The organism is Methanogenium sp. S4BF (assembly GCF_029633965.1).
Classification (GTDB): Archaea; Halobacteriota; Methanomicrobia; order Methanomicrobiales; family Methanomicrobiaceae; genus Methanogenium.
This window is the reverse complement of record NZ_CP091277.1, coordinates 1,785,765-1,842,050: the sequence shown is the minus strand read 5'-3', so window position 1 is coordinate 1,842,050 and position 56,286 is coordinate 1,785,765. Positions and strand designations below refer to the sequence as shown.

Annotated in this window: 57 protein-coding genes and 1 tRNA gene (2 of these 58 running past the window's edge); 18 read left to right on the top strand and 40 right to left on the bottom strand. The window is 55.5% G+C overall.

Annotation, left to right across the window (positions count from 1 at the left end):
• The 6 genes from L1S32_RS08900 to L1S32_RS08875 all read left to right on the top strand — a co-directional run.
• A protein-coding gene (locus tag L1S32_RS08900) for a FeoB small GTPase domain-containing protein (RefSeq protein ID WP_278154672.1) crosses the window boundary here: on the top strand, positions 1–336 show its 3' portion. Its footprint begins 294 nt before the window's first position; 336 of the gene's 630 nt are visible here — the last part of the coding sequence; its start codon lies off the left edge, out of view; its stop codon occupies positions 334–336.
• Between the two features lie 2 nt (positions 337–338).
• Complete coding sequence (locus tag L1S32_RS08895) at positions 339–1,553, top strand: nucleoside recognition domain-containing protein (RefSeq protein WP_278154671.1); 1,215 nt, start codon at positions 339–341, stop codon at positions 1,551–1,553.
• Between the two features lies 1 nt (position 1,554).
• On the top strand, positions 1,555–2,028 hold the full coding sequence (locus tag L1S32_RS08890) for a hypothetical protein (protein WP_278154670.1): 474 nt from the start codon (positions 1,555–1,557) through the stop codon (positions 2,026–2,028).
• Positions 2,029–2,100: 72 nt separating this feature from the next.
• Positions 2,101–2,550: a metal-dependent transcriptional regulator gene (locus L1S32_RS08885; RefSeq protein WP_278154669.1), complete on the top strand. Its 450-nt coding sequence runs from the start codon at positions 2,101–2,103 to the stop codon at positions 2,548–2,550.
• Positions 2,551–2,710: 160 nt separating this feature from the next.
• Complete coding sequence (locus L1S32_RS08880; protein WP_278154668.1) at positions 2,711–3,646, top strand: radical SAM protein; 936 nt, start codon at positions 2,711–2,713, stop codon at positions 3,644–3,646.
• A 202-nt stretch (positions 3,647–3,848) separates the two neighbouring features.
• Positions 3,849–4,748: a UbiA family prenyltransferase gene (locus tag L1S32_RS08875; RefSeq protein WP_278154667.1), complete on the top strand. Its 900-nt coding sequence runs from the start codon at positions 3,849–3,851 to the stop codon at positions 4,746–4,748.
• Between the two features lie 172 nt (positions 4,749–4,920).
• Here L1S32_RS08875 and nudC read toward each other — a convergent pair whose 3' ends face one another.
• Together nudC and L1S32_RS08865 are read right to left on the bottom strand one after the other, a co-directional pair.
• A complete protein-coding gene (gene nudC / locus L1S32_RS08870; RefSeq protein ID WP_278154666.1) occupies positions 4,921–5,793 on the bottom strand; it encodes an NAD(+) diphosphatase in 873 nt (290 codons plus the stop codon).
• A 4-nt stretch (positions 5,794–5,797) separates the two neighbouring features.
• A complete protein-coding gene (locus tag L1S32_RS08865) occupies positions 5,798–6,379 on the bottom strand; it encodes a flavodoxin family protein (RefSeq protein ID WP_278157076.1) in 582 nt (193 codons plus the stop codon).
• A 118-nt stretch (positions 6,380–6,497) separates the two neighbouring features.
• On the opposite strand from L1S32_RS08865, the gene L1S32_RS08860 reads away from it, so the two are divergent.
• Together L1S32_RS08860 and L1S32_RS08855 are read left to right on the top strand one after the other, a co-directional pair.
• Positions 6,498–6,857: a helix-turn-helix domain-containing protein gene (locus tag L1S32_RS08860; protein ID WP_278154665.1), complete on the top strand. Its 360-nt coding sequence runs from the start codon at positions 6,498–6,500 to the stop codon at positions 6,855–6,857.
• Positions 6,858–6,996: 139 nt separating this feature from the next.
• On the top strand, positions 6,997–7,350 hold the full coding sequence (locus L1S32_RS08855) for a hypothetical protein (protein ID WP_278154664.1): 354 nt from the start codon (positions 6,997–6,999) through the stop codon (positions 7,348–7,350).
• A gap of 8 nt (positions 7,351–7,358) precedes the next feature.
• Here the strand turns inward: L1S32_RS08855 and L1S32_RS08850 are convergent, their stop codons facing one another.
• On the bottom strand, positions 7,359–7,925 hold the full coding sequence (locus L1S32_RS08850) for an ArsR family transcriptional regulator (RefSeq protein ID WP_278154663.1): 567 nt from the start codon (positions 7,923–7,925) through the stop codon (positions 7,359–7,361).
• Between the two features lie 166 nt (positions 7,926–8,091).
• On the opposite strand from L1S32_RS08850, the gene L1S32_RS08845 reads away from it, so the two are divergent.
• A complete protein-coding gene (locus L1S32_RS08845) occupies positions 8,092–8,496 on the top strand; it encodes a pyridoxamine 5'-phosphate oxidase family protein (RefSeq protein WP_278154662.1) in 405 nt (134 codons plus the stop codon).
• 202 nt (positions 8,497–8,698) lie between these two features.
• Here the strand turns inward: L1S32_RS08845 and L1S32_RS08840 are convergent, their stop codons facing one another.
• Entirely contained in the window at positions 8,699–10,867 is a 2,169-nt protein-coding gene (locus L1S32_RS08840) for an adenosylcobalamin-dependent ribonucleoside-diphosphate reductase (RefSeq protein ID WP_278154661.1), read from the bottom strand.
• Positions 10,868–11,022: 155 nt separating this feature from the next.
• Here L1S32_RS08840 and L1S32_RS08835 point away from each other — a divergent pair, with 155 nt between their 5' ends.
• Entirely contained in the window at positions 11,023–11,190 is a 168-nt protein-coding gene (locus L1S32_RS08835) for a hypothetical protein (protein ID WP_278154660.1), read from the top strand.
• A gap of 649 nt (positions 11,191–11,839) precedes the next feature.
• Here the strand turns inward: L1S32_RS08835 and corA are convergent.
• The 4 genes from corA to L1S32_RS08815 form a co-directional block, all read right to left on the bottom strand.
• Entirely contained in the window at positions 11,840–12,994 is a 1,155-nt protein-coding gene (gene corA / locus L1S32_RS08830) for a magnesium/cobalt transporter CorA (protein ID WP_278154659.1), read from the bottom strand.
• 113 nt (positions 12,995–13,107) lie between these two features.
• Positions 13,108–13,602 (bottom strand): GNAT family N-acetyltransferase, encoded by a 495-nt coding sequence (locus L1S32_RS08825; protein ID WP_278154658.1) that lies wholly within the window; start codon positions 13,600–13,602, stop codon positions 13,108–13,110.
• Positions 13,603–13,755: 153 nt separating this feature from the next.
• On the bottom strand, positions 13,756–14,280 hold the full coding sequence (locus L1S32_RS08820) for a winged helix DNA-binding protein (protein ID WP_278154657.1): 525 nt from the start codon (positions 14,278–14,280) through the stop codon (positions 13,756–13,758).
• Between the two features lie 160 nt (positions 14,281–14,440).
• Positions 14,441–15,634 carry an aldo/keto reductase gene (locus L1S32_RS08815; protein ID WP_278154656.1) on the bottom strand — a complete coding sequence of 398 codons (1,194 nt, stop codon included), beginning with the start codon at positions 15,632–15,634 and terminating at the stop codon, positions 14,441–14,443.
• A 407-nt stretch (positions 15,635–16,041) separates the two neighbouring features.
• On the opposite strand from L1S32_RS08815, the gene L1S32_RS08810 reads away from it, so the two are divergent.
• Positions 16,042–16,551, top strand: coding sequence for an HNH endonuclease signature motif containing protein (locus tag L1S32_RS08810; protein ID WP_278154655.1), 510 nt, complete (start codon positions 16,042–16,044; stop codon positions 16,549–16,551).
• Positions 16,552–16,846: 295 nt separating this feature from the next.
• Here the strand turns inward: L1S32_RS08810 and L1S32_RS08805 are convergent, their stop codons facing one another.
• The 20 genes from L1S32_RS08805 to L1S32_RS08710 all read right to left on the bottom strand — a co-directional run bounded on the left by L1S32_RS08805 (position 16,847) and on the right by L1S32_RS08710 (position 33,112).
• A complete protein-coding gene (locus L1S32_RS08805; RefSeq protein WP_278154654.1) occupies positions 16,847–17,809 on the bottom strand; it encodes an alpha/beta hydrolase in 963 nt (320 codons plus the stop codon).
• A gap of 147 nt (positions 17,810–17,956) precedes the next feature.
• On the bottom strand, positions 17,957–18,682 hold the full coding sequence (locus L1S32_RS08800) for an aromatic aminobenezylarsenical efflux permease ArsG family transporter (protein WP_278154653.1): 726 nt from the start codon (positions 18,680–18,682) through the stop codon (positions 17,957–17,959).
• 9 nt (positions 18,683–18,691) lie between these two features.
• Complete coding sequence (locus L1S32_RS08795; RefSeq protein ID WP_278154652.1) at positions 18,692–19,195, bottom strand: nitrophenyl compound nitroreductase subunit ArsF family protein; 504 nt, start codon at positions 19,193–19,195, stop codon at positions 18,692–18,694.
• Positions 19,196–19,481: 286 nt separating this feature from the next.
• Entirely contained in the window at positions 19,482–20,225 is a 744-nt protein-coding gene (locus tag L1S32_RS08790; RefSeq protein WP_278154651.1) for an ABC transporter ATP-binding protein, read from the bottom strand.
• Positions 20,218–21,039, bottom strand: coding sequence for an ABC transporter permease (locus L1S32_RS08785; RefSeq protein WP_278154650.1), 822 nt, complete (start codon positions 21,037–21,039; stop codon positions 20,218–20,220). The genes L1S32_RS08790 and L1S32_RS08785 overlap by 8 nt, the downstream gene beginning before the upstream one ends.
• A complete protein-coding gene (gene modA, locus L1S32_RS08780) occupies positions 21,020–21,850 on the bottom strand; it encodes a molybdate ABC transporter substrate-binding protein (protein ID WP_278154649.1) in 831 nt (276 codons plus the stop codon). Before modA ends, L1S32_RS08785 begins: the two co-directional genes overlap by 20 nt.
• Positions 21,851–21,950: 100 nt before the next feature.
• The gene (locus L1S32_RS08775; RefSeq protein ID WP_278154648.1) at positions 21,951–22,577 is read right to left on the bottom strand and encodes a Fe-only nitrogenase accessory AnfO family protein; all 627 of its coding nucleotides are present in this window, start codon (positions 22,575–22,577) and stop codon (positions 21,951–21,953) included.
• A gap of 29 nt (positions 22,578–22,606) precedes the next feature.
• On the bottom strand, positions 22,607–22,915 hold the full coding sequence (locus tag L1S32_RS08770) for a 2Fe-2S ferredoxin (protein ID WP_278154647.1): 309 nt from the start codon (positions 22,913–22,915) through the stop codon (positions 22,607–22,609).
• Positions 22,916–22,944: 29 nt separating this feature from the next.
• Entirely contained in the window at positions 22,945–24,366 is a 1,422-nt protein-coding gene (locus L1S32_RS08765) for a nitrogenase component 1 (protein ID WP_278154646.1), read from the bottom strand.
• Positions 24,363–25,751: a nitrogenase iron-molybdenum cofactor biosynthesis protein NifE gene (nifE, locus tag L1S32_RS08760; RefSeq protein WP_278154645.1), complete on the bottom strand. Its 1,389-nt coding sequence runs from the start codon at positions 25,749–25,751 to the stop codon at positions 24,363–24,365. Before nifE ends, L1S32_RS08765 begins: the two co-directional genes overlap by 4 nt.
• Positions 25,752–25,776: 25 nt before the next feature.
• Positions 25,777–27,147, bottom strand: coding sequence for a nitrogenase component 1 (locus L1S32_RS08755; RefSeq protein WP_278154644.1), 1,371 nt, complete (start codon positions 27,145–27,147; stop codon positions 25,777–25,779).
• Between the two features lie 2 nt (positions 27,148–27,149).
• On the bottom strand, positions 27,150–28,766 hold the full coding sequence (gene nifD, locus L1S32_RS08750) for a nitrogenase molybdenum-iron protein alpha chain (protein ID WP_278154643.1): 1,617 nt from the start codon (positions 28,764–28,766) through the stop codon (positions 27,150–27,152).
• A gap of 21 nt (positions 28,767–28,787) precedes the next feature.
• Positions 28,788–29,207, bottom strand: a complete 420-nt coding sequence (locus tag L1S32_RS08745; protein ID WP_278154642.1) for a P-II family nitrogen regulator — start codon at positions 29,205–29,207, stop codon at positions 28,788–28,790.
• Between the two features lie 15 nt (positions 29,208–29,222).
• On the bottom strand, positions 29,223–29,549 hold the full coding sequence (locus tag L1S32_RS08740; protein WP_278154641.1) for a P-II family nitrogen regulator: 327 nt from the start codon (positions 29,547–29,549) through the stop codon (positions 29,223–29,225).
• A 35-nt stretch (positions 29,550–29,584) separates the two neighbouring features.
• Entirely contained in the window at positions 29,585–30,409 is an 825-nt protein-coding gene (gene nifH, locus L1S32_RS08735) for a nitrogenase iron protein (RefSeq protein ID WP_278154640.1), read from the bottom strand.
• A 19-nt stretch (positions 30,410–30,428) separates the two neighbouring features.
• Positions 30,429–30,734 carry a hypothetical protein gene (locus L1S32_RS08730; protein ID WP_278154639.1) on the bottom strand — a complete coding sequence of 102 codons (306 nt, stop codon included), beginning with the start codon at positions 30,732–30,734 and terminating at the stop codon, positions 30,429–30,431.
• A 448-nt stretch (positions 30,735–31,182) separates the two neighbouring features.
• Entirely contained in the window at positions 31,183–31,521 is a 339-nt protein-coding gene (gene hgcB / locus L1S32_RS08725) for a mercury methylation ferredoxin HgcB (protein WP_278154638.1), read from the bottom strand.
• Entirely contained in the window at positions 31,522–32,598 is a 1,077-nt protein-coding gene (hgcA, locus tag L1S32_RS08720) for a mercury methylation corrinoid protein HgcA (RefSeq protein WP_278154637.1), read from the bottom strand.
• Positions 32,599–32,700: 102 nt separating this feature from the next.
• Complete coding sequence (locus L1S32_RS08715; RefSeq protein WP_278154636.1) at positions 32,701–32,862, bottom strand: hypothetical protein; 162 nt, start codon at positions 32,860–32,862, stop codon at positions 32,701–32,703.
• 76 nt (positions 32,863–32,938) lie between these two features.
• Positions 32,939–33,112, bottom strand: coding sequence for a hypothetical protein (locus L1S32_RS08710; protein WP_278154635.1), 174 nt, complete (start codon positions 33,110–33,112; stop codon positions 32,939–32,941).
• Positions 33,113–33,173: 61 nt separating this feature from the next.
• On the opposite strand from L1S32_RS08710, the gene L1S32_RS08705 reads away from it, so the two are divergent.
• Complete coding sequence (locus L1S32_RS08705; protein WP_278154634.1) at positions 33,174–33,566, top strand: metalloregulator ArsR/SmtB family transcription factor; 393 nt, start codon at positions 33,174–33,176, stop codon at positions 33,564–33,566.
• A gap of 193 nt (positions 33,567–33,759) precedes the next feature.
• Complete coding sequence (locus L1S32_RS08700; RefSeq protein WP_278154633.1) at positions 33,760–34,791, top strand: DUF3089 domain-containing protein; 1,032 nt, start codon at positions 33,760–33,762, stop codon at positions 34,789–34,791.
• Positions 34,792–34,833: 42 nt separating this feature from the next.
• Here the strand turns inward: L1S32_RS08700 and L1S32_RS08695 are convergent, their stop codons facing one another.
• Together L1S32_RS08695 and L1S32_RS08690 are read right to left on the bottom strand one after the other, a co-directional pair.
• The gene (locus L1S32_RS08695; RefSeq protein ID WP_278154632.1) at positions 34,834–35,715 is read right to left on the bottom strand and encodes a mechanosensitive ion channel; all 882 of its coding nucleotides are present in this window, start codon (positions 35,713–35,715) and stop codon (positions 34,834–34,836) included.
• Positions 35,716–35,965: 250 nt separating this feature from the next.
• Positions 35,966–36,050: transfer RNA gene (locus L1S32_RS08690), tRNA-Ser, on the bottom strand.
• A 225-nt stretch (positions 36,051–36,275) separates the two neighbouring features.
• Here L1S32_RS08690 and L1S32_RS08685 point away from each other — a divergent pair.
• Complete coding sequence (locus tag L1S32_RS08685; protein WP_278154631.1) at positions 36,276–37,103, top strand: restriction endonuclease; 828 nt, start codon at positions 36,276–36,278, stop codon at positions 37,101–37,103.
• 270 nt (positions 37,104–37,373) lie between these two features.
• Here L1S32_RS08685 and L1S32_RS08680 read toward each other — a convergent pair whose 3' ends face one another.
• Positions 37,374–38,273 carry a prenyltransferase gene (locus L1S32_RS08680; RefSeq protein ID WP_278154630.1) on the bottom strand — a complete coding sequence of 300 codons (900 nt, stop codon included), beginning with the start codon at positions 38,271–38,273 and terminating at the stop codon, positions 37,374–37,376.
• A gap of 138 nt (positions 38,274–38,411) precedes the next feature.
• Between L1S32_RS08680 and L1S32_RS08675 the strand changes: the two genes are divergently transcribed.
• Complete coding sequence (locus L1S32_RS08675; protein WP_278154629.1) at positions 38,412–39,395, top strand: DUF523 and DUF1722 domain-containing protein; 984 nt, start codon at positions 38,412–38,414, stop codon at positions 39,393–39,395.
• A gap of 24 nt (positions 39,396–39,419) precedes the next feature.
• A complete protein-coding gene (locus L1S32_RS08670) occupies positions 39,420–40,013 on the top strand; it encodes a DUF2179 domain-containing protein (RefSeq protein ID WP_278154628.1) in 594 nt (197 codons plus the stop codon).
• A gap of 187 nt (positions 40,014–40,200) precedes the next feature.
• Here L1S32_RS08670 and L1S32_RS08665 read toward each other — a convergent pair whose 3' ends face one another.
• The 4 genes from L1S32_RS08665 to L1S32_RS08650 all read right to left on the bottom strand — a co-directional run bounded on the left by L1S32_RS08665 (position 40,201) and on the right by L1S32_RS08650 (position 53,012).
• Entirely contained in the window at positions 40,201–44,109 is a 3,909-nt protein-coding gene (locus L1S32_RS08665) for a lectin like domain-containing protein (RefSeq protein WP_278154627.1), read from the bottom strand.
• A 204-nt stretch (positions 44,110–44,313) separates the two neighbouring features.
• A complete protein-coding gene (locus L1S32_RS08660) occupies positions 44,314–48,204 on the bottom strand; it encodes a lectin like domain-containing protein (RefSeq protein ID WP_278154626.1) in 3,891 nt (1,296 codons plus the stop codon).
• A gap of 176 nt (positions 48,205–48,380) precedes the next feature.
• Positions 48,381–52,268: a lectin like domain-containing protein gene (locus L1S32_RS08655; RefSeq protein WP_278154625.1), complete on the bottom strand. Its 3,888-nt coding sequence runs from the start codon at positions 52,266–52,268 to the stop codon at positions 48,381–48,383.
• Positions 52,269–52,397: 129 nt separating this feature from the next.
• The gene (locus L1S32_RS08650; protein ID WP_278154624.1) at positions 52,398–53,012 is read right to left on the bottom strand and encodes an FmdE family protein; all 615 of its coding nucleotides are present in this window, start codon (positions 53,010–53,012) and stop codon (positions 52,398–52,400) included.
• Between the two features lie 101 nt (positions 53,013–53,113).
• Here L1S32_RS08650 and L1S32_RS08645 point away from each other — a divergent pair, with 101 nt between their 5' ends.
• Positions 53,114–53,557, top strand: coding sequence for a hypothetical protein (locus tag L1S32_RS08645; protein ID WP_278154623.1), 444 nt, complete (start codon positions 53,114–53,116; stop codon positions 53,555–53,557).
• 54 nt (positions 53,558–53,611) lie between these two features.
• Positions 53,612–53,818: a thiamine S protein gene (locus tag L1S32_RS08640; RefSeq protein WP_278154622.1), complete on the top strand. Its 207-nt coding sequence runs from the start codon at positions 53,612–53,614 to the stop codon at positions 53,816–53,818.
• Between the two features lie 140 nt (positions 53,819–53,958).
• Here L1S32_RS08640 and L1S32_RS08635 read toward each other — a convergent pair whose 3' ends face one another.
• The 5 genes in view from L1S32_RS08635 to L1S32_RS08615 are tightly spaced (at most 16 nt apart) and all read right to left on the bottom strand, a layout consistent with a single transcriptional unit that may run on beyond the window.
• Positions 53,959–54,339: a 4Fe-4S dicluster domain-containing protein gene (locus L1S32_RS08635; protein ID WP_278154621.1), complete on the bottom strand. Its 381-nt coding sequence runs from the start codon at positions 54,337–54,339 to the stop codon at positions 53,959–53,961.
• A gap of 7 nt (positions 54,340–54,346) precedes the next feature.
• Positions 54,347–55,426 carry a nickel-dependent hydrogenase large subunit gene (locus L1S32_RS08630; RefSeq protein WP_278154620.1) on the bottom strand — a complete coding sequence of 360 codons (1,080 nt, stop codon included), beginning with the start codon at positions 55,424–55,426 and terminating at the stop codon, positions 54,347–54,349.
• A complete protein-coding gene (locus L1S32_RS08625) occupies positions 55,423–55,812 on the bottom strand; it encodes an NADH-quinone oxidoreductase subunit C (protein ID WP_278154619.1) in 390 nt (129 codons plus the stop codon). The genes L1S32_RS08630 and L1S32_RS08625 overlap by 4 nt, the downstream gene beginning before the upstream one ends.
• Positions 55,809–56,255 (bottom strand): NADH-quinone oxidoreductase subunit B family protein, encoded by a 447-nt coding sequence (locus tag L1S32_RS08620; protein ID WP_278154618.1) that lies wholly within the window; start codon positions 56,253–56,255, stop codon positions 55,809–55,811. The genes L1S32_RS08625 and L1S32_RS08620 overlap by 4 nt, the downstream gene beginning before the upstream one ends.
• Before the next feature lie 16 nt (positions 56,256–56,271).
• Positions 56,272–56,286, bottom strand: partial view of a complex I subunit 1 family protein gene (locus L1S32_RS08615; RefSeq protein WP_278154617.1) — the final stretch only. It continues 837 nt past the right edge of the window; the window shows 15 of its 852 coding nt (coding positions 838–852); its start codon lies beyond the right edge, outside the window; its stop codon occupies positions 56,272–56,274.

Here is a 56,286-nt window from a genome sequence, read left to right as displayed (position 1 = left end):
ATGATTGTACTTGATGCAACGAAGACCGATCGGGGTCTCTACATCGCCCTTGAAGTGATGGAGCGGGGTGTGCCGTGTATCGTTGCGGTCAATATGATGGATGCCGCCCATGAAAAGAAGATAACGGTTGATATCGCTGCACTCCAGCGTCTTTTGGGTGTGCCGGTGGTATCGACAACCGCGACAAGCGGAGAAGGTGTCCGCACCCTCGCAGGGCATATCCGAAAGGCGCAGATCGCAGACCTGGACGGGATTGCACGCCGTCTGCGGGGTGAAGAGTTGCAACGAGTTCCCCTTCGTGCCTGCGGCGGCTGCGGTGGATGCGGGGGGCGCTAAAAATGGTTCTCTCTTCTGATGCCCGCTGGGAGATGGTGGACGCCATCACCCAACAGACGGTCACCTATGGCACCTATAAACAGACGCTGGGGGATGTACTGGGAGATTTGACCGTCAAACCGCTTACCGGCATTCCGGTGGCAGTGGCGGCACTCTATGCATTCTGGAGTATCTTCACCTCGTTTGCCGGCACGCTTATGACCGACGGGTTCATGGTGAAGTTCTTTGACGGATTCTGGCTGCCGTGGATACAGGCAGTCTGGCCCGACCCCACGAGCTGGCTCTACTTCCTATTTGTCGGGAACCCCGCAGCAGAGACGTGTTTTGAGGCATTCGGGATGCTCACCTCAGGGCTCTTCGTCTCTCTCGGTGTGGTGCTTCCCGCGGTATTCATCTTCTACCTGATGATGACCATACTGGAAGATTCCGGCTATCTGCCCCGGCTGGCCGTCCTCATGGACTCGGTGCTCCACCGCATCGGGCTGCATGGGTATGCAATTGTACCCACTATCCTTGGCCTTGGGTGTAATGTGCCTGCGGTGACTGCCACCCGTATACTGGAGACGAAAAAACAGCGGTTCATCATGATGACGCTGATTGCCCTCTTTATTCCCTGTGGTGCACAGCTGGGTATCATGATGAGCGTGCTCCCTGATCTGGTGGGCATCGTGATGCTCTGCCTCATTGTCGGGTTCGGTATCTTTGGTTTTGTCTTAAACAAGGTGATTCCGGGGCAAAACCCTGAAATTCTTGTGGATGTGCCGCGGTATCACTGGCCGGTGAAGGAATATGTGGCAAAAAAACTCTGGAACCGCACCAAAGGGTTCCTCAGGGAGGCAGTGCCCTTCGTGCTCTTTGGGGTATTGGTGGTAAACCTTCTCTACCTCACAGGGGTTATCGACTGGCTGGCAGAGCTGCTCGAACCGGTCTTTGTTGTCTGGTTCGGGGTTCCCAAAGAGACCGTTGGTCCCCTTATTGCAGCATTCCTGAGAAAAGACCTTGCTATCGCACAGCTCTCGACCATCCCGATGACCACCTATCAGACAATTGCGTCTGTGGTGCTTGTGACGATTTACTTCCCGTGTGTGGCCACCTTTGTGGTCATGCTCCGGGAAGGGTGGAAGGAATTGTGTGCGGCAGCTGCCGTGCTCTTTGCGGTCGTCTTCATCTACGGTGGCATTATTCATGCCATCGGCATCCTTCTGGGGGTGGCATAACATGGAACAAAATGTTCAGAAAATCACGCCCATTGGCGTATATATCGGCCTGCTTGGCCTTGCAACCCTTGTCTTTGGCCTTGCAGACATCTTCGTATGGGCCGGTGTCAGTCCCGGCTTTCAGGTGGGAATTTGTGCAATCACCGGCGACGATTTCTTTCGCTGGGCATGGGGCGGTTTCATCATGGTCTGTGCCGGCATCTTCATGCTTGCGGGATGCTCACAGGTTGTGGCCCTGCAGCAGGCCGCAAAAGTGGTTTTGGGAGGTGCCCTCCTCTGGCTCATTGCGGGCACTGATCTCTTTGCCCGGCTCTGTGCAGCGATTCCCGCAGATGCCTCCTCTCCTGCATTTTTCAACTCCCTCTCAGGGTTTCTGGGTGCATTTGCCCCGCCGTATACCCCGGCGGTGCTCCTGCTCCCCTTCACACTGGGTATCCTGTATCTGATTCGGATGCAGGGTGCAGGTGATTCATGATCTGCCCGACACCGCACCCCCCCATCATTTGTATTATTATCTTCTGCAGATGAATATCTGTGGAGGAGTAATATGGAGGAAGGATATATTGCAAACCACCTCAGCAGGAAGGCTGAGGACTATCTGGAAGCGATCCTCAATGTTACTCTTGAAAAAGGGTATGCCCGGACGAAGGATGTGGCTGATCAGCTGGGACTCAGCCCTTCAAGTGTGGTAGAGATGTTCCGGAAACTGGACAATCTGGGCCTCGTTGAGTACCGGCGGTATGAAGGAGTGGTCTTTCGCCCTGAGGGGCAGAAGATTGCAGAGGTGATTAAATACCGCCACGATACCCTGAAGAGATTTTTACTGCTGATTGGAGTATCTGAACGGGTGGCAGAGAAGGATGCCTGTTTTATGGAGCATGAACTGAACCCCGAGACAGTGCGCCGTATCCGGCTCTTTCTGGAGACCATGGATGAAGCCCCGTCCTTTTGCCGGCAGATTCAGCAGGAAATAAGTCGGCGGCTGCCGGATGAATAACCGTTATCGGAAAATATGCCTTTTTTTGGTCTGACACTTCTGAAGTGCGAGGGGTGCTGCTGTTTTCTCTCCTCCCGTAACGGGCAACCGTACCGTCCATTCGTATGTAACAGTGCTCAGGTTAATCGTCTGCCACCCGCTATCTCTCTTTGAGACAGTTATGGTATACCAATACCTCTTCGGCCCGGTGCCGTCCCGGCGGCTCGGTGTCTCGCTGGGCATCGACCTTGTGCCCCTCAAGACCTGCAGTTACAACTGCATCTATTGTGAGTGCGGGAAAACAACCGACCTGACGACCGAACGGGCTGAATATTACCCGACAGATGCAGTCATCCGGGAGATTGATGATTACCTCTCGACCCGCCCGCACCTCGATTTTATCACCTTCTCCGGCTCCGGTGAACCGACCCTCCACTCGGGGATTGGCAGGATTGCCCGCCATATCAGGGAGACATTTCCGGAATACCGGATGGCCCTCCTGACAAACGGCAGTCTCTTCACCGACCCCGGCATGCGGGCAGAGGTGGCAGACATTCATGTCATCGTGCCGTCGCTGGATGCCGTCTCAGAATCGGTCTTTCAGAAGATTGACCGGCCCTGTCACTCCATAACGGCCGCCGGCGTCCGTGCCGGTCTGGTTGCCCTCAGGAAGGAGTTCAAAGGCGGGATGTGGCTGGAGATATTCATCATCCCCGGCCTGAACGACACGGACGAGGAGCTGCTCTTTTTGCGGGATGCGATTGCAGAAATCCGGCCCGACCGTGTGCAGCTGAACACGCTGGACCGGCCGGGCATCGTTGACTGGATCACTGTCCCTGCCGCAGAGGAGCTGGAGCGGATTGCAGGCGCTCTTGGTTTTCCCGGAATCGAGGTGGTGGGAGGGCTTGCCTCCCGCTCGGATATTGCCTCATTCTCGCAGGATGTCCGTGAGTCCATTCTCGGCACAATTCGCAGACGGCCCTGTACAATCGACGATCTCAGTCGGATCCTTGGGCTGCACCCGAATGAGGTGCGCAAATATATCGATACGCTTGTTGCAGATGGGCAGATCGGCGAGAAGAGGGAAGAACGCGGCATTTTTTATGTGAGTTTGTAGACCGGGAGGTGCAGCCCCCGTCTCAGTAAACCCTGCACAAGAGCTCCCTTTTTATGGATTTCCAAATCCGAACCTTTCCGGCGGGATTGTTCGGTACATCTGGAACAACCGCGAGCTGCTCTGTCACGAAAAAGGCAGAATCCTTTCTTTTCTTTCCCCCATCTCAGGAAGGTACATCTGCAATGACAGCAGAGAACTCGTGATGGAAACCGGCACCCTGCGGGCATACGGGGATCTCCTCCGTCTGCACTTTGCCTTTGCCTGGCCTCTGCTGTTCTGCTCCGGAACAGTCCTTGCATTTGCGGCCTATGGGGGATTTTCATGGGCGGGCCTGATTACTGCCGCACTGATCGGGCTCTTTGGTTTCGAGGCGGGCATGGTCCTCAACGACTATGTGGACCGGGTCTACGACAAAAGAGATGTCGAGGGCCGGATGACGGGTTATTGGCGGCCATTCGGGACACGGCCCATCGCAGAGGGGCTTATCCCGGCCCGCCATGCCCTCATTCTCTTCGCGGTTCTCGCACTTTTTGCCCTTGCCCTGATTCTCACACTCCCGTATCCGCACTCTTTCTTTGTTGCCCTCATCATGGGATACAGCTATACCGCCGAGGTTTTCTACCAGGTACAGAAGCGGTCGCAGGCGTTCCCCGTTGCCCAGCTGGTGGGCAGAACTGACTTCGCCCTCTTCCCCGTCGCCGGTTACCTCGCCGCCGGGCTGCCGGATACAACAGCACTGCTCTATTTTCTCTTCTTCTACCCGTATGCCCTTGCGCACCTTGCGGCAAACGACCTCGCCGACCTGAGAAATGACCTCGCACGGGACATGAAGACCGTGCCGGTACTCTATGGGGTGCGGGGAACGGTCATCTGGATTGTGGCATGCACCGCCCTGCACGGCATCATGGCGGTCTTCTTCGGCTGGGCACTTGATCCGGTGGCGCAGGCGGCGCTCGCTATGGGATTTCTGCTGCTGGTGGTGGCAAATGTGATCATTCTCCGGGGCAACGGGACGCCGGAGGCGGGGCTGCGGGTGCTGCCGCTCTTCCATGCCGCGATGGCCGTCTACGCCGGAGGCATTATTCTGGGATTTTTTGTATGAGGCACATCTGATATCCGGCGGAGTGGCGGTGCATCCTTTTCAGATCCTTATGCTCCATCCGGTTTTCCGGTATGTGTGACACGCCGTTTTGCATGAGTGTCGTGAATCGTCTGTCGGTACTGCTTAAAAAGGAGTTATCGGGGGTAGGCCGGTGGCACATTCCCGTATCTTCTCATATCGGGAGGGTGGCGCCACTATTTTTTTCATCTGCACCCGGTTCAGCAGCATATTCAGCTGATCCGTCATCCCGGAGATGCTGTTCAACAAGGATATCGGTAATGCTCATCCGTCCGGGAAGATACGGGAGATTCTCAGGAGAGAACCAGCGGACATCCACAGTCTCTACGCCGTCCGGTCTGATTCCGCCGCCCGCATACTCGGCAAAAAAACCGATCATCAGGGAGTGGGGGAAGGGCCACGGCTGGCTTCCGATGTACCTGAGGTTTCGAACAGAAACACCCGCCTCCTCTGCGACTTCACGCATGACGGCGTGCTCGAGTGTCTCACCCGGTTCGACGAACCCGGCGATGAGTGAGTAGCGCCCCGGCGGAGAACGGGGCGGGCGTACGAAGAGGATCTCCCGCCCCTGCCGGACAAGCACGATCACCGCCGGGCTGAGCCGGGGGTAGACGATTCCGCCACACCGGGGGCAGACCTTTGCGAGCTCATCTTCCTTCCAGTATGCGGGTTCACCGCATGCTCCGCAGAACCGGCTTGTTTCATCAAAATGGACGAGCTGAACGGCTCTCCCTCCGATGGCAAGGGTTTCCTCGTCTACCCGGAAATAGAGGTCACGCAGGGAAACAGGGCTGAGCCCGTCAGGGGTCATCTGCGTACTGAGGGCAGAGATGGTGTTCCCGTTGAGGGTGCCGAGCGGGATTGCACCCGCAGGCCCGATACCTGTCGGCAGGGCGGAGAGCAGTGGTGAACCACCTTCAGGGCAGAGTACCTCGCCCCCGGTGACAAGAACCCACTTGGGTGACCCGGACAGAGTCCGGCTATGGTCAATCTCCAGGAGATTCAGAGAAAAAGAGGGGGAAGGCACGTGTTCATTCTCCGGAATGGATCTTCTTTAACAGCCATGCCATATTCTGGCCGAGGTTCTTCATCGTCTCCATTCCCTCTGTGTCCTCCTCCACCTCGCCCGGCGCAAGGCCGATGCCGAGGTTCCAGTAGGATGAGCCGACGGTGACCATACTGCTGATTCCGAAGAGGTGGTTGATGGTGTCGTAGGCGTGAACGGCCCCGGCACGGCGGACAGCAACAACAGCGGCACCTGCCTTGCGGGTATAGAGTCCGCCGTTTGCAAGCCCCACAAATCCGGCCCGGTCGATGAAGGCCTTTGTTTCGGCGGTGACATCAGTGAAGTAGGTGGATGAGCCGATGATGATGGCGTCTGCTTCAGCCATCTTTGCGATGCATTCATTGACGATATCGGTGTCGATGATGCATTTTCGGTCCTGATTCTCCCAGCATTTCATGCAGGCGATGCATCCGTGGATGGGTTTGCCGCCGATATGGATGAGTTCTGTTTCGATGCCTTCTGTCTCCAGTTCTGAGAGCACAGCCCGGAGGAGGTGGGCGGTGTTTCCGTTCTTTCTCGGGCTTCCGTTGATTGCGATGACCTTCATGCTATCTCTCTGGGTGTCTGATTCCATGGAAATACTCCAATAGTCTATATTGTGTACTAACGTATGATTATAGTTGCAGGTCGCGGGAACGTACCTGATAGCATGTGGTGAACCTGGTATGCGGGATTATACAAAGTATCATTGTCCGGTCGAGGCGGCCCTTGATGTCATCGGCGGCAAATGGAAAGTGCTTATCATATGGCAGCTGAGGGGGGGCGTTCTCCGTTTCTCCGAGCTGAAACGGCAGCTGCCTATGGTGACGCCGACGATGTTTACCAAACAGCTCCGCGAGCTGGAGCAGGACGGGATTGTCATCCGTGAGGTATTCCCCGAAGTTCCTGTGCGGGTGGAGTATTCCCTCTCTGAAACCGGTATGGCACTGACAGATGTTCTGGATTCACTGAATCTGTGGGGAAGGTTTCTGATGAGCAGGCATGGCTTCGAATGGAACAGACCATGTGAAATTCCGAAAAAATAAAATCAGTGTTTTGTGATGGCAATGCGGGCCCTGTTGTTCTGTCCTGTGTTTCGAAAGCCCGGACGAATGATTGCGAAAATATCCGAAGTCAAAGGAACCTTAATGCGATCATTTGTCCATTCACCTGTTGTGATCTGATATGGCAGGATGTCCGAATCCTTTGGCTGTGCTTCTCTGTCTTATGGCGGCTGCCGTATGTGTATGCGGCTGCATCAGCGACGGAGGCGCAGATAACCCGGATGCCGTGAGCGGCACCGGTACGATTGTGTATCAAAACCTTGAGGGCGGATTTTACGGCATTGTGGGAGACGACGGTGCCAATTATCTCCCCCTGAATCTGCCGGATGAATTTGCGCAGGACAACCTCTCTGTCACCTTTACCGGCATCGTGCAGAGAGATGTGGCGACCATCCAGCAGTGGGGGACACCCTTTGAACTGACGGAAATCTCATCCGGGGATCTGGCAATGAAATTGGTGTCGTCCGGCACCTGATTTTCCCTTCACTGTTTTTTCTCTGGTTCTCTTTTTCCCTGTTTTGCCGTGCGCAAAGCCTCCACCCCCTTTGCAAGCGCAGTGCCGCAGGTGCCAACCGGATAGTGGTTGGGAAAGACGTACGCCTTTTGCACCGGAATGCCCGCCTGCCGGAGTGCCTCCTTCAGCGGGGCGGAGGCCCTGCCGGCGTGGGCCATGCACGTGGTGAAGATGATTGCCTGCGTTCCCTCTGTTACCCCCCGCAGGGCGGCGACGGCCCCGGTAATGACCGGTGTCGGATGCTGTGACCAGACGGGGGTACCCACGATGATGATGTCAAACGGGGAGATACTGATCTCGGCGGGGTAGATGGCATCCTGCATTCCGGCTACTGCCCGGATACCTCCCCGGAGATACCTGCCCATCCTGCAGTAGTGATGCTGCGGCCTGACCTCGATGAGGGTTGCTCCGATCTTTTCTGCGGCATTCAGGGCGATGGCCCGTGTGTGCCCTGTCTCGGAGTGGTAGATGATGGCGACCGCCCCTCTCTCTGGTGGCGGTGCATTGGGGTGTGTGCTTTCTGTATCTGGTGTCATGGCTGTTTCTTACCCCCCTCTTCAGCACGTCTGGCTATATAATGGATTGCCGGGTGCCCCTGATGAAGGGCAGTGTCCTGAATGTGCGGTACATGGTATTCGACACATCGGTTTTCTGACAATGCAGTTTATCATCACAGAGGTATACAGGGGGATGGTGAGACCCATGACTGCACTCACAGAAGAGATAAAAACCGCTTTTGCGACGATGAAGGCATTCCCTGTTGCGACTTCCTCGACGGACGGATGGCCGAACGTTGTCCCTATCGGCTTTGTGGAGCTGGTTGATGACGAAACGATATGGATTGCAGACAACTTTATGAAAAAGACCCTTGCAAACATCAAAGAGAACCCAAAGCTCTCCCTCTATGTATGGGGGCCGGAGACGAAGGGCTGTTTCCAGATCAAAGGCGATGTCGAACTCAAGACCATCGGGGCGGACTTCGAAAAGATGCAGGAGACCGTCCGGGCGAAGATGGCCAAGGCTCCTGCAAAGGGACTTTTGATCGTGAAAATCCGGGAGGTATTCCAGTGTGCCGCCGGTCCTTCCGCCGGTGAGAGACTTCTCTAATCTCTCTTTTCTTCGATCCACGTGGATCTGCACGGCATCAGGCCGGGGTCATCGATGGTATCGGCGTTCGCCGCCGCGTGCCCTCTGTATTCCGCTCTCTCAGGGGAATGTTCGGGCGTCCAAAAAATGGGTGATATCGTTGCCGGGCATCCATATGCCCCGAATATGGGTTTTTGCTGAGATGGAACTGATGCAGAGGGGGTTATGAGCACCCGCTCCATCCGCAGTTCTTGCAGATGCCCTGATTGCAGCCTTCCCCGAAGTCCAGTTCAGCCTCGCATTCGGGGCAGCGGTTCTTTGTCTTCTCCGTTGCATCGGTGATGGTCCAGTTATCCAGAGTGGTAATGGTTTCCATGTGTGCTGCAAGGTCGATGCATCTTCCGACGACATCTGCACAGGAATAGCCTTCAGACTCAGTGTTTTTGACCGCAGAGAGACAATTGACCTTTCTGAACTGTTTGACGTATTTGGTATAGGGAACGCCGCTCTGGAGGCCTGTTGATATCGCCCGACCGATTGCATTGGAGTTTGCTTCGCACCCTCCGCTGCCGACGGTCCGGATGAATACTTCCCACGGTTTCCCCTCAAAGAGGTTGACGGTCACATAGAGGCGGCAGCACCCGGACTGGCAGAGGTAGGTCTTGCCGATGAGTTCTTTCGGACGGCAGCGTTCCTGCGTCTCCGGTTTTTCCGGTTCCTTCTCACTGAGGGCCAGAACAACATCGTCCCGGCTTCCGGTACGGTAGATGGTCATCCCTTTGATACCGTTTCTCCATGCCATCAGGACTGCTGCTGCCATGTCATCTCTGGTCGCTTCTTCAGGCATATTGATGGTCTTTGATATTGAGGCATGGACATGCTTCTGGAAGACTGCCTGCATCATGATGTGGTCCTTCCACCCGATGTCCATCGCTGTCCGGAATACCTTTCGGAACGATTCCGGAAGCCACCCGATGTCCTGCACGGTACCTGTTTTGTGGACATGCGCCACGACCTCGCGGAACCTTCGTTCACATTCATCGGGGGATGTGCGGGATGCTGCAAGGGTCTTTTTGAGTTCGGCCGCAAAGATCGGGTGCAGAATCTCAAACTCCTTTCCGACGGTATTTTTCCGGGTATAGGCAAAGGAGAAGACCGGTTCAATCCCGCTGGAACAGTTTGCCAGAAGAGAGATGGTCCCCGTGGGGGCGATCGTGGTGAGTGCGGCATTCCGCATCGTCTGTTTGCCCCATATGCTCCCTTCCCATGCAGGGAAGACGCCACGCTCCTCTGCAAGGCGGTGTGACTCGTCCACTGCGGTTGCCGTGACAAGTGCCATCACGTGTTCGCAGAACGCCCGTCCTTCCTCTGCGTCATAGGGAATGCCCAGAAGGAGGAGTGCGTCATGGACGCCCATCAGGCCCAGCCCGGTCTTTCGTGTCTTTTCTGTTGCCTCTTTGATCTGGGGAATCGGGAAGCAGTTTTTGTCAATCACCGCGTCAAGAAGCCTGACTCCGATGCGTGTGGTGTTTTTCAGCTGCTCTTCATTGAGTTTCCCGTTCTGCACGAAGAGTGCCAGGTTTATCGAGCCTAAGACACAGCTCTCAAAGTGCAGGAGCGGCTGTTCACCGCACGGGTTGGTGGTGTCGATAGGCCCGAGATTGGGGGTGGGGTTATGCCGGTTGATTTCGTCATAAAAGAGCACTCCCGGCTCTCCGTTCTTCCAGATACCGTCAATCACCGCGTTCCAGATGGCGCCGACCGTGATCTCTTCGCCGGAATACGGGTGGGTCATCCATAGCCTCTCCATCTCGCCCCTTTCGACCGACTCCATGAACGCGTCGTTCATCATCACGGAGATGTTGAAATTGCTGACCTTCCCCTCAACTGTCTTTGACCGGATGAACTCAAGGATGTCCGGGTGCCAGACATTGAGAATCCCCATGTTTGCACCGCGGCGTCTGCCGCCCTGTTTGATGACCTCGGTCGCTTCATTGAAGATGTTCATGAAGGAGACGGGGCCGGATGCAACGCCCTCTGTCGAGAGGACGGGTGCTGCCTTTGGCCGGATATTTGAGAAGTTGTAGCCGGTTCCGCCGCCGCTCTTATGAATGAGGGCGCCCCATTTGAGGGCGTCAAAGATCTCGGGAAGGGAATCTCCCACCCGGAGGGTAAAGCAGGCGGAGAGCTGGTTTATTTCTGTGCCGGCATTCATCAGGGTCGGCGAATTCGGGAGGAACCGGAGTGAACGCATCTCTTCAAAGTATGCGGCGGTCTGTGCCTCATCCTCTCCCAGGGCGGCAGCGACACGTCTGCACACATCTTCAAATGTGGTCTCGCCATTCCGGAGATAGCGGGCACTCAATATACTATCAATGATTGAATCTGTCATCTGTCTCTGGTCCATTATGTTAAAATTGTGGATAAATACCTGCCCCCTCTTTTCGGGCGGGCTGCACCGACGGCGGTGGTTATGTGCGCCGTTGGCCGGTATCTTCTCTGCCTTCCTTCGGTCCCCGGGTGAGATGTGAACGGGACTGAAGAGGTATGTGGTATGGTCGGATTGCGGTGCTGTTTGTGTTTACCCTGCGCCGGGGGCATCATGTGGTCGGCCCGCACGCAGTTTTCCTGACGAACGCGGGCAGTCACACTCCGGGGCCGGTCGCTCCTGACCGGGCCGTCATCTGCTCTGCGGATGACGCCGGGGAGGTCTGACTCATTCTATTTGTCGGGCACTATGAAAGAGAATCGGATCTCAGCAAATTATCGGGATGATATGCCGGATGGGTGGTGTGAGCGTCTGTCTCTTTTGCTCCGGTGCGTTTATCCCCGTGCATTGGATTTTCCGCCCCATCCGTGGAGCAGATCTCCCTTTTTGAGCATCGTGGCAGGCAGTTGTTCCCGCCTCTGTTGATTCGATACCGCGCCTGTCCTGATATATCTGGTGATGCCAGACGTCCGGGTCCGGCAGTATCAAATGAAATGTTCTTCCGCACGGTTCCCATACGAATCAGAACCTCTTTTATCAGCCGGTTCCCAAGCCTCATGAAGAGTAATATGGATAGAAAACACAGCTAACGGCCGAAAACGAACGACGTATCTTTCTGTTCTTGCCTGCTCATTGTACCGTGAGCGTTCTTCACCGGATGTACTGACACAGGAACCGTATCGCCGCCGGAGACTGTTGAGGCCGGGCCGGAAGAAGGGTGCGGGACTGCTGTCGTTCAAACCTCTCCGATTCCTGCTGAAACCATTTCCGCAGCGCGGGTAACGGCGGGCACACCGGTCCTCTAAAAAAAAAGCTGAGAACCTCAATCAATGCCGTTTTTGGCCGGAGGGGCGATTCCCACCCGCATCATAAGCTTCATATCCACTGCTTCTTCCTGAAATACAGGACCATTATTCCGGCTGTAACAAGCATGGCAAGGATCGCTGCCGGATAGCCAAACTCCCACTGCAGTTCCGGCATCGATGCAAAATTCATCCCGTATATGCCTGCAATAAAGGTCAGGGGGATGAAGATGGTTGCGATGATGGTCAGGACCTTCATCACCTCATTCATCCGGTTGCTCAGGGTCGAGAGGTAGATCTCGTACAGCCCGGTGGACATCTCCCGGTAGGACTCCAGAATATCATTTAACTGGTAGAGATGGTCGGACACATCATTCAGGAATACTTCCGTCTGTTCGGATATGAACTCCGGTTTGTTCCTGAGAAGTCCGGCGATGGTCTCCCGGAGGGGCCAGACCCGTTTTCGTATGTCGAGAAGATTTCTCTTGAGGGTATAGATCTCTTCCATGACATCGGGGTCTGCTCCGTCAATTATACGCTCCTCAAGTTCCTCGATATCCTCCCCGATTCGCTCAAAGACGACGAAATAATTGTCAACGACACAGTCTGCAAGGGCATACATCAGGTAATCCGAACCCAGTTTGCGTATCCGGCTTTTCTCGTCAAAGAGCCGGGTGATGATGCCATTGAATATGTCGCTGTTTGCCTCTTCAAATGAACAGACGATCCTGTCTGTCAGTACGATGCTTAACTGGGCGGCTGAAATGGTATACTTGTCTTCAGATTCCTGTGTGGTCTCCGGTTTTGTGCCGGTATCGCCTGTGCCGCTTCTCCTGTCCCCATTCTCCGTTCCCTCCTCCGGGGTGGTTTCTATCCGGATGATTTTAAGCACTAAATAGAGGTAATCATCAAACTCCTCATACTTCGGCCGTTGGTTGGTATTCAGTATGTCCTCAAGCGTTAACGGATGGAGGGACAGGAGTTCGCCGATTTTTTTTATCTGTTCCAGATCGGAAAGGCCCGACACCTTAATCCAGGCACATCTGTCGGCTTCACCGGAGCACACAGTTAAGTCCGCCGGACGTTTCTCATCGGTGGAATGCTGGTTATACTCGAAACACCGGATCTGCGTCGGTGCAGGGTCCCGGTCACCCACATGGATCAGTGTCCCGGGGGGGAGCCCTGATTTGGAAGACTGGGATACTGCAATCTTTCGGTCCGGTTTCATATGCTTACATCATATCCGACAGGTGAAATATATTCCTGAAAAATCGTTCTGCTAAACACGGTTGCCTGCCATGCACGGGTTCAGGATGACAGATCACTTGTTCTGCCGTGGTATCAGATCTCTTTCTCCATCCAGACGGTGTCAAAGATTATACCGTTCTTCTCGCCGATGTTTCTGAATCTGCCGCATTCCGTGAAGCCGTGTGCGGCATGGAATCGGATGCTGCCGGAGTTTTTGGAGGAGATCGACGCGAGAATGCAGGCGATGCCCTGCTCCTGTGCCCCCGTTTCAAGGTGGGTCAGGATACGGCCCCCCAGGCCCTGACCGGTCATATCCGGCCTGATAAAGTATGTCACCTCAGCGGTGCGGGCAAAGGCGGACATCGGATTGTAGGCATGCAGCATCCCGAATCCGACTGCGATGCCGGCGGTGTCCCTGACCACACATGAGGGATATCCGTCAGCAAGCGAGCAGAGGTGGTCAAACATTGCGTACGGCACCGGTTCTGCCGGGTATGCCGCGAAACTGTGCTCGATGTAGTGGTTGAAGATGTCGATGACGGCTTTTCTGTCTTCCGGGCGTATTGCGTCCAGGGTATATTCTGTCATGGGGTTTTCCTCTTCGACCGGTGCGGTGCAGATGGGCCGATCTGAATATTGTTTAGCAACTATACTATTTTAGGATAGATGCTGGCAACTATGGCTGGTGTAACACAGAACGGGCAAAATAGCTGATGGTCCGGCGGTGCCGGATGCCGATGGCTATCGGTCTGCAGGGGATTTCTGCGGGATTCGGGAGATGCTCTCCCGTACAGCCGGACAGGTGTCAAACATCTCCTCGAGCCCGGAGAGGAGTGCCAGGAGGTGTTCGCGGTCTGTCCGGGTGAGAGCCGCGAGATGTGATGCAAGGATATGGTCCATCTGTTCGTGGTAGCGGCGGTGCCACGCGTATGCCTCCTCTCCGCGCCCGGTGAGGCGTAGCAGAACCGTCTTTTTGTCGCCTTCTCTGCTGTATTTCCCAATATATCCCTTCTTCTCCAGTTTTGCGGCAGTCTGGGATATGGCCCCCTTGGTCACCCCAAGACGGGTGGCCACTCCTGAGATGCTTTCCTCCGGGTAGCGGGCGACACAATCGATCAGGTGGACTTCTGAGGTATAGAGGTGCACCCCGTGGCCGATATCAACGGGCTCCTTCTCGACTGCCGCCGCCTTTGCAAGCACCCGGATGAAGGCTTCTGTCAGGTCGGGTATCGTGGTGCCTGTGTCGGAGGGGGTATTGTTTAGCATGTATACAAATATCTGTGCGGTGCAGGCATCTAAAAGGTAATGTCATCTGTTCTGAAATCTTCCGGTGTGGGCAGATGGATGGTGTTGGGGCAGGGAACGAGCAAAAACAGTGCCGGGGAAAAATAGTACCTGCAGAAAGGATGCTCTCTCATCCGGGAGACTATTCCGCAAACAGATTTCGTGCCATCTCCTTTCGCTCCTCAAACCCTTCCCCTTCCATCTCGTCTGCGATGGACCTGAGCATGGTCGGGATATCGATGTGCTGGGGGCATTTCTCCAGACATTCCATGCACTGCACGCACTGGGAGGCATACTGTTCCGGCCCGTTGGTGAGCACACCGGAGAGCCGGACGACATAGAACATGTCTGCATCCGGATTTTTGAAGATGTACTTGTTGTTGTAGAGCTCAAAACAGAGCGGGATATCTACGTCAGACGGGCAGGGCATGCAGTACTGGCAGCCGGTGCAGCCGACCTTCATCAGTTCACGGTAGGTATCGGTCACGTGCCTGATGCAGGTCAGTTCTGAATCCGAGAGGGAGTCGGGATGGGCCTCGTTGGCGGTGCGCAGGTTCTCTTTGATATGCTCCTCCCGGTTCATGCCCGAGAGGACGACGGTTACCTCCGGATGGTTCCACACCCAGCGCAGCGCCCACTCGGCAGGTGTCCGCTGAACGGGGGAGCGGTCCCAGATCTCCCCGACTGCAGGGGGCACCGGGTCGGTCAGGTTGCCTCCCCGGAGCGGCTCCATGATGATGACGCCAAGGCCCTTTCCTGCGGCGTATTTCAGCCCTTTTGTGCCTGCCTGGTTCTGCTCGTCGAGGATATTATACTGGATCTGGCAGAACTCCCACGGATATGCGTCCACAATCGGGGCGAAGTCCTCTGCGGGTCTGTGGAAGGAGAAGCCGGCGTTCACAATCTTTCCCTTCGCCTTTGCCTCGTCAAGGAACGCGGTCATGCCGCATGTTTCCATCTGTGCGAGTTTCTCTGTGGTGTTCAGCACATGGATGAGGTAGTAGTCGATATGGTCGGTCTGCAGCTTCTCCAGCTGTGCATCGAGAAACCGGTCCATATCCGCACGCGATGTAACCAGCCACGACGGAAGTTTGGTCGCAAGGCGGACCTTCTCCCGGTATCCGTCACGAAGGGCCCGGCCGACAAAGGGCTCGCTCTCTCCCATGTGATAACTCCATGCGGTGTCCACGTAGTTCACCCCGTGGTCGATGGCATACCTGAGCTGTTGTGTGGCCCGTTCCTCATCAATCCGGCCGTCCTTCTCGGGGAGGCGCATGCAGCCGAAGCCCAGTATGGAGAGTGTGTCCCCTGTTTTTGGTAGTGTGCGGTGGAGCATTTTGTATCCCTTCTGGTAGGGATGACTGATCTGTTGTATGGTATTTATGGGTTTTTGAGGGGGGTGGAGGACAGGGAAGGCGGTGGTGGGACAAGTGTATTTTCATTATCGAGTCTGGATAATGATTAAATTTAGATGTATTTGATGTGTTTGCTCATTTATTACTATTTTTCAGACTTTGTGCTTATTTCAGTAAAATTTAAGTATGGAATGCTGTAAAGTATATCATTGTGGCGATTTGATGGCAAAAAATACTGGCGATGGTTATCGCAGGGGGGCAGTAAAAAAGACGAGCCAATTTAGCAATCCGCGGACAGGATTGAATTATAAGAGGGATGCAGAAACGGGGAGGATTAAGAGTGCCAAAAAGTCGGGAGGGAAATACAAGGGAGTGAGGAAAGAATAGCATGGCTGGTATCTTTGACAACAGAACCGATACGGAAAAGACACGGCATGCTCTTACTCCGGCAAAAAAAGCAAAAATTAAGGCTGCAGTAGGAAATAGATGTGAAAAATGTGGGAAAAAGTTCCCTCTGAGAAATCTCAAAGTCCACCATATTGAAGAGGCTTCAAAAGCTTCTGGTACCAAAGATCTCAATACGCCCAGTAATTTGCTCGTCCTCTGTTCTATATGTCATGATGACGTTCATCATAAGCCAATTCCTAAAAATACTCAAAAGGGATGGATAAAAAAACGTTCTGAATCCGTAAAAAAAGAGATTCGAAGTATATTGAGGAATCGTCCTAAAGTGGATGATGCAAATTCGTCCTCATCAAAGATGAGGGCGCCGAAAATTTCTCAACCTGTCATTAAGCCAATAAAAGTTGATATGCCTGATCTCTTTGGGTCTAGTGGTGGTAAAAAGAAAAATACTGGTAATAATGATTTGGATGTTTTCTTCAAAGGTTTGAGGTGATAATTTAATATTTGCTCAAAAATTGGTTGAATTGCCAAAATACCCGTTCTCAGTCCTGTTAATTTGTGTCCACACAGAAGCACGGAGTGGGTCGTTCTCAATCAAAAGGACTAATATGTCCTAACAAAATACCGCCCAATAGCAACCGCTTAGTAATCCATAATCTGTCGTATTTCAAGTAAATGGCTGGCAAAATCCGCGTATATTTTTTGCAATAAATCTTGGGGGGAAATACCTCCATTTCACTCCCCAATTCCCTGAAAATGGGGTTCAAAAAGGGCAGGTTTGCCTCTCCTTACCACTGCTCCAGCTCAAGGAACGTCAGTACAATATCCGTGAAATCCTCCGGATACTGATACATCACGCCATGCCCGCCTCCCCGGATCTGCACCACACTGGCAGACGGAATCCGCTCCCCGATGTAAAACGAGTTGGCGGGCCGGGCGAGGATGTCCTGATCCCCGACGATGAGAAGGGTCGGCTGCGTGACGGTACCGAGCCATGCAGAGACCCCCTTTCTCGCTCCCATCGCTTCTCCCTGTCGTGCAATATTCTCCGCAGGGGTACTCTCGGTGACATTCGGGAAGTACTCCTCCGGGCTGGGGTGCTGTGCCATCCAGTCTGAAGGGAAGAGGAGGGATAAGAGGCGCATACCCCGTTCCATCGGTGTTCCCGAGGTGTTGAGGAGTGCCTTCTCCACCTCAGGGTCCATGGGGACAGACTCGTCTCCACCCGGATCGGCGGCGTAGAGTATGAGTTTATCGACCCGTTCGGGGTGTTCATGAGTGAGTGCAAGGGCGATGTCTGAACCCATTGACCACCCGAGGATATGGGCCTTCTCTCTCCCGATCGCCTCCATGAATGCTGCGGTGTCGTTTGCGAAGAGTGAGATGGTGTACTCCTTCTCTGACGAGGTGGAGAGGCCCATCCCCCGGTTGTCGAAGACGACCACCCGGTAGTGGCGGGCCAGCTCCTGCAGCACCCGGACGTCCCACATATCCATCGTCCCGGCATAGCCCATGATAAGGACCAGCGGCGGGCCGTCGCCGAACTCTTTGTAGGCGATTTGGATGTCGTCAACGGAGGCTGTCTGTACGGTCACGTTTTCGATATCGATGGGATCTGCAGTGAGGGGTGTGGCAGCAGTTGCAGTGCCGGTGATATCTGCCGGTGCTCCGGTGTCCGTGCAGCCGCAGATAAGGCAGGCTGCAATGAGACACAGGGTGATACCACTCGTAACGGGGGAAAATTTACGCATAATATCTCTCTTTGTTAACGGTACCCCCGGGGGCTGAAATAGATTCACACGGAAATTGCCCGGTCTCCGGGTGATGGATATCCTCTCTTCCTACGTGGATATCCGGTGCTTCAGGGTGATCCGGTCGATCGCTCCTTCCCTGTCACCTTATCCCGCCCACGTAATCCAGAGCAGATAGCACCCAGCCCCGATAAAAACCATGGCAACCGCCTTCTTCACCCAGAAATCCACCACCTGCGCCCGCTGCATAAACCGTACCGCCTGTCCGACACCGCGGACAAGCAGGAGGGAAACGACAATAACCGGCAGGGCCGTTGCAATCCCGAATATTGTGGGGACGAGGAGGGCGTCTCCGGTCTTCAGTGCGATAGGGATGAGCATGCCGAAGAAGAGAACCGCACTAAACGGGCAGAAACTGAGTGCAAAGAGAACGCCGAGGATAAAACTCCCAACAATCCCCTTCTCTGCGTATGTCTCCATGAAGGATGTGAGCCGGTCTCCTCCCCGACCGCCCCCTCCCGGAAAGGGGATGTCGATGACGTCAAGCATCAGGATACCAAGGAGCAAAAGCAGAGGGCCGAGGACCATCTCGCCGTATTCCTGTAAGAAGAAAGAGATAACCTGCACATTAAGTCCGGCATACACAATTGCCGCAGCAATGGCCACGTATCCGGCTGTCCTCCCCATGGCATACAAAAATCCCACGAGAAGCGTATGCCGGCTGTTGCCCGGCTTCCGTGAGATGTAGGCGATGGCGGTGATATTGGTCGCAAGGGGGCAGGGGCTCATCGCCGTCATCAGGCCGATAAAAAAGGCAGCGACGAGCGGAACGCCGCTCATCCCCATCGTCTGCATGAACCCCATAATGTCCATCGGGTCGCCCTATCCTATTTGCTGCTCAATAACCGCTCTGAGATACTGCGAATACTCATCCTTATCGCTGAGCATGTACCAGGGAGCGACCAGTTCCTGTTTATAGAACCCGTTCTCGTCTGAAACGCCTATCCAGAGAGAGGATCCGGTCGGATGATACCGTTCTACGAGGTCTTTCGCTTCCGGTTCGTCATAATTGACATGAGCAAACACCAGCCGGCCGGACTCCAGTTCCGGTGCGTAGCATTCTGTGACGGTTTCTTCGGCAAAATTGCCCAGCACGACGCAGGAGGTGCAGCTCCGGTCACCATGAAAATGATAGAGTTCGACGGTTTCCACATTCGATCCGGTGTAGGTGACTTCGGTCTCTGCGGTATTCTTCTGTGTATTCAACTGTTCCGACCCCTCCCCTGTGCAGCCGGCGCAGCAAACTGTCATGACTGCAACAACGAGAAGCAGCGTGCCTGTTTGAATCAGGTGGTGAGGGGTATCGTTTGATCTTTTGAGTCTCATGATTCCTCTGTTTCGGCAGATTGGAAGGGCTGTCCCGGAGATGGAACAGTCGGGTCGGTGCCGGGGCATTTCAACTATTTTTGTAATACGATCTGGTACGGGGGTTATTTTAACTGTTCGCACACCGGTTGGCATACCATCAGACAGAGTTTTTATCGTATGCTGTAACGGCCAAAAATGGCCGCAATCGCTTCAGATGATGAGGACGTAAAAAAGAGTGGTGCGACAGGCAAAATAGTGTGGAAGGTTTATGGCCGGGTCACCCGGCTGATGCGCACGTCCCTTCTCATCCGGCTGTCTCCCCCTTTCTGCTGTGCACACACCCGCAGAAGAAATGCGATACAAACCCGTTTCCGCCCGCAAGAATCTCATCCGGCGTTCCGTCGGCGACAATTATCCCCTCCTCGATCACCGCAATCCGGTCTCCGAGTTCGAGGGCATCCCTGAGTGCATGGGTGACGATGATCGCCGGAATCCCTGCCTCTTTGATGCAGGCCCGAAGCTCGCGCCGCATCGCTGTCTTCGTCCTGACATCAAGGGCCGCGAGGGGTTCGTCAAGGAGCAGGATGTCGGGTTCGGTGACGAGCGCCCGTGCGAGGGCCACCCGCTGCCGCTGCCCGCCGGAGAGGGCGTTCGGCCGGACGTCTGCAAAGGCGGCAATGTCCATCCGTTCAAGCATGCGGAGGCTCCGTTCCCGTGCCTCCTGCTTCAAAACCCCCCGCGAAAGGAGGCCGAAGGCGACGTTGTCTGCGACGCTCATATGCGGAAAGAGGGCGTAGTTCTGGAGAACATACCCGACCTGCCGCTCCTCGGGGGGAAGAATGACCCGCGTATTTTCGTCAAACAGGCTTTTGCCTGCAAGGGTGATAGTCCCCGTGTCAGGATGGAGCAGCCCTGCCACCAGATTGAGAATCGTCGACTTCCCGGCGCCGTTCTCACCGATGACGACCAGGGTCTCCCTTTGGTTCACCGTGACACGGACATCAAGCACATAGTCCCTGAGCTGTTTTGTTACTGTCAGATTAAGCACTGGCTCCCCTCCTGAGGGTATACCGGACACCGGTGATCACGCCGAACGAGATGATTACAAGAATCACCGCAAGGGCGAGGGATGCATCGAGATCTCCCTGCATCGTCGTATATATCGCAAGTGGCATCGTCTGGGTCCGCCCCTGGATGTTTCCTGCAAACATAATCGTCGCCCCGAACTCTCCCAGTGCACGGGCAAAGGTCATCACAGCACCGGAGATCAGGCCTCCGGCGGCAAGGGGCATCGTTATCCGGGCAAATGTCCGGAGAGGGGATGCGCCGAGCGTTCGTGCCGCATCCTCAAGGCTGGTGTCCACTGCCTCAAAGCCTGCCCGTGCCTGCCGGATATAAAACGGCGAGGAGACGAATACCTGTGCGAGCACTACCGCGAGGGTTGTATAGGCAATCTCGATTCCGCAGAGGCTCAGGTATTTCCCGACAATGCCATAGCGCCCGAATGCCATCAGGAGGGCGAGACCGGCGACTGCCGGCGGCAGAATGACAGGGATGTCAATGAGCGTATCGATGATATCCTTCCCCCGGTAGGCGAATCTCGCATTAATGTAGGAGATGGGCGTCCCGCAGAGCACGACAATCAAAACGCATGCCACGGCCGTCGTAAGGCTCAGGATCAGGGCGTCGGTCACAACCGGGGTTGAGAGCGATGCGATGAAGGCCTCAGGCGATATCCGCAGGAAGAGTGAAATGACCGGGACCGTGATAAAAAGAAGGAATCCCCCGAAAAGAACGGAGATGCCGAGGGCCACAGCGGCCTTTTCAACTCTTCTCAGCGCTTCAGAGCGGTTCAAATCCATACGACCTGAGGATCTCCCCGCCCTGTCCGGAGCGGACGAAGGCGATGAAGTCTGCTGCTGTCTCCGGGTCTGTGGACTCTCTGAGGACCCCGATGGGGTAGTGGGCGATGACATTGTACTCATCCGGAATGGGAATGGTGGTCAGCTGATCCGCGTAGGCCGGGGTGACGACATCCGAGGTGTAGGTGAACCCGGCGTCCGCCTCACCAATGAGGAGTTTTGCGATGATGTTGTTCACGTTCGTCTCTTCAGAGATGATGTTTTCCATAACCGCATCCATGTATTCTTCTCCATACTCCGGGTCGGCAGTCATCTTCTCCAGTACCTGCCGGGCGTAGCCTCCGACGGGGACCTCAGACGTTCCGATGAGCACCTTCTCTCCAGGAGTGGACAGGTCTGCGGGTTCGTGAATGTCTCCCGGGTTTGACGCTGGAAGGGCAATCGTAACACGGTTCTCTAAAAAACGGGTGACCGTGTCATTCTCCATGAACCCTCCTGCCATCAGGGCGTCCATGTGTTTCGTATTCGCTGACGCAAAGACGTCTCCTCTTGCCCCCTGCTCCACCTGGGTCCTGAGTGCCTGGGTGCCGTCGATATTAAGGACGACCGTTGTGCCCGGATGTTCATCTTCATACTGAGCGGCCATATCAGTGAAGGCTCCCTTCAGGGAAGCGGCTGTAAAGACCGTGATGCTCTTTGCAGCATCTGCTGACGGAGTGACGTCTGATGTTGAAGTGCACCCTGCTGCGAGCAGGACGACGCCTATCATCAGGCAGGTGATTAATACCGGGGTAATCTCGCATGTCTTCATAATAACACCATACATGTGGTTAATTCGGTATTGGATGCCTGAGGGTGATTTTTTACCGGCGCTGCTGCTGAAACCCGAATGGGTCGGGTGCGGCCCCCTCTCATCCTGCCGCGGCTCCCGTCAGCCTGACCCTGATCTCATTCGGACGGTTCTTTTCTGCCTGTAGGCCGTATCCCCGTCTCTGCGCCTCCATCTCAATCCAGGGGGGCACATGATCACAGAGAATTTCAAGCACCCGGAATTCTCCGTCGGCAATGAACTGTGCAAGGATCTGTTTGCTGGTGACTCCGGGAAGCTTTCCCTGCACCTCTTTGATAGAGATGAAGAAAGTTCCCGGTGCAGTCTCCTCGGGAGCGGGGATCACGATCGCACACGGCGCTGCTGCCGCAGTCCTCGCGTGTTCCTCTTCTTCCAGAACACTGTCCAGATATTCGGCGGGTTTTCCGGTAATTTCCCATACCGTGCATCCTGCCTTTTCCAGTTCAAAGTAGAGGGCTCCGTGTGCGGATCCGGCTACGAAAGTCCTGCATGCATCCAGAAACTGCACGATCTCCGCCATTTTCCGGCGCATCTCCGGCAGGTTTCTGCACCGGCCAAGAGAGACCGGCATCGTGCGGTCTGTCTCCCATCCGTCTTTGGAGCGGCGATAGACCACAATCTGTCCGGGCTCGTCCAGGACACCGGTCCATCCGTCCGCATCAACAATTGCTGCTATCTCTGCAACCATGGTTCCACCTCATCTCCCTGTTGAGCGTTTCAGATCAGCAGACGTTCTACAACGTTTCCGCCTTCGATATGTTCGTCAAGGATCTCATCCACGTCATCCGGCGAGACCGACCCGTACCATACATTGTCGGGGTATACGACCACGATGGGCCCTTTGTCGCATATCCCGAAGCAGCCCGTGTTGTTGACGAACACCTCTCCGCCGAGTTCACGATCGTCTATCTCTTCAATAAACTTCATCAGTATCTCCACACCGTCATTTGAATGACAGAAGCCCTTTTGCTGGCCGTTCGGCCGTGAGCTTGAACAGACAAAGATGTGGTAGTTTGGTTTCTGCATGTTGTTTTCCTGCCTTTGAGTTCGTTTGATTAGTCTGCGATGCATTCTCTCCCGGGAAGAGCGGCAATCTTTGAAAGGAGCTCCTCTTTTCTGAGTTCACGGTAGGATGCATACTTCTTTTCGAGTATCGTGTTGGTGAAGCGGTCGAGGAATGCGAGAGACCCGGCATATCCTGCCGAGAGAATCCTCTGCCCGCCGACGCGGTCGTGAATCGGAAAGCCTGCCCGCACAATGGGGACGCCATGCCTCTCGGTCAGCTGGCGTCCTCCGGAATGCCCGATGGCGATGGTAGAGCCGGCGTCCAGTGCTGCGGTTTCAATCGTCGCGAAGTCGGCCCCTTCAAGGATGACCGGCTTCTCATCCGCCTCAGCCAGCACTGTTTCCAGCAGGACTCCGATACGGGAGTGCGGTGAACCGGTTGCGATAACCGAAGGGACCGCACCGTTCTCCATGCAGGCACAGGTATAGGCATACACCAGCTCCGGCTCGCCGTAGATAAGCGGCCGTGCCGATGCATTGTACTTGTGCGAATCAGCCATCGCATCGATGAGCCATCCCCGTTCATTCTGCAACCGGTCCGGCATATTCTTCCCGGTGAGGTCTTCGAGTGCCTGCATGAAGAGGTCGGTGTTCTCTATTCCTATCGGAAGCGGGAGACTGACAAGGGGCACTCCAAACCGTTCGCTGAGATAATGTCCGGGGGAGATGCTGTCCTCGCAGGTCTGACCGAACTGAATGGTGACCGGAGCCCCGCCCATCTCCGCGATCTCCGCTGTTTTCGTTCCTCCTTCCGGAACCTTCCGGTATCTTCCGGCAAAGGGACGGTCCAGCGTCATCGAGTAGTCAGGGAGCATGGTGTATGCAAGACCCCACTGATCGAGAATCTGCTGTATCGCCCTGATATCAGCCGTGCTGATGTGCGGGATGATGACATTGGCCCTGGCATGCGGCTGCACTCCCGTCTTCGCATAATGAGCGATGATGCTGCGGGTTGCGGTCCAGAACCCCTCCGTATGCGTCTTGTCATAGCTCGGCGTCGATACGGGAATAATCTCGGTATCAACATTTCCCGTATCCGCCCGCCATGAGGTGATGATCCGGTTCAGGTCCTCGCCCATTGTCTCTGTCAGGCAGGTGGTAAGCACGCCGATGACCTTCGGCTCATAGACCCGTATGACATTGTCCAGGGCCTGCTTGAGGTTCTTCTCGCCGCCGTAGATGGTCTGCTTCTCGTTTAACGAGGAGGAGGCGACGTCCACCGGTTCGTGGTAGTGCTCGACATTGGTCAGACGCATATACGTGCTGCATCCCTGTGAGCCGTGAACCAGGACCATGGCGTTTTCGATGCCCTTGAATGCGACAACGCCGCCCAAAGGCATGCACATGTGGCACTGGTTCTCATTGACCAGCTTCGCTGACTCTGTGTGTGTGGGGTGACTGGAATGTGTCATCGGTCCGTCTCTCCGTATTCATTTCTCACATACTTCCATACCGGCGAGCATGTTGTCGCGTACACTTCCTTTGTGAACCTGATGGCCCCTTCAAATCCGATCAGGCCGTCTTTCCGGTCATGGTTGTGGTCGATGAAGCCGACTCCCAGCTTGTATGCCAGAAACCGCTCCTTCACCCCGCCTGCCATGACGTCGACCTTCTGTTCAATCAGAAACTTCTCGATCTCGGCGGGATTTGCATCATCGATGATGACCGTGCCCTCGTTGAGGAGGCTGCCCATCCGTTCGTATTCGTTCTTTTTGCCGGTCTGGGTGCCGGTCAGAACGATCTCGATGCCAAGCTCGGTCAGCTGCCGGATAATCGCGAATGCCTTGAAGGCTCCTCCCACGTATATCGCGGCACGCTTTCCCTCCAGCTTCTGTCTGTACTTCTCATTGACCTTTCTGACCGCCGTCATCTCCCTTTCAATAAGGGCCTCGGTTCTGGCGGAGATGTCGGGATCGTCATAGAACGCTGCAATCTTTCGCAGGCTTTCTGCGGTGTTCTCCGCACCGAAGAAGTTGACATCGATGGAGGGTATCCCGTATTCCTGCTGCATCACGTTTGCAAGCCAGTGCATCGAACCGGTGCACTGCACCAGGTTCAGGCATGAGCCGGGGGCCTTCTTCAGGGCTTCGACGGTCGAATCACCGGTGAAGGCCACATTTATCCCGATGCCTATCTCACGCAGGTAGCGCTCGACGACCCACTTCTCCCCGCCGAGATTGTACTCGCCCAGGAAGTTGAGTTTTCTCGTCTTTTCGATGACCTCCCCTTCCTTCGGGGTGATGAGCCTGAGGAGGGCCTCTCCTGCAGCCCGGTATCCCACGATCTTGTTGCCGGAAATAAACCCGCTGGACTCGACCGGGATGACATCAATGCCATATGCGAGGGAGGCCTGGTTGCAGACGGCAACGATGTCGTCACCGATCATCCCCGCGACACAGGTGGAGTAGACAAATATCGCAGGGGGATGGTACGTTTCAACCAGTTCGGCGATACATGCGGCCAGCTTCTTCTCTCCGCCGAATATGACGTCTTTTTCCTTCATATCGGTGGAGAAGCTCTTTCTGTACATCTCCGAACCGCTGGAAAGGCTGCCCCGTATATCATTGGTATATGCGGCGCATCCGATCGGCCCGTGCACCAGGTGGACGGCATCCGTTACCGGATTTAAGACCACCCGTGCACCGCAGAAAACACATGCCCGCTGGCTGACGGAGCCTGCCAGACTGTCTTCCGTGCAGCTGATGCTGGTGTTGGTTTTACCGGTCGTGATGATTGAATTCCGGCGTTCAGTTATCAGGGCATCTGTGTCCCGGGTCAGTGAACATGTGTTCTCCATTTTTTCTCCTCCGTTTTAACCAGTCTTACAGCACGAGTTCGTAGTCTTCGTCAGCGCAGTCACGGTCACGGCGTTCCAGCAGGGTGTTGCTGATCATCTCAATCAAACGCAGACATCCGCGGTATCCCGTAACAGGCATCAGCGGATGGACCGCCCGGTCCATGATGGGGAATCCTATCCGTACGAGCGGGATGTCCTCGGCACGGGCAATGTACTTCCCGTGCGTGTTGCCCATCAGGAGGTCGACGGACTCTTCCTTTATCCACTCGTGGAGGTCGAAGAGGTCTCCTTCCGCCCTGACTTTTGATCCTTCGATGCCGGCCTCTGCGAGCATGCCGTTGATGGTTGTCTCGAACTGCTTTCCGTTTGTTCCGGTAAGGACATACTTCGGGATCATGCCGAGGGTGATGAGGAACTCGGTCATTGCGATTACGATGTCAGGGTCCCCGAAGATGGCGACCGTCTTTCCCTGGTAGTGGAAGTGGGTGTCGATCATCGTATCGATGACCTGTCCGCGCTCAATATCGAGCGACTCGGGCACATCGACACCGAAGCCGTCCTTTACCGCCATAATCAGGGCATCGGTCGCCTTCACTCCTATCGGGAGCTTGAGGGGAACGCCCGGCACGCCGCACTTGTCCTGGAGGATGGCCGCAGCCTCCGCCGAGGACCATGCGCCCAGTGCAAGCGTCATCTTTGAGTTGCCCGAATCTATGATGTCCGCAATCGCTGCACCGCCCCTGGGGTACATCTCGTACCTGTTGAGCAGCGGTGAGTCCATCACGTCCGTTGTGTCCGGATACATGACTGAGGGGACTCCCATCTCGGTTACAATCCGCCTGACCTCTCTCATGTCGGCCGGGTTGACGAAACCGGGGAATATATTCACCCGCTCCTTTTTCGGGGTGCCGTCGGACTCCGCAAGATAGGATACAATCCCCTTGCACATGTTCGAAAATCCGGTGACGTGCGAACCGTGGTAACTCGGGGTGTTTGCATGTATGACATACTTCCCCTCGGGGATCTCCGACTGCCTGATGATCGTCGGCACATCGTCTCCGATTGTCTCACTGAGGCAGGTGGTATGCACGGCAATGATGTCCGGGTTGTAGATTGCAAAGACATTTTTGATGGATGTCTTGAGGTTGGCCGCTCCGCCGAACACGGACGCTCCTTCGGTAAAGGAGCTTGAGGATGCCATTGCCGGGTCACGGAAGTGGCGGGTCAGCGCCATCCGGTGATAGGCACAGCACCCCTGAGAGCCGTGGCTGTGCGGTAGACAGCCGTGAATGCCGAGGGCAGCATACATCGCTCCCAGGGGCTGGCATGTCTTTGCCGGGTTTATTTTTCCTGTGGTGTGTGTTTCAACAGGGCCTTCTGGTGTGCAGTCCAGCATCTTTACTCACTTCCTTGTGTTTCGCTCTTCTCCCAGGGCGGGGTGATCATCTTCCATGCAGGGACGGAGAGTGCGTTTGCCACATCCTGTGCAAAGATAATCGCACCCCTGAACCCTGCGTACGGACCGCTGTAGTCGTATGAATGCAGCTGCTTTGAGGGGACGCCCATCTTGTGTGAGATATACTTGTCCCGTACTCCTGAGAATATCAGGTCGGGATGGAATATCCCGATGAGCTCCTCGGTTTCGTAGTGGTTGGGGTCATCGATCATGATACTGCCGTCGGGCATATCGGGGTACATCCCTGCGTAGGATGCCAGACGGCCGGATTCGACCAGTTCATTGTACTTCTCCCTTGACATGTTCAGGTGGAGATTTGGCTCCTCGTACATCTCCGGGTCAGGTTCAATGTTCAGCTCCGGGATGTTCTTTGAATCCGCATCACTCCTGATGGTCGGAATCACGTCACGCCCTTCATAGTCGTCGCGGTGGGCAAACTCGTAGCCTGCAACAATGACCTCCATCCCGAGGTCCTTCAGCAGGTACTGGTAGTGGTGGCTGCGGGACCCTCCGACGAATGCAAAGGCAGTCTTTCCTTCACAGATGCTGCGGTAGCGCTCCAGCTCCGGAGTGATTGCAGCCAGTTCGCGTTCGATAACGACTTCTGTCTGTGCAATCAGATCCTCGTTGCCAAAGCACTGGGCCATGTCCCTGAGGGTCGCGATCGTCGCTTCAACGCCGATGAAGTTCACCTTCAGCCAGGGGGTGCCGTATTTTGTCTCCATCATCTCGGCGATGTAGTTGATCGAACGGTGGCACTGGACCAGGTTCAGATGGGCCGTATGCAGGTTTTTGATGTTGACATAGGCGGAATCGCCGGTCAGTATCGAGTTGACGGTGTATCCGATATCCTCAAGGATACGTTCAATCTCCCATCCGTCCCCGCCGATGTTGTACTCACCAAGAATGTTGATGATGTAGTCTCCGGTTGGGCCGTCTGTGCCGGTTCCGATGATCCGCTCCATGATCTGGTTGTTTGCGATATGGTGGCCCGCCGACTGGCTGACTCCCTTATATCCCTCACAGTTGTAATGGATGACCTGGATTCCGTGCTTCTCCTCGGCCGCCTTTGAAACGGCGCCAAGGTCGTCACCGATAAGCCCAATCGGGCATGTGGAGCAGATGTTGATGGCTCTCGGGTGAAATATCTCAACGACCTCGTCGATCATCTTCGCAAGCTTCTTCTCGCCGCCGAAGACGATGTCGCTCTCCTGCATATCGGTCGAGAAGCACATCGCCGAATAGATCTGCTCCGGTGGTGTCCTGTCATCGGCCCGTGCCTTGTTTCTCCGTGTTCCCCAGCTGTAGTAGCCGCATCCTATCGGGCCGTGGGTGATCGTGATCATATCCTTAATCGGTCCTACCACAACACCCTTGCACCCTGCATAGCAGCAGCCGCGCTGCGAGATAATACCGGGAACGGTTCGTGTATTTGCCTCTATCTGGGGGCAAGAGCCGGCCTGTGCAGTCTTTGTGACGATATGCTTTTTCCGGTTCTTTATCACCTTGTCCGGGTATGGTGCCATGATATCGTCGACATTCAGATCGGTAGCTGTCATTTTTTGTATACTCCTTTTCGCCTACCAGATGGCAGCATCTCCCGATTCACCCGTGCGGACACGGACTGCGTCGGCTACGGGGGTTACGAATATTTTTCCGTCGCCTGCACCGCGTTCGGTGCGATTGACCCTGATAATCGCATCCACGATCCTGGGTACGTCCTCGTCATGGGCAAGGATCGTGAACAGTCTCCGGGGAAACATCCGTGTGTCGTCAAGGAATGTGACGATCTGCTCCTCGGATTCCTGCTCATCGATGACATCATTGGGTGCCATCTGCATCAGCTTCTCCTTGCATGGCATGATGACGGCGTTGTCGTGTACCAGTTTTCCCCTGCCGGAGACCTTTACTGCGGTAAACCCGGCGACGCCTGCCTCTATGAGGGCACGCTTTGTCGCACCGGTCTTCTTCATCCGCACGATGGCCAGAATTTCCTTCATTTCAGCACCTCATGCTCAAAGACCCTTTGAACCCTTTGAGATCGTGTAGGCCTCTTCTACGGGGCTGATGAATATTTTCCCGTCACCAAAGTTGCCGTTGGTGCCTGTCTTTCCGGTTTTGAGGATGATATCGATGATTTTGTCCTTGTCCTTGTTTTCGATTGCGACAAGAATGAGGGTCTTGGGGATCTCGTCGTAGTAGACGTCTCCCATTCTGATACCCTTCTGTTTTCCACGGCCGACCACATCGACAACGGTTGCTGCATGGAATCCTCCGGCAGAGAGGTGTTCGAGTACCTCATCCTTCTTTTCAGGCCTGACTATCGCTCTTACAAATAACATCTTTCTCACGTCCTGTATGTGTATCTTCAGGGCAGTCAGAGCCCCAGGAAGCCGTGCTCCATCATCAGTTCCTCCAGGCGGTCCTGTGTCATCGGCTTCGGGATGACAAACATCCTGTTCTGATCGATTGCCTGTGCAAGATTACGGTATTCGCTTGCCTGGCCGGATTCCGGATCGAAATCCACAACTGTCTTCTTATTGATCTCGGCCCGCTGCACGAGGTTGTCACGCGGGACGAAGTAGATCAGCTGTGAGCCCAGCTCTTCGGCGAACGCCTGCAGGAGGGCGTGTTCATTGTCCACCTTCCGGCTGTTGCAGATGATGCCGCCGAGACGGACCTTGCCGTTCTGGGCATACTTCTGGATACCCTTCGAAATGTTGTTTGCCGCATAGAGTGCCATCAGTTCGCCTGATGCCACGATATAGATCTCTTCTGCCTTTCCTTCACGGATTGGCATCGCGAAACCACCGCAGACAACGTCACCCAGCACGTCGTAGAAGACGTAATCGAGTTCTTCAGTGTATGCTCCGAGTGATTCCAGCAGATTGATGGAGGTGATGATGCCTCGTCCTGCACACCCGACACCGGGCTCCGGTCCTCCGGACTCAACGCAGAGTGTTTCCCTGTATCCGGGCTTGAGGATCTCGTCAAGTTCGATGTCGTCCCCCTCGTCGCGGAGTGTGTCCAGAACAGTCTTCTGGCATAATCCGTGGAGCAGAAGTCGTGTGGAGTCTGCCTTGGGATCACATCCCACTACCATGATCTTCTTGCCTGCCTCGGCCAGTGCCGCAACGGTGTTCTGTGTCGTCGTTGACTTGCCGATGCCGCCCTTTCCGTAAATTGCTATCTGTCGTGCCATTTTATCTTCCTCTGATGTCTCAGTTTGCTGCAGGGATGCCCTGGTATCGGGCATCTCCTGTGGATGCTGTTTTCTGTGCTTCGAATCCTGGGTGTCGCCTGGCGGTTTCCGATGTTGTCTGCCAGGTCTGATACGTCTCAAACACCCTGTGGGTGCACGTTTTTCGGATGGTATTGTTCTCTTTGCTGTGTGCCGTTTCCATGGCACTGTCTTCGCACCATGCCGGCGGAGTCCATCTGCATGCTGCTGAGATGGCCGCGGTTACGTTTCGGGTCGTTGTCGGCTTCCCCGTGCGTTCTGTGCAGTTGATTGCAGTCTGTCGCATTGTTTCTCCCTACTCTGTTGCAATAGAGAGTCTGAATTTGTCTATAAAAAGATGATGGAAGGTTGCTTCCACCACTATATATTAAATATTGGGAGGTATTGTGATCTCTGTGGTCTCTTTTAACATGTGAAGATTATCCGGTATTATTGATTATTTTGAAAAAATAGCTGGAAATTCTGCATATTTCCGGCAGGGGCATATTTGGGCGCAAAAATGGTGATTGCCGGTCTTCAGGTGTCTGCATATTCTTATTGTGCTAAGAATTGCCGGCGTTTGGTATGACTGCTGCCCGCCATTGGAGGGGATTGGCCCGGTGCGGTTTCTCCCCCCGCACGCAGGTGAATACCTCCTGTGCTGTGCGGGCAGGGCCCCCTCCCGTCGGAGATAATTGTCCCTATATGCCGGCATCATAGGGGAATCATTCGCCCCCTGCATTCCGGGGTGGATATTACTTCTTATCGCAGCAGGACGGCTCCTTTGTATCAGAACCGCAGCACGAACCTGCCGCTCCCCCGCACCCGCATGTGCCGCTGTCCATGTCCTTTCCCCTCAGTGCGGCGGAGATCATCGCCCATGCACACCCGACACCACTCTCCACACTGATTGCCTGAACCGGGCAGTTCAGGGCACAGGCTCCGCACTCCATGCAGGAAGAAGGGGCGGCAGGCACGGCTGCGGTACCGCCGGGGGTAAACACACCATGGGGGCAGACTGCACTGCACATCCCGCAGTTGATGCACCGCTCCTGATTATACCGGAGGGTGTTTTCGGTATATGAGTCGAACATTCAGATCACTCCGAAAAGCCGGCTTATGCCGAGAATGATGCCAAGAATGATGCCTGCACCGGCCATGCAGGCCATCACCGGTACGTACCGGAAGATCTCTTTTTTCACTCCCGAGCGTGAGGCAAATGTGGTGCAGCCGGTGAAGTTGAGGGCCAGATATGCGGTCACTGCCGGAATGATGAGGAGGGCGGCACCTGCCGCCGCTGCATTCGCCCAGAAGGGAAGCGGGGGGACAGTTGCAAAAAATGCCGCGAACGGAACGGCGACAACACCCCCGAGAATGAGCCCTTTTGTGCTGAAGTCATGGGTGGGGATGAACGGGAGCAATGCCGGGAACAATACGGTCCCCGCAACTACAGCAGCAACTGCGGCAAGGGATGCAGCACTGCCTGCCAGAAAATACAGGATGACTGCTGCAGCCAGCGCCGGGAGGGCGACATGAACAAACTCCACCGGGGTTAGTACGAGACGGTCCCGCAATGGAAACTGCACTTTCCGCATGGCCGGTGTCGCCGTACCGTTTCTCAGGTATTCGGGGAGATCAGCGGCCCTCACCGGCCCGTATACCACTTTGAAGTGCGTCCGTCGCATGACCTCCGGCCACGAGACACCGGGGGCCCCCAGCTGGGGCAGGATAATTTTCCGGTGCCGGACAATCCCCGGAAGTCCGGTGGATTCGATGCGGCGCACCAGTTCATCGGTACCGAATGTGCCTTTCCCTGCCGCACACCAGACGTTGATTCCGTTGGTGTCCAGCACGAGGATGTAGCAGTCAACACCGGCCACTGCAGAGCGCAGTGCGTCAAAACTGAGGGTGTAGTTGGCCGAGGCAAAGACCGGGGAATCGGCATCCGGTGCACCAAGGCAGTACAGTCCCGGTTCGACACGGTGCCCCATCCGGTTCACACCCAGCCGTGCACGGACGTGATCGAGCCGGTTTTGCAAAGTGACGCTACTGGTGGCTGTGCCGATTGCCGCTTTTGTGCCTGCGGGAATACTGCAGCAGCAATCTGATGCATTGCCCCTGTCTGTGCATGAGCAGCATGAGGATTTTTCTTGATTCTGTGGGTTGGTCATGTATGTCCTATGGAATATACCGCTTTTTTCCTGTGGATGGGGTGATCGGGACCGTTCCGGCAGGCCCACCGTCAGAACCGGCTATGATGCCTGTTTCTCTTTTCAGTCCTTTTCTTCTGTCTCCGCATCCTCTTTCGGGACGACTCTGATTTCATTGGAACAGCAGCTGCACCCGTCACCGCACTCGCCGGCACAGCCCAGCATTGCCTTTTTTAGTATGTCTGCAAATCCGTATTTTGTTGGCTTCTGATTTTTTTCCGGCATAGGTCTGGAATCACTCCTGATGTTTCACTATTATTTGAACAGGTATGGCAGGAGCTGACAAATAATGGTTCGTATTTCAACATATTTTGAAATTGGTGTGGAGAATGAGATCAGATCTCGCACTCTCCTGCATATGGATGCCATCGTCTGCCCCTCCCCGTATCCGGGCATCATCTGTGGTAGGGCCGGACATCTCTCCGGCATAAAGACCGGGGTATAATCGATGACCGGCGGTAATCCCCTCTGCCATGCTCTGTCCCCCTGCCTGTCAGGCATAATTCTTATTGCCGGAACCGGGTACAGTATGTCAGATGCCTGTGAACCGGAAGAATTGCTGCCTGTCCTCTCCGGAAGGAAGGGGAAGGGATGGACATGGACTGCCTGAGGAGGTGGAAGAAGCCCTCATCGCCTGCGGCGGTGTCAGGGCAATGCAGGCACACCTCCCGGATCCAGATCGCCTGGCCTGTCTGTGTGCGGTTCACCGGGCCTGCGCAGACCCCGTCCGGCTGAAGATACTTTCGCTGCTCTCGACACAGCCCCTCTGTGTCTGTGTCATTAAGCAGGTGATTGGCATTGCCGACTCAAAGCTTTCCTATCACCTGAACGTGCTCAGGAAGGCAGGGCTCATCGAGGGTGAACCGCAGGGAAACTGGATCATCTACTCACTGACAGACGCCGGGCGGAGATGCACTGAAGGCTTTTGACAGAGCTTTGCCGGGTTTGAGAATGAAATTATGGTTTGGATGGATTGGAATTTGCTATAATCCCGAATTGTTTTCGTTTTGATGCACCCATCGCAAATGGGATCTTTTTTGATGTTCCCATCCAAGTGTTATTTGGATACAATCGTGCTGCATACGCAGCGAATACCGGGTTATCCTCTCTGGAGAAGTTCTGATGATTAAACATTCACATTTTCTGGTCTCACTCATTGCAATGGTGGGGGTCTGTTTTATTCTTACCTGCGGTTGCCTGAATGGAGAATCGTCCTCCCTGCCAAACGAAGATGCAGTCCGGCCTGCTGGTATCGATCCCGACCTGAATCCGGATTACAATGACCCGTACAACTGGCTCTCCCTGCCGTCCGTGCAGAAAGATGTCGATGTCTTTTATGTTTACCCGACCGTCAGTGCCAATGCAACCGGCCGCATGGATATCACCAGTGATGCAGAGCGGGCGCTGGCACAGGGCATATTCGACGCACAGGCAAGTGTGTATGAACCACATGCCAATGTGTTTGCGCCGTATTACCGGCAGATGACAACACAGGTTAAAATGACTGAGAGCGGCCTTGCAACCGATACGCCGGAGTTCAAACAGGGTGCCGCCGATGTGCAGGACGCCTTCGAGTATTACATCACCAATCTCAACGACGGCCGCCCGTTCATTATCGCCGGGCACAGCCAGGGGACGATGGCATTAATCGAGCTGATCAAAAACCGGTTCGGGGATGACGAAGAGCTCCGCAGCCGGATGGTTGCCGCCTACCTCATCGGATACACCGTAACGGATGCCGATCTGGCAGCAGCAAACCTGACTGCAGCAGAGCGGGCGGATGATACGGGAGTTGTTGTCACCTACAACACCCAGTCGCCAACATCCCTTGGCGGCCCCATGCTCATGGCCGGGGCACACTGCATCAATCCCCTGAACTGGAAGACGGATGATACCTATGCTCCAGCATCGGAAAACCTGGGTGCACGGTTCTATAACGATTCGACCGGTGAATTCCTGCGTGAAGTGGACACCTACTGTGACGCCCGGATTAACCTGACGTCCGGGGCACTCACCACGACCATCCCCGAGGGCGAAGAGCTCGACATCGGACCATACTCCGAAGGGGTCTATCACCGCTATGATTATGCATTCTGGTACCGGAACCTGGAGCAGAATGTTGGTGACCGGATTCGGGCATATTCTGAACAATAACCCTTTTTTGTTGATTGTTACGGATAATGTGTATCCGGCCCTTTAGATCCCGGATGATATCTTGTCCCCGCCTTCTGTGTTCCTTTCTGTGCTCCTGAACGCGACATCCACATGCGGGTACGGGATCTCAATGTCTGCTGCGGTGAACTCTCCATGCAGCGAGCGCAGGATGTCTGCCCGTGTGCTGTAGTAGTCAGGTGTCTGTGTCCAGCAGCGGAGCGTGAACTTTACGGATGAGTCCGCCATCTCAGAGAAGATGACCTTGGGTTCAGGGGTATCCAGCACCTTTGGGTGATCCCGTGCGATGGCAAGCGCGATCTGCACCACCTCGGTCATATCGGACTCATAGCTCACCCCGAATGACTGGTCGATACGGCGCTCCGGGTTTCTCGTATAGTTGATGATTGAGTCGTTCCAGGCCTTGCCGTTCGGTATGGTGATGATATTTGACCCGGCAGCGGTAATCTGGGTCGCCATGATGCCTATCTCCTGCACAATGCCCCAGTGGCCCGCGATGGTAACCTCCTCCCCCTTCTCAAAGAGGTTCATCGAGGCAATCCAGATGCCTGCCGCGAAGTTGTTGATGGTGTCTTTCATCCCGAAGGCGATGACAAGACCAACAATCGCAGAGAGGCCCAAAACGATGCCGTTGACGTCCACACCCAGGAAACTTGCGGCAATGAGGATGACGATGATGTAAAGAAGAATAGAGATAATTCTCCCGAGGAGGCCCGCTGCCACCTCGGTCAGATGCCCCTGTTTTTTGAGCACCCGTTTTATCCATCGGACGAGGACTTTAGCAATGATATATCCGATAACCAGCGTAAGGATGGCAAAGAGCAGTGCCTCCGGGGTGATATTCAGGGGACCATCCAAAAGGGATGCACCCGCCGGGATGCCTGTGTTTTCCGTAAAAATCTGCATATTTTTCACCTTTTTTTCTGCAACCATGAAAGGTGCAGCAGACCGGTGGTTTCCGGTAATATGCCACTGTAATGGGCGGTGATTATATAGTCATATCCCCGGAATCACGGGCTGAGACCCGGCAGGGATTATTCAGGGTGCCCCTTTGAACAGAAAAAGAGAAACGATCTGTGGTTTTCGGAACGTTTTGGCATTGAGAGGCCAAAATGCAGGTTCAATCCTGCACTGGCTCTTCCTGTTTCTGTGAAAACGCCGAGAGAGAGATTTGAACTCTCGTGGTGCAGAACACCAGAGGCTTTCGAGGCCCCCGCCTTTCCTGACTAGACTATCTCGGCACTAAAACTGTGCGGATTACCGTTGCCCTTCCGGGAGTATAATAGTAACGAAGAAGAAGTGCGGGGAAGCCTGGTCCGGACATGCCGGTCTTTTGCCGGCACGGTGAACAAATGATCATGTTTTTCCGGCACAAAGAACGGATCTACATAGTAAGCGGTGCCCGGATTGAGTTTCCTTCACTCATCTGTACCGGAAAAGCCGCATCCAAAGGAGCATCATAAGGTATGAAACACGTAATCAAGGCGGACGGAACACGCCAGCCCTATGACCGCTACCGGGTGATGCGGACGGCCCGCAATTACGGTGTTCCGGACGACTATGTCATTGAAGTCGCCGCAGAGGTTGAACGGCACCTGTATGACGGCATCCGCACCCGGGATGTCCTGCGCATGATCCACACCTATGCACGCAAATATCAGCCGGGGGTTGAAGGCCGGACAAATGTCCGGAGGGCGATTGGTATGCTCAGTCCGAAACCGGACTTCGAACTCTATGTCCGTGCCCTCTTAAAAGGCTCCGGCTATGAGGTGGAAGAAGGCAGGATACTCAAAGGGCGGTGCGGTGAGCATGAGGTGGATGCCATCGCCCGCAAGGACGGCATCACCTATTTTGTCGAGGTCAAGCACCACCACAACCATCACCGCATGACCGGCCTTGATGAGGGTCGCATCGCACGGGCCATCGTTGAGGATGTGCAGGAAGGTTACAAATCCGGACGAAACCATTTCACCATCGATAAGGCGATGATCGTCTGCAACACCAAACTCTCCGCCCATGCAAAACAGTACGCCGCCTGCTGGGATATCAAACACATCGGCTGGGACAATCCAAAAGAGGAGAATATCGCATCAATGGTTGCCAACCGGAGGCTCTGCCCGATAACGCTCATCAAAGGCGTCAATGCCCGGATGAGAAAGAGACTGGTGAATGCGGGGATTGTGACGGTGGGGCAGCTGCTGGGGGAGTCTCCGGATGTAGTGGCAGAGAAGTCGGGCATCCCGGTAGAGGAGATTCGATTCCTGGCGGACCGGGCGAAGAAGCTGGAACCGTGATGCTGCACCCGTTTTTCCGTGCCAAACCTGTTTTTTAGCAGCAGAGAGGGTAATTCCCTCTATTCGTTTTTCCTTTATCTCCTCACCCCGTTGGCACCGGCCAATAGAAGTGAGGGGCAGCATACTATGGTAAATTTTGATTCAGACTGATTTCAGGGGTTAATGCCGAATGAAGGGCCGAAAAATGGCGGCCCTTCGCTGAAGTGCCATCGCCTCCGGGATCACTGAACCGCGGTCACCTGTCTCCTCCGGCAGCATTTCCTTCGTATTTTATGGAATAATGTTCATCAGAAGGAATCCGTCAGCCAGCAGACAGAACAATGCCACTGCCATGACATTTTCCTGCATGCGATGGTTCTGCACAACAGCCGTTTGTGTGGCGGGATAACCCCGGATGCCGGCGGCAAGGGGGATGAGCGAGAAGAGGGCGACTGCGAGAAACCCTCCGATGAAGGCAGAAAGCATCAGGTACCAGAGTGTCGCAGCAAGTGCGGAGATGATGATGACCTGCTGGCCAAACTGCCTTCCCCGTATCGCCACGAGGGTCCGCTTGCCCGCACGCCGGTCCGCCTCCGCATCCGGGATCTCGACACTCATGATAAAATAGCATCCGTAGCAGAAAAGCGGGATGCAGAAGAGTGCAAAGGCAGGATCTATCCCTTCCGCAATGACCAGATAGCCCATTACCGGGACCACCCCGCCGATACCGATGGCGGTTGCAGCCTCTCCCCATCCCCGTGCCACAAACCTGAGAGGGGGTGCCGAGTAGTACCAGCCAAGCAGGTTGCCAAAAAGGGCAAGGGCGAGGAAGGAGAGGGAGTCCGGGAAGAGGATGTAAAATATCAGGCCCGCACACAGCGAGAGGGCAATGAGAAGGATACCCAGACGGTATGCGGCAACCGCCAGATCCGGGCGCCGGACAAGCACCCCGCTTCCGCCTGCAATCGCCGATGGAGTTCCGAAACGGTCTGAATCGCGGTCGAAATATTCATTGCTGTAGGAGACCGAGAGATGGCCCAGCCCCATTGTCAGGTATCCTAAGAGAAAGCGGTTCAGGGAAAAGGCGGCACCCCGATATGCCGCAAGAAGCGTCCCCATCGAAAAGAGCAGAAATCCGGCGATAAGGAAGCGAAAACGTCCGATTCGTATGATCTCTGTAATATTTTCCATTCCCGTTATACCACCACTGTCGATTGTCTTTTCGCATGAACCATGCAGGTGAACGGGGATATATATTGCCCCGGTCAATAGGCATATAAACTCTCGTGTCATCACTTCGTCGTGGCAGGATGCCCGGAGAGGATGCGTATGGTAAGGAGTTTTGTAACCCCGACGGTGGTGGTGAGCAGGTGCATCGAATTCGATCACTGCCGGTGGAACGGCGACATGATCACCAGCCATATTGTGGACCGGCTGAAGGAGTTTGTCGATTTTATCCCTGTCTGTGCGGAGATGGAGATGGGCCTCGGGGTGCCGCGTGACCCCATCCGTATCGTCGGCGGCAAAGCAGGTGAGCATCTGATTCAGCCGGCAACCGGACGGGACGTATCAGATGAGATGACCCTGTTTGCGGAGTCGTTTCTCGATACCCTCCCCCCTGTCGACGGGTTTATCCTGAAAAACAAGTCCCCGTCCTGCGGGGTGAAGGAGGTGAAGGTGTATGCAGGCCCGGACAAGGGGGGCAGCATCGGCAAGACGGACGGGTTCTTTGCCCGGGCGGTGCTCGCCCGGTACCCTGACATGCCGGTCGAAGACGAGGGGCGGCTGCGCAACATGCGTATCCGGGACCACTTCCTCACGCGGCTGTACACCTTCTCGGAGTTTCAGACGGTGCAGGCGTCAGAGCGTCTGAATGCCCTTGTCCGGTTCCATTCGGAGAACAAACTGATGCTCATGGCCCATAACCAGACGCTTGAGCGGGAGATGGGCAGAACGGTTGCAAACCCTGACCGTATTGCACCCGCTCTTGTGCTGGAGCGCTATCGTGAACAGCTCATCCATGCACTCTCAACAGCACCGCGCTATACCGCAAACATCAATGTGCTCCTGCACGCGAGCGGCTATTTCCGGGACCGGCTGAATCACGAGGAGAAGGCCTTCTTCCTGGACGCCGTGCAGAAATATCGGGAGGGGCGTGTCTCCATCTGTGCCCCGAAAAATATCCTCAAGGCGTGGATCGTCCGGTTTGGCGAGGAGAATCTTGACAATCAGACGTTCTTTGCCCCGTACCCCGACCAGCTGATGGAGCTTGACCCGCTGGACCTCGACCGCGGCCGCGACCTCTGGACCTAACCCCCCCTCTGGAGCATGATTACGATGGATTTCACATTTGTTCAGGATCCCCAGTTTTTTTCTCTGGTGATCCTTCCGCTGCTCATCTTCTTCGCCCGTGTCGCAGATGTCACATTCGGGACGCTCCGCATCATCTTCATTTCGCGGGGGATGAAACTGCTTGCCCCCGTTGTCGCCTTCTTCGAGATCCTGATCTGGCTGGTTGCCATCGGACAGATTTTTCAGGATATCGGGAGCATCGTCAATATTCTCGCCTATTCGGCCGGATTTGCGGTCGGCAACTTTGTCGGCATCCTCGTGGAGGAGCGGATGGCAATCGGGCTCAATCTCATCCGGATCATTACCCAGTACGATGCAGAAGACCTGATCTCAGCACTGAAATCCGGTGGATACGGGGTGACCGCCGTGGACGGGGCCGGCAAACACGGTCCGGTAAAGCTGATCTTTCTGGTTGTGAAGCGAAAGGACATTGAAGAGGTGATCGGGATGGTGCAGCACTTCAATCCGAATGCCTTCTACACCATCGCAGATGTCCGTTCCGCGAAGGGAGGGGACATCCCCCATCTCTACCGGAAGCCGCGGAAACGAAGGTTCGGACAGGCCCGGAAAGAGAAATGAGAAGGGGTGGGATCACCGTTCCCCCTGCCTATCAGGCAGGCAAATGAATCAGTGTTCCTTCATGGGCTGGCTATGTAAAAAGAGCAGTGGCCTTCCATCTTCACCACCTAAGACGATTCCCGCGGGAACGAATCTGAAAAGAAAAAAGGTGCCGGATTGTCCGGTTTCTGATTTACATCTATCTCATTCACCGTCGCCGGAAGAGCAGGGCAGCGCATGCCCCCATACCGCCAATGACCGGGATGAGGCCCGGCGGACTCTTCTGCGGCGTGGCAGTGCTTTCTGCCGGGGCAGTATTCTCTTCTTCAGGGATGGCAACCGTCACCTGCGGTTCTGTGGCGGTTTCGTTTGCCGGTTCTGCAGTGACGGTGATGCCGACATCAGCCGTCTCTGTTCCGGTCTGCGCAGGAGCGGTCTTTGTCACCGGGTTTTCTCCTGCACTTTCGGCGATGGCAAAGGTGGAGAAGCCCGGCGTTATGGCTGTGAATGACACCCATCCGCCTTCTTCACCGATGATGGAGGTCGGAAGCTCCTGCCATGCCCCGTCGTGGAAGCGCCACAAGGCGACATCCGCCGGAGCGAGCCCTTCTGCCCTCAGCCATGCAGCGGGTACGCGGAATGAGAATTCAGCCTCCCCGACCTCTTCGTCCGTCATGCCGCTGAGCTCTGCTGTGAGATACTGGTAGACCGGCCCGGTGAGGCCGTCCGGGCCGTTTGGAGCCGGATCCACGGTAAGGAGTATTCTCCCGGTCCCTTCCGCTGCGGTGACCGTCACCATCTGCACCGCTGTGCCGGTGAAAGTGAGGGTTGCCGAATCTCCGGCACGCAGGGCGGGGGATGTTGCCATGTCAGCTGAAGGGTCATCACGTCCTGAATCCGGGTTTTCGTCCAGATACCAGACAATGGGACTCACCAACGGACAGGTGTCCGTCTCATTTCCGTACATCGTGAAGGGTGTATCCCCGATGCCGTCATGGGTGGTGTCGGTGCCGGTGTAGGAACTCCAGTAGTTGCCCATCGTCCGGGTGAATGCCTGCCCATTGTACCAGTAAGTCTCTTCTGTGGGTGATTGCCAGATGACACTCCCCTGCACCTCATCTGTCGATGCGGCATCCGCTCCTGATATCTCACCCGTCATGGAGAACGTTTCGTCATGGTATTTTGTATCCGGGAATGCATCATGCCACAACAACCTGTCGTCCCCTCTCCGGTCCGGGACTCCTGTCATCACCGGAAACTGTCTGTCTGTGGCGGGAATGCCTGTGGCAGAAATGTCTGCGTCTGCATCTCCCGGCGTCAGCACGAAGTCATTGCGGTATACATGGACACCTCCATCCGGATACCATACGAAAATCTCCGGATATACTGATCCCGAAAAGGAGTTTTCCCGCACCACGGAATCGTTCAGAATCATCTGTGCCTGTTCTGAGCAGTTTTCTACCGTATTGCCGGTGATCTCTGCTCCATCGACTGAGATCAGCATGCCCATTCCCACGTCATTGCACTCGACAGCATTGTTGGAGGCGGTGACCCTCTCTACGTTTCCAATCAGGATTCCATATTTGGTGACATCCATCGTGTTTTCGGATACGGTGATCATATCTGCATTTATGATGTCGATGCCGTACCCCGTGCCGTCTTCTATTCTGTTTCCGGCCACAATTACCCCGGATATATCATTTCCTGCCACACCGATTGAGTCTTCATCGCCGCTCATGGTGTTGTTTGTTATGAGAAAGTCATTCCCTCTTTCGAGTGACACCCCTGCACCGTTGTTCTGGTATGCAAAATTGTTTCCTGCTGCCTGCAGTCCGTTGGTTTCTTCGGCAAAAATGCCACGATACATGTCCGGACCAAATGAAGAGTCATGTACGGTGATATTCTCCGAGGAAGAAGCCCACACTCCGTCGCTAAATATCTTGTTAGCAGTTACATTCTCCACATACACGTCCCGGCAGAAGAGGAGGGTAATTCCGTCTCCGATGGCCTCTGTTGTGGTGTCACGGATGGTGATGTCCGTAGAGTTCACACAGATGACGGCTCCTGCGTTGGAGGAGGCATCGATGGTCTCCCCGGATACACCCTCCCGGTATATGACCGGCCGGCTGTTCACCGTGACGGTCTCATCAATGGTGTTGCCGGGGTTTTCGTATCCGTCCCAGTAAATGAGATTGTACGAATTGTCGTGCATTGTGCTTGTCGATAAGGAGAGGCCCTGCACGGCCCTGATATAAATGCCGAACTTGCAGCCGGTGATTTCAGTGTCAGACAATGTGCAGTCATTTCCTGAGATACCCACGGCAAGGTTTTCCCCCTCCTTTCCATCAAAGGAGAACCCGGAGATGGTGCAGTTGTCCGCATCAATTTCCATGCCAATCCAATCCTCCGGGGGGACAATAAGCGGCATCCCCACACCGAAGAGGGTGACCGTTTTGTTCAGCATCAGCGCTTCGGGGTAGGTGCCTGCTTCAACGATGATGGTGTCACCGGATACTGCGGCATTCACTGCAGCCTGAATGGTTGCATAATCGCGTGGGACGACGGTTAGAGGGCTGGTGTGCGCCTTGATGCAGACATTGGTGTCCCGTGAGAGTGCGGTGAGATCCTCCCATAGCTTCCCGTCATCACTCACATAACTCTCGCCTGCTTCTGCTGTCGCACGGGAGGAGTAATCCTCAATCGGCATCTCCACGACAAGCGGGTGAGTATCGGTCGGGGAGAAGACTTCAAGGACTACCGAGAATACCTCTCCCGGCAGGAGAGTGACTGCCTTTGGCAGGGAGATGGTGTGGTATCCCGGCAGGGCACAGGTGCCATTTGTCCATGCGACCGGTGCGGCGTCGCCCACCGGGGTGTTGAAGTTCGTGAAGATGGCTACGGTGTAGTCCGTCTCCGGCTCCCGGGTGTAGAAGCTCACATCGGTGAGTGCTTCATACCTATCTGCGGTGAAGACATTCGCCCCATAGAAGGTGGTGGATGCACCGGTGCCGATGCTTGTTGTCCATCCAAGAGGGTCATACTGGTAGATGTGTACGTCTGGATCTGCCGGAACACTGGTATAGAGCACTCCCGCGGTCCAGTAGTTCTCATGATCCCCATTAAAAACCTGTTCATTATCCACGAACATGCAGATTATGGGATCATAATATGAGATGTAGAAATATCCGTCCTCCCCGACACCGGTGCCCCAGCTGTTTTTCAGAATGAAGGCACCGTCACCCGGCGCCTCAACGGCAAAGGCCTCTTTCGGGAAGGTATCATTCCACCCGACAAGCGTAACACCATGACCGCCGTCGATAGCATATGACTCGCCCGGCCAGTAATACGTGGTGTAGTTGTCAGCAAAACAGGATTTGTTCACAATGAATCCAACCGAGATAGCACCTTCGTCCATGAGTGCCTGCTGAAACGCGCTGTTGTCAAGAGGGCCCGTTCGTGGCGGCAGGAAAGTGATGTCACGGACGTCAAGGACTGGTGAAAGACTGGCGGGTGAGATGGAGGAGGGCACCGGGAGTGCATAGGGGTCATCTGCATCCTGCACCGGCCCGCTCCCGCGGGTAAAATAAGCGGCGGACATGAAATCATATCCTCCGTTGCACGGCCCATTATCAAATCCGTTGGGGTAGAGGTTTGAGCAGAGATTCTTCAGATTGTTCTCAGATAAGTCCTCTGCCTCACCGGAATCGGTCAGATACGTTGACTCAAGGGAGCCGATTGTGGCAAATGCCCAGCAACTGCCGCACCAGCCCTGATCACGGACCGGGGTCACACGGCCTTCATCGCGGAGATCAAAGTGTGCGGGGAATGGTGTTGTGTCGGTATCCGCCTCTGCCGTATACCCGTCCGTCCAGACAACGACCGCCGGTGAAGGGAGCAGACCGGTTGCATAGGGGGTGCCGGTATCGAGTGTCGGACATGAATCCCCACAGCATTCGACGGAATACTGGTCGATCTCACCCGCATCCAGCCCTTCTGTATATGCAACAAATGCCGGATTGAGCGGTGCCTGTTCGATTGTGAGTGCTGCTGCCCCCTGTACGAGGATGAGGGCAGTGATGAGCAGAACTGTTGATCTGTAAAACGGAATGGGAACCATGAATCACCATACTCTGTAATATGAATCAGTCATCTGAATCAGCCATTAAGGTGCTGGAATGTGCCACTGTCCAGTGTTCTGGAGGGAGACAGGCATCCAACGGACTCGTATCCCTGAAAGAAGCTGTAGTAAAAGAGGCTGGAGAAATATATTGGGATGATGGAAAGAGAACCAGGTGCTGGCGGTTCTCAGTTATTTCTGTGTTTATCGTCGTTTCCGGAAGAGAAGTGCAGCACCTGCTGCTCCGCCAATGAAGGGGATTACCCCAAGCGGGGTCTCCTGCGGGGTCGTGGCCTCTTCTGTCGGGTCTGCCGTCGGCTCTTCTTCAGGAATAACAACTGTTACCGATGGTTCTGAGACACCGGAGATGTTCTCTTCCGCAGTCTCTGTTCCGGTATCTTCAACCGGTACTGCCGGTCCGGTGGTGACTGGCACCGTCTGTCCGTCACCTGTGGCGATGGCAAAGGTTGAGAACCCGGGTGTTGTAGCCGTAAAGTGTATCCATCCGCCTCCTTCACTGACAAGTGTGGTGGGGAGCTCCTGCCATGCCCCGTCGTGGAAGCGCCAGAGGGTTATTTCTGTGGGAAGAATCCCTTCTGCCCTCAGCCATGCGGTGGGCACCCGGAAGGAGAATTCAGCCTCACTGATTTCATCGTCCGTCATGCCGCTGAGGCCGACAGAGAGATACTGGTAGATCGGGCCGGTGAGGCCGTCCGGGCCGTTAGGAGCCGGATCCACGGTGAGGAGTATTCTCCCGGTCCCTTCCGCTGCGGTGACCGTCACCGTCTGCACCGCAGAACCGGTGAAGGTGAGGGTTGCCGCATCTCCGGCACTCAGGGCAGGGGATGTCGCCATGTCAGAGGAAGTGCCTTCATCATCGGATGAAGGGTCTTCGTCCAGGTACCAGGCAAATTCTCTCATCAGTGGATAGCTGTCGATGGTGTAATTCTGATAGACAAACGGCGTCCCTATGCCGTCATGGTTGGTGTCAGTGCCGGTGTAGGTGCTCCAGTAGTTGCCCATGAAATTTGTGAAGCCCTGCCCGCGGTACCAGTAGGTCTCCCCGGTCGGTGAATTCCACACTGCTGTATCCCAGCCCACATTCATACTTGCTGTATACTGTTCCGGGATGTCGGCAGTGGCGGTGATCGTATCGTACCCGGACGGCGTGCTCTGGAACGGATTGTCCGAATCCCCGTCGTTTTGGAGGAGACCATCCCACAGACTGCTGCCAAAATGCCCCCCGGTCACCGCCTGCATCTCCGGGAGAGTGCCTGCTGTCCCGGTGGCGCCTGCGATGAATACATTCGCATCCGGCCCTGCCGCAGGCTCTGTCAGCACGAAGTCATTACGATAGACATAGACGTCCGCGCCCGACTCCACGACATCGATAATCGGATAATCTGCACCGGAGAAGTGGTTCTCCCGCACCACGGAGTTGTTCAGGATCATCAATGCCTGTTCCGAGCAGTTCTCTGCGGTATTTCCGACGACATCGGCTCCATCTGCGACGATTCCGAGAGCGAAGCCGGTATCATTGCAGCGGATGGTATTGTCAGATACCTGAATGTTCCATGCCGTTTCCATGATGATCCCGAAGGATGAGGCGTCAATCGTGTTGTCGCCCACGTCCACGTTCTCTCCCAACAGGATGCCAATACCCATTCCTGTGTCATCACTGATGGTATTGCCGGCAACAGAGCTGTTGATAAGAATGAGTCCTATTATACCGATACCATCCGTGCCGCTGGTGATGGTGTTGTTCAGTATGGCGGCGTTCTCCGCCATTATGAGGTATATCCCCGGACCATCAACGCAGGCGATCTCATTTTTCTCTGCCAAAAACCCGTTTACTTCCGATATTCTCATGCCATACCGCATATCCGGGCCAAATGAAGAGTCCTGCACCGTGACATTCTCTGCGGCAACGACCAGTATTCCACTAGAATCCTGATCTGCGGTGATATTCTCCACCATTACATTCCGGCAGTACTGCAGATTGATCCCGTCGTTCATTGCCTCAGTCGTGGTGTCACGGATGGTGATATCCGTACAGTTCACACAGATGACGGCTCCAGCATTCGAGGAGGCGTCAATGGTCTCTCCTGACACACTCTCCCGGTAAATGACCGGCCGGCCGTTCACCGTGACGGATTCGTCAATCCTATTGCCGGGGCTCTGCACATGGCCTGCGTATTCGAGATTGTTTTTATTACCGTGCAGCGCGGTGGTGGAAAGCGAGAGTCCCGTGATATCACTGATATAAAGGCCCTCTTTGTATCCGGTGATCCCGACATCGCGGATGGTACAGTTGTCACCCATAATTCCCATGCCGCCGAGTGCAGTTCCGTTTCCATCGAATACGAACCCTGTGATGGTGGCGGTGTCTGTATCAATCCCGATGCCGATCCCGTCCTCCGGGGTGGCAACAACCGGCATCCCCACACCGAAGATGGTGACCGGCTGTTCCAGCACCAGTTCTTCGGGGTAGGTGCCGTTTTCGACAATGATTATGTCACCGGATGCGGCGGCATCCACTGCCGCCTGAATGGTTGTATAATCGCGTGGCACGACGGTTAGCGGACTGGTGAACGCCTTGATGCAGACATTGGTGTCCGGGTATATTTCGGTCAGGTCTGCCCATTCTTCTCCGTTCGTGCTTACATAACTCTCACCCGGTTCTGCTGTCGCACTGGATGAGTAATCCTCAATGGGCATCTCCACGACAAGGGGGTGGGTGTCGGTCGGAGAGGATATTTCGAGGACCACCGAGAAAACCTCTCCGGGCATCAGGGGGACTGAATCCGGGAGCGGGATGGTGTGGTATCCGGGCAGGTCAGCGGTGCCGGACGTCCATGTGACCGGTGCGGCGTCACCCGGCGGGGTGGTGAAGTTGGTGAAGATGGCAACCGTGTAGTCTGTCTCCGGCTCGCGGGTGTAGAAACTCACATCGGTGAGCGCTTCGTATCCGTCTGCGGTGAAGACATTGCCCGCATAGAGGGTGGTAGACGTGCCGGTACCGATGTTTGTGGTTCCTCCGAGAGGGTCATACTGGTATATCTGTCTCTCGTCGTCAGCAGGCACGCCGGTGAATACGACAGGTTCGGCAGTATCGAGTGAGCGGTCATAATAGGAGATATAGAAGTATCCCTCCTCCCCTGCACCGGTGCCCCAGCTGTTTTTGAGGATGAAGGCCCCGTCACCCGGTGGTGTGATGGCAAACTCCTCTTTCGGGAAGGCATCATCCCACCCGATGAGCGTGACGGCATGGCCCCCTATCGAGGGGTATCCCGCATCCGGGCGATAATATGTGGTCCAGTTGTCTGCAAAGCAGGACCAGTTTACCAGGAATCGGATCCGGATGGCACCTTCATCCATGAGCATCTGCTTTAAGAGGCCGTTATCGAGAGGAGCTGTCCGTGTCGGCAGAAAGGTTATTTCGTGGGTGTCGAGCACCGGCGGAAGATCGGTGGGTGAGATGGTGGACGGGACCGGGAGTGCATACGGGTCGTCTGCCTCCTGCACCGGCCCGCTTCCGCGGGTGAGGTAGGCTGCAGACATAAAGGCGTTCCCTCCGTTGCAGGGGTCTCTGTCATATCCGTCCGGGTAGAGGTTTGAACAGAGGTTTTTCATATGGTTTTCAGAGACGTTTTCTGCTGTCCCTGTATCGGTGAGATAGGTCGATTCAAGCGAGCCATACGCGGCAAATGCCCAGCAGCTGCCGCAATCTCCCTGATCACGGACCTGCGTGACTCTGCCTTCGTCCCGAAGATCAAACCGGGCGGGGAATGCCACTTCGTCAGCAGTTGTTGCCCGATAGATATCAGATGCAGAGGTGTCCGTCCGGACCATCATTAGAGGGGCGGGGATATCCCCGGCTGCAAAGGGCATTTTGTCGGTGCCTGCCGCAGAACAGGAATCTCCGGAGCATGCGATGGAATACTGGCCGATGTCATCTGCATCGAGCCCTTCCGTGTATGCAACAAATGCCGGATTGAGCGGTGCCTGTTCGATTGTAAGTGCTGATGCCCCCGGTATGAGAATGAGGGCGGCAATGAGAAAAAGTGCTGATATGTTTCGTGATAGGGAATTCATGATGTCACCGTGAACAGAGACGTGTCATCAGAATCCGGTATAAAGGTGCTGGAATGTACGTGTATCGGGTATCGATCAAAATATTCGTTTCATTTAAATGCGTTTTTCCGCGAATACCTGTCAAAAAAGAGATTTCCGGGATGCCGGGTGATTCCGGGACCTCCGGTACTGTTCGGTTATTCCCGCTTCCTGAAGAGCAGCATGGCCCCTGCCGCACCGCCAATGAGGGTGATGACTCCAGGCGGACTCGCCTGTGGGGTGGTGGCAGCGGCAGTGGCCGCCTGTGTCTCTTCACCCGGCACGGCCACCGTCACCGGTGGTTCAGCCGGTGCCTCGGTTGCTTCCGGTGTGGGCTCCGGCTCCGTCACGGTGAGATTCACGATACCGGGCACCGGAATCGCAATGGCGTCCCCGGTCCCTTCTGCAATTGCAAAGGTGGAGAATCCGGGTGTCTTTGCCTCGTAGGTGGCCCAGCCGCCGTCGATTGTGAGGAGTGTCGTGGAAAGCTCCTGCCATGCGCCGTCGTGGTAGCGGAAGAGGGATGTATCCGCCGGTTCGAGCCCCTCTGCCTTCAGCCATGCGGTGGGCACCCGGAAGGAGATGGTCGCACCGCCGACCTCGCCATCCGTCATTCCGCTGAGCTGAACGGAGAGGTAGGAATAGACAGGGCCCGTAATTCCGGCCGGGCCGGCGGGTGCCCGGTCGACCGTGAGGATAACCTGTCCGGTGGTCTCCGTTGCGGTGAGGGTGACCGTCTGCACGGGCGAGCCGGTGAAGCGGAGGGTTGCCGTCTCACCCGTTGAGAGGGTGCCCGCGGCGGCGAGATCGCCTGCGGGGTCGTCACCGTCAGCCAGTGGAGGTTCTGTCAGGGAGTAGGAGGCGAAAGTGTCAACCAGAGGATACCAGTCCATTGTCTCGTTCCGGTAGACGAACGGTGTATCTCCGATACCGTCATGGGTGGTGTCGGTGCCGGTGTAGGTGCTCCAGTAGTTGCCCATGATTTCGTTGCACTTCTGCACCCCGTACCAGTAGGTCACGGGTGTTGGGGAGTGCCAGGTGACATTCGCCGCATCTGCCTGCTGTGCGGAAAAGGGCGCATCCGCCGCTGCAACCATCGCGCTGAACTGTCCGTCCGGGCGCCATTCACCCGGCAGGACGTCTTCGATGCTGCATCCGGAGGCACAGAAGGCGGCCGCCGCATCCATTGCTCCCGTAGCGGGCATCTTTGCTGCAGCAGTTGCGCTGAGCATGTCTCCGTCCGGAACGATCTCCGTCAGCACAAAGTCATTGCGGTAGACATGGACCGCTCCCCCACTGCCCGTTGCTGCAATGACCGGGTATGTTCCACCGGAGAAGCGGTTGCCATATACCACGGAGTCATTCAGTTGCATAATGGCCTGTATCGAGCAGTTATTCACGGTGTTGGCAGTAATCTCCGCGCCGTCTGCCCAGGCAACAATGCCTATCCCGGTATCATTGCAGTCCAGGGTATTGCCGGACACGAGACAGTCAAAGACGGATTCCGTATCAATGCCGACATCAGGCGCATGAACAGTATTGTTGGTGACGGCGAGTCCGAATCCGAAATAGGCATCGATTCCCGATGAGACTGTATCACTGATGGTACAGCCGGTAATCGAACCGTTGAATACAAAGTATGTCAACACACCACTTATTCCACCGGTTATGCTCGTATTGCGTATGGATGCATTCTCGCCCCAAATGAGCATTATGCCCGTGCCGACCTCATCGCACGCAATTTCATTTCCATCAGCGATGATATCTGAGCCATCTAACAGTACCATTCCATACTCTGCATCCGGACCAAACGTTGAGTCCCGGACTGTGACATTTGATGAATATAGCAGTCCCAGACCAATACCCACGGCGTCTGCACTGACATTCTCGAGTGTTATCTCTTCACACCCGCAGAGGTAGTAGCCGTACGCGATGGCGTCGGTCGCGGTGTCCCTGATGGTCATATCCGTGCAGTTCACGCAGATGACGGCACCGGCGTCTGTGGAGGCATCGATAGTCTCTCCCGAAATGCCCTCACGGTAGATGACCGGACGCCCGTTCACGGTGACGGTATCAGCAATTGCGTTGCCGGGGTCTGCCTCCGGGTTCTCGTACATGAGATTGAACTCGTTGTCATAACTGGCGATGTCAGAGAGGGTGAGGCCCTCTGCTGAGGGGAGCCAGAGGCCGTATTCATATCCGGTGACCCGGCAGTCATAGATGGTGCAGTTTGCTCCCTCAACTTTTATGCCATACTGTCCGTTCGGGTTGTCGTCGCCGTCAAACATGAAGCCGGAAACGGTGACGTTGTCTGCCTCAATAGCAATCCCGGTCCCCTTCGGCGGGGTCGCGACAACAACGCCGTTCATACCGAGCAGGGTGAGGGATTTGTTGATGAACAGTTCTTCCGTATACATTCCTTCATTCAGGACAATGATCGTGTCACCGGACGCCGAGGCGGTCACCGCTTCCATAATGGTCGGGTAGTCCCGCGGGACGACGGTGAGGGAGTGCGTGAACGCCTTGATACAGAAGTTTGCGTTCGTGACCGATTCGGTCAGATCTTCCCATTCACTCCCGTCAACGCTGGCATAACTCTCGCCCGGACCGGCGGTGGCGCCGGAGGAGTAGCCTTCTATTGGCATTTCCACAACAAGCGGATAGGTATCGGTCGGTGCATCGATCTCAAGGACAACCGAGAATACCTCTCCGGGAGTGAGGACGGCGGGTTCCGGGAGAGTGATGGTGTGGTACCCCGGAAGGGCACAGGTGCCGGACGTCCATGCGACCGGTGCACTATCTCCCGGCGGGGTGGTGAAGTTCGTAAAGATGGCGGCAGTGTATGCCGTATCCGGTTCGCGGGTGTAGAAACTCACCTCGGTGAGTGCCTCATATCCGTCTGCCGTGAAGACATTGGCAGCGTAGAGCGGCCCTGCCTCGCCGGTGCCGGTTCCGGCACTTGTTGTCCATCCGAGGGGGTCATACTGGTAGATTCGTCTGCCGTCTTCTGCCGGAACACCGGTGTAGACTGCTCCCGCGGTCCAGAGATTCCTGTAATCCATTACAAATTCCTGCTCCTCGTCACCGAAGGTGCCGATGATCGGGTCATAGTAGGAGATATAGAAGAATCCGTCCTCCCCGACACCGGAGCCCCAGCTGTTTTTCAGGATAAAGGCACCGTCACCCGGTGGCTTGACAGCAAAGGACTCCTTCGGGAAGGCATCGTCCCATCCCACAAGGGTGACCGCGTGGCCGCCGTCTACATCATACGCATCACCCGGCCAGTAGTAGGTGGTGTAGTTGTCCGCAAAGCAGGACCAGTTGACGAGGAATGAGACCCAGATCGCCCCTTCCTGCATCAGCTGCTCCTTGAAGAGGTCGTTATCAAGGGGTCCCGTCCGCTGGGGCAGGAAGGTTACCTCCCGGACATCAAGGACCGCAGAGAGATCGGTGGGGGAGATGGTGGAAGGCACCGGGAGGAGATACGGGTCATCCGCCTCCTGCACCGGGCCGCTGCCGCGGACGAGATAGGCGTCTGACATGAATGCAAACCCTCCGTCACAGGGACCTGTGTCAAATCCGTCCCCGGACTCGTTCGAGCAGAGGTTCTTCATATTGTTTTCCGAGAAATCCTCTGCCTCGCCGGTATCGGTCAGATAGGTCGACTCAAGGGAACCGTAGGTCGCAAAGGCCCAGCAGCTGCCGCACTGTCCCTGGTCGCGGACCGGGGTGACCCTGCCTTCGTCGCGGAGGTCAAAGCGGACGGGAAGAATCGCAGCATCGGTCACTGTTGGCGCAGAATAGCTGTCCGGCCAGAAAATAACTGCGGGAGACGGCAGGAGACCGGTGGCAAACGGGGCCGGGTCTGCACCCGGTGACACATTCGCAGTGCCGTAGCAGGCCATCGCAGCGGGGTCAGCCGCACCTGCATCCGCCGCCTCCGTGTAGGCGACAAAAGCCGGATTGAGGGGTGCCTGTTCAAACGTGAGCGCTGCTGCCCCCTGCACGAGGAGGAGGGCAATGATAAGCATGCATGTGGATCGCATGGTGGATGGGGGGATCATCATATCACCGTATATATGTGAACCTTTTGCCGAGGCATGCATATATTTGTCGGAATGGGTTTTTGCAGGTGCAGTGGGTGCGGATTAAAAAAAAGGGTCTGATCTGTTGGCTTACCAGCCGCGGGTGTATTCGTCGAAACAGGGAATGCAGACGATCTTTCCGTCCTGCACCCGTGCCCGCTGCTCGGATACCGGTTCCCCGCAGACACCGCAGGGGACCGACCGGAAGATGCGGGCATGTTCGGGGATGTGGGGCTCGACTTCCCTGCATTCATAGATCTCGTCCAGCGGTGCGGTGAGAATCTTCCCGATCATCGCAGACCGGATCTCCTGCATCCGTGCCCTGTCTGCATCGGTGGCCGTGCCTGCATTCATCCTCGCATGGATATCCCCTGCCTCGGGAAAGAGGGCATCGAGGGAAAACGAGTTGCGCTGGGCAATCCGCACTGCCTTTTCGCAGTTCCGGAGGATGAAGGTGTAGACCGGTTTGCCGTGGTCGCGGAAGATGAGGTTGCCTTTCCCCATCGTGCAGCCGGTGATGTACTGGATGGCATCAATCATGCAGGCGTCGTTTTCTACAATGGCAACCATCTCCTCGTCTGCAGACCGGCCGGTGTTCAGGCATTCTTTTGCATACTCTGCTGCCCGGTACCCGAATGCGAGTCCGGGGCAGACATGGCCGTGGAATATGGCCACTTCTTCAAACGGCGGAAGTGTCACTGTCATAATCTCATATCTTTACCCGGCATCGTGATAAATGCCTGTATCGATGGGATAATCGGGTGTCCGGCAGGTATTATTTTCCCGGAGGGATAATGAAATGAGTAATGAAATCAACCCCTTTCTTTTCCGGTATACGCCTGGCCGGTCTCTTTGCCTGCCTTGCCTGCGTCCTCCTCGCCGCAGGATGCACCGAAGCACAGCCGGAGATTCTCGTGGAGGCGACTGACATTACCGTCACGAATACGGATGCCGCCTCGGAAACAATCTGGTACAGCATGACCGTTACGGTCACAAATACAGGAACGGCGTCTGCAAATGATATCATTGCAGGCATCACCGTGATGACGCCTGATCCCACCCAGATGTCACGGATGGCTCATGAGAGTGTGGAATTCGGCACCATTAAACCCGGTGCTATCCGGACCGAAACCGTGACGGTCATGCTGGAGGCAGGGCCGGTGGGATACGCGGATCTTGTCACCAAAGGGATGGACCCGGTTGTGACGACGCGAATCGAGCAGATGGAATATCTCTCCCTCCCCTTCTGACGGGCAGAGTCTGGTTCCGTCCTTTTTTTAACCCGGCACTCCCAGATAATGGGTATGCCTGTTGTCCGATTCCGGTTCTCCCGTTCACAGACCGTTTCAGAGATTATCTATGAAGAGAATGAGACCTATGCAGACCTCCTGCTGCGCTGCGGCCTCATTCCGGACACCGTCCTCATCTTTGCCGGAAACCGGTCTCTTCCTGAGGATGCATCGGTCGGTGAAGGGGAGGTAACGATAGAAGAGACTGCTTCACGTGGGTAGGTGGAGCAGAATCGGGTGTCATCAGATCTCCAATTGTGGCAGGGAACGATTACACCGAGAATAAACAGGCAAAGAATGGTCAAAAACACCGGGCCGACACAAAAAAAAAGTCCCCGGACAAATAAAGGATGTGCCGGGGATTACTCCTCAGCTTTTGGTTTCTTCTCTTCCTTGGGTGGTGCAGGCGGCCCCTGCACAAACTCTACCGACTGCCCTTCAGACGACGGGTGGTAGTCGGGTTCCATAAAGATGCAGTCTTTCGGGCAGACCTCTGCGCAGACACCGCAGATGATGCAGCGGAGGCGGTTGATCTCCCAGGTTCGGGCCTCGCGGTCGACCGTGATCGCCTGTGAGACGCAGTGGCGCTGGCAGTTGCCGCAGTAGATGCAGTCCTCGATTGCAATGACCACATGTCCGCGGGATGCCTCATACTGTTTGGCGGGCGTTGCCGGGTACATCAGGGTGGCGGGTTTCCCCGTCACATTTGCAAGTGCCCGCTTAACCATGGTAAATAATGGCATACTTATCTCACCTCTCCGCACACCCGATACACGGGTCAATCGTCAGCACCACCACCGGCACATCCGCCAGTTCGATGCCTGCGAGCATCTTCACGAGGGGCGGGATGTTTGTCAGGGTCGGTGTCCGCACACGGTGGCGGACGAGATTCTTTGTGCCGTTTGCCCTCACGTAGTGCATGCACTCGCCACGGGGCTGTTCCGAGAAGGCGAAATACTCCCCGTTCGGGTTGCCCTTCACCTTCTCTTCAATGGGGCCGTCCGGCATCTTTGCGACCGCACGTTCGACGAGGTCAATGGATGCCAGCACCTCTTCTGAGCGAACGAGACAGCGGTCCAGACAGTCTCCGTGGGGGAGCGTTATGGGCTTAAATCCGAGTTCCCCGTATGCCGAGTAGCCGCTTGAACGGACATCCATGTCACAGCCGCTGCCGCGGGCCACCGGGCCGACCGCACCGAGCTCCCATGCCTCTTCCTTTGTGAGCACGCCGAGCCCCCGCATCCGGTGGCGCACGGTCTGGTCGTGGGTGAAGATACGGTTCGACTCCTCCAGAAGAGGCCTGATTTTCTTCAGGTGGTCCACCATCTCGCCGAGTTTCTCGTCCGGGATGTCGAGGCGGATACCACCAACCTTGGACGAGCCCTGAATGACCCGGCCGCCGGTGGTGGCCTCCATGTCATCGAGGATCTCCTCTCTCAGGCGCCATGCGTTCATGAAGAGGTTCTCGAATCCCATCGCATCTGCCGTCAGGCCGAGCCAGAGCAGGTGGGAGTGCATCCTTGAGTATTCCATCCAGATGGTCCTGATGAACTGTGCCCTGGCCGGGACCTCAATGCCCATGATATGTTCAATCGCATTGCAGTAGGTCACCGAGTGGGTAAACGAGCAGATGCCGCAGATACGCTCTGCGATGAGGACATAATCCTTGTAATCCCGCTTCTCAACCAGTTTCTCAAGGCCGCGGTGGACATACCCGATAGTGGGCACTGCCTCCACCACCCGCTCGTCCTCCAGCACCAGGTCGAGATGAATGGGCTCGGGCAGCACCGGGTGCTGGGGGCCGAATGGCACAACAATCCGGTTGCTCATGATGCATCCCCTCCTTTGGGAACTTTCGTTACCGATGGTGGGTTTTTGAAGGGTGTCGGGATCCGTGTCTCGATGAGGTGTCCCTGGAAATCGACGTTCATGCCGGTCACGGTCAAACCAAAGAGGTCATGAGTCTCGTTTTCATAGATGAATGCCCCCCAGTAGATGCCGGAGATGCTGGGTATCTCATCACCGTCGTGAACCGTTATCCGGAGGCTCTCGAATTCGTACGAAGTGTTGGTAAAGGTATAATTGATTTCATACCGGTCTCCGAGAGGGGTGCAGCCGATCTGGACCAGCCGATACCCCTTTGTGTGGTACTCCTCCGTCTTTTTCAGGAGGCCGGTGACCGGAATTTCAATAATGGTGTGTTTCTGTTCGATCATTTCTTTGTTCCCCCCTTCTCTGCCATCTTTGTCCGTTTCTCTTCGAGAATTCCGAGGGCACGGACAACCCCGTCAATAATGGACTCCGGGCGTGCCGCACATCCGGGCACATAGACATCGACCGGGATGACTTGGTCAACCCCGCCCATGACATTATAGCATTCCCGGAATACGCCGCCGGAGGTGGCGCAGATGCCGATGGCGACCACGACTTTCGGGTCCGGCATCTGTTCATAGGTGTTTTTGACAACTGCCAGGCTCTGCTCATTGATGGCCCCTGTGATCAGGAAGACATCGGCGTGTTTTGGGTTGCCGGTGTTGACAATCCCGAACCGCTCGAGATCATAGAGCGGGGTGAGGCATGCAAGCACTTCAATATCGCATCCATTGCAGCTGGATCCGTCGTAATGGATTACCCACGGGGATTTTGTAATATATGACATTTTTTCACTCACCTCCCTAGAGCAGGGCAAG

Bases quoted from the DNA above. Each gene is read 5' to 3' on its own strand.
- L1S32_RS08895 (WP_278154671.1), top strand. From the start codon at position 339: ATGGTTCTCTCTTCTGATGCCCGCTGGGAGATGGTGGACGCCATCACC.
- L1S32_RS08890 (WP_278154670.1), top strand. From the start codon at position 1,555: ATGGAACAAAATGTTCAGAAAATCACGCCCATTGGCGTATATATCGGC.
- L1S32_RS08885 (WP_278154669.1), top strand. From the start codon at position 2,101: ATGGAGGAAGGATATATTGCAAACCACCTCAGCAGGAAGGCTGAGGAC.
- L1S32_RS08880 (WP_278154668.1), top strand. From the start codon at position 2,711: ATGGTATACCAATACCTCTTCGGCCCGGTGCCGTCCCGGCGGCTCGGT.
- L1S32_RS08875 (WP_278154667.1), top strand. From the start codon at position 3,849: ATGGAAACCGGCACCCTGCGGGCATACGGGGATCTCCTCCGTCTGCAC.
- L1S32_RS08865 (WP_278157076.1), bottom strand. From the start codon at position 6,379: ATGAAGGTCATCGCAATCAACGGAAGCCCGAGAAAGAACGGAAACACC.
- L1S32_RS08860 (WP_278154665.1), top strand. From the start codon at position 6,498: ATGCGGGATTATACAAAGTATCATTGTCCGGTCGAGGCGGCCCTTGAT.
- L1S32_RS08855 (WP_278154664.1), top strand. From the start codon at position 6,997: ATGGCAGGATGTCCGAATCCTTTGGCTGTGCTTCTCTGTCTTATGGCG.
- L1S32_RS08850 (WP_278154663.1), bottom strand. From the start codon at position 7,925: ATGACACCAGATACAGAAAGCACACACCCCAATGCACCGCCACCAGAG.
- L1S32_RS08845 (WP_278154662.1), top strand. From the start codon at position 8,092: ATGACTGCACTCACAGAAGAGATAAAAACCGCTTTTGCGACGATGAAG.
- L1S32_RS08840 (WP_278154661.1), bottom strand. From the start codon at position 10,867: ATGACAGATTCAATCATTGATAGTATATTGAGTGCCCGCTATCTCCGG.
- L1S32_RS08835 (WP_278154660.1), top strand. From the start codon at position 11,023: ATGTGGTATGGTCGGATTGCGGTGCTGTTTGTGTTTACCCTGCGCCGG.
- corA (WP_278154659.1), bottom strand. From the start codon at position 12,994: ATGAAACCGGACCGAAAGATTGCAGTATCCCAGTCTTCCAAATCAGGG.
- L1S32_RS08825 (WP_278154658.1), bottom strand. From the start codon at position 13,602: ATGACAGAATATACCCTGGACGCAATACGCCCGGAAGACAGAAAAGCC.
- L1S32_RS08820 (WP_278154657.1), bottom strand. From the start codon at position 14,280: ATGCTAAACAATACCCCCTCCGACACAGGCACCACGATACCCGACCTG.
- L1S32_RS08815 (WP_278154656.1), bottom strand. From the start codon at position 15,634: ATGCTCCACCGCACACTACCAAAAACAGGGGACACACTCTCCATACTG.
- L1S32_RS08810 (WP_278154655.1), top strand. From the start codon at position 16,042: ATGGCTGGTATCTTTGACAACAGAACCGATACGGAAAAGACACGGCAT.
- L1S32_RS08805 (WP_278154654.1), bottom strand. From the start codon at position 17,809: ATGCGTAAATTTTCCCCCGTTACGAGTGGTATCACCCTGTGTCTCATT.
- L1S32_RS08800 (WP_278154653.1), bottom strand. From the start codon at position 18,682: ATGGACATTATGGGGTTCATGCAGACGATGGGGATGAGCGGCGTTCCG.
- L1S32_RS08795 (WP_278154652.1), bottom strand. From the start codon at position 19,195: ATGAGACTCAAAAGATCAAACGATACCCCTCACCACCTGATTCAAACA.
- L1S32_RS08785 (WP_278154650.1), bottom strand. From the start codon at position 21,039: ATGGATTTGAACCGCTCTGAAGCGCTGAGAAGAGTTGAAAAGGCCGCT.
- modA (WP_278154649.1), bottom strand. From the start codon at position 21,850: ATGAAGACATGCGAGATTACCCCGGTATTAATCACCTGCCTGATGATA.
- L1S32_RS08775 (WP_278154648.1), bottom strand. From the start codon at position 22,577: ATGGTTGCAGAGATAGCAGCAATTGTTGATGCGGACGGATGGACCGGT.
- L1S32_RS08770 (WP_278154647.1), bottom strand. From the start codon at position 22,915: ATGCAGAAACCAAACTACCACATCTTTGTCTGTTCAAGCTCACGGCCG.
- L1S32_RS08765 (WP_278154646.1), bottom strand. From the start codon at position 24,366: ATGACACATTCCAGTCACCCCACACACACAGAGTCAGCGAAGCTGGTC.
- nifE (WP_278154645.1), bottom strand. From the start codon at position 25,751: ATGGAGAACACATGTTCACTGACCCGGGACACAGATGCCCTGATAACT.
- L1S32_RS08755 (WP_278154644.1), bottom strand. From the start codon at position 27,147: ATGCTGGACTGCACACCAGAAGGCCCTGTTGAAACACACACCACAGGA.
- nifD (WP_278154643.1), bottom strand. From the start codon at position 28,766: ATGACAGCTACCGATCTGAATGTCGACGATATCATGGCACCATACCCG.
- L1S32_RS08745 (WP_278154642.1), bottom strand. From the start codon at position 29,207: ATGAAGGAAATTCTGGCCATCGTGCGGATGAAGAAGACCGGTGCGACA.
- L1S32_RS08740 (WP_278154641.1), bottom strand. From the start codon at position 29,549: ATGTTATTTGTAAGAGCGATAGTCAGGCCTGAAAAGAAGGATGAGGTA.
- nifH (WP_278154640.1), bottom strand. From the start codon at position 30,409: ATGGCACGACAGATAGCAATTTACGGAAAGGGCGGCATCGGCAAGTCA.
- L1S32_RS08730 (WP_278154639.1), bottom strand. From the start codon at position 30,734: ATGCGACAGACTGCAATCAACTGCACAGAACGCACGGGGAAGCCGACA.
- hgcB (WP_278154638.1), bottom strand. From the start codon at position 31,521: ATGTTCGACTCATATACCGAAAACACCCTCCGGTATAATCAGGAGCGG.
- hgcA (WP_278154637.1), bottom strand. From the start codon at position 32,598: ATGACCAACCCACAGAATCAAGAAAAATCCTCATGCTGCTCATGCACA.
- L1S32_RS08715 (WP_278154636.1), bottom strand. From the start codon at position 32,862: ATGCCGGAAAAAAATCAGAAGCCAACAAAATACGGATTTGCAGACATA.
- L1S32_RS08710 (WP_278154635.1), bottom strand. From the start codon at position 33,112: ATGGCAGAGGGGATTACCGCCGGTCATCGATTATACCCCGGTCTTTAT.
- L1S32_RS08705 (WP_278154634.1), top strand. From the start codon at position 33,174: ATGCCTGTGAACCGGAAGAATTGCTGCCTGTCCTCTCCGGAAGGAAGG.
- L1S32_RS08700 (WP_278154633.1), top strand. From the start codon at position 33,760: ATGATTAAACATTCACATTTTCTGGTCTCACTCATTGCAATGGTGGGG.
- L1S32_RS08695 (WP_278154632.1), bottom strand. From the start codon at position 35,715: ATGCAGATTTTTACGGAAAACACAGGCATCCCGGCGGGTGCATCCCTT.
- L1S32_RS08685 (WP_278154631.1), top strand. From the start codon at position 36,276: ATGAAACACGTAATCAAGGCGGACGGAACACGCCAGCCCTATGACCGC.
- L1S32_RS08680 (WP_278154630.1), bottom strand. From the start codon at position 38,273: ATGGAAAATATTACAGAGATCATACGAATCGGACGTTTTCGCTTCCTT.
- L1S32_RS08675 (WP_278154629.1), top strand. From the start codon at position 38,412: ATGGTAAGGAGTTTTGTAACCCCGACGGTGGTGGTGAGCAGGTGCATC.
- L1S32_RS08670 (WP_278154628.1), top strand. From the start codon at position 39,420: ATGGATTTCACATTTGTTCAGGATCCCCAGTTTTTTTCTCTGGTGATC.
- L1S32_RS08665 (WP_278154627.1), bottom strand. From the start codon at position 44,109: ATGGTTCCCATTCCGTTTTACAGATCAACAGTTCTGCTCATCACTGCC.
- L1S32_RS08660 (WP_278154626.1), bottom strand. From the start codon at position 48,204: ATGAATTCCCTATCACGAAACATATCAGCACTTTTTCTCATTGCCGCC.
- L1S32_RS08655 (WP_278154625.1), bottom strand. From the start codon at position 52,268: ATGCGATCCACATGCATGCTTATCATTGCCCTCCTCCTCGTGCAGGGG.
- L1S32_RS08650 (WP_278154624.1), bottom strand. From the start codon at position 53,012: ATGACAGTGACACTTCCGCCGTTTGAAGAAGTGGCCATATTCCACGGC.
- L1S32_RS08645 (WP_278154623.1), top strand. From the start codon at position 53,114: ATGAAATCAACCCCTTTCTTTTCCGGTATACGCCTGGCCGGTCTCTTT.
- L1S32_RS08640 (WP_278154622.1), top strand. From the start codon at position 53,612: ATGCCTGTTGTCCGATTCCGGTTCTCCCGTTCACAGACCGTTTCAGAG.
- L1S32_RS08635 (WP_278154621.1), bottom strand. From the start codon at position 54,339: ATGCCATTATTTACCATGGTTAAGCGGGCACTTGCAAATGTGACGGGG.
- L1S32_RS08630 (WP_278154620.1), bottom strand. From the start codon at position 55,426: ATGAGCAACCGGATTGTTGTGCCATTCGGCCCCCAGCACCCGGTGCTG.
- L1S32_RS08625 (WP_278154619.1), bottom strand. From the start codon at position 55,812: ATGATCGAACAGAAACACACCATTATTGAAATTCCGGTCACCGGCCTC.
- L1S32_RS08620 (WP_278154618.1), bottom strand. From the start codon at position 56,255: ATGTCATATATTACAAAATCCCCGTGGGTAATCCATTACGACGGATCC.